The sequence below is a fragment of the Pseudomonas sp. 1L-B-1-E-C1 genome (assembly GCF_057291835.1).
The window spans coordinates 1-43628 of sequence record NZ_JBXAWN010000021.1 but is presented as its reverse complement, the minus strand read 5'-3'; the positions used below and the strand labels follow the sequence as shown (position 1 = coordinate 43628).

The 43628-nt window shown below is 60.6% G+C and carries 33 protein-coding genes; 17 read left to right on the top strand and 16 right to left on the bottom strand.

Annotated elements, in window-relative coordinates:
- On the bottom strand, positions 1-3125 hold a 3125-nt coding region (locus AC0Z4S_RS26050; protein WP_485625066.1), incomplete at its 3' end, for a DUF6531 domain-containing protein.
- 240 nt (positions 3126-3365) lie between these two features.
- Between AC0Z4S_RS26050 and AC0Z4S_RS26045 the strand changes: the two genes are divergently transcribed.
- Entirely contained in the window at positions 3366-4061 is a 696-nt protein-coding gene (locus AC0Z4S_RS26045; protein ID WP_471879459.1) for an HAD-IA family hydrolase, read from the top strand.
- A 60-nt stretch (positions 4062-4121) separates the two neighbouring features.
- Here AC0Z4S_RS26045 and AC0Z4S_RS26040 read toward each other — a convergent pair whose 3' ends face one another.
- Positions 4122-4868: a 3-oxoacyl-ACP reductase family protein gene (locus tag AC0Z4S_RS26040; RefSeq protein WP_485625065.1), complete on the bottom strand. Its 747-nt coding sequence runs from the start codon at positions 4866-4868 to the stop codon at positions 4122-4124.
- A 125-nt stretch (positions 4869-4993) separates the two neighbouring features.
- Here AC0Z4S_RS26040 and AC0Z4S_RS26035 point away from each other — a divergent pair, with 125 nt between their 5' ends.
- The gene (locus tag AC0Z4S_RS26035; RefSeq protein WP_485625064.1) at positions 4994-5917 is read left to right on the top strand and encodes a LysR family transcriptional regulator; all 924 of its coding nucleotides are present in this window, start codon (positions 4994-4996) and stop codon (positions 5915-5917) included.
- Positions 5918-6023: 106 nt separating this feature from the next.
- Here AC0Z4S_RS26035 and AC0Z4S_RS26030 read toward each other — a convergent pair whose 3' ends face one another.
- From AC0Z4S_RS26030 to AC0Z4S_RS26020, 3 genes are all read right to left on the bottom strand, one after another.
- Positions 6024-6752 (bottom strand): aspartate/glutamate racemase family protein, encoded by a 729-nt coding sequence (locus tag AC0Z4S_RS26030; RefSeq protein WP_485625063.1) that lies wholly within the window; start codon positions 6750-6752, stop codon positions 6024-6026.
- A 54-nt stretch (positions 6753-6806) separates the two neighbouring features.
- Positions 6807-8345 (bottom strand): NCS1 family nucleobase:cation symporter-1, encoded by a 1539-nt coding sequence (locus AC0Z4S_RS26025; protein WP_485625062.1) that lies wholly within the window; start codon positions 8343-8345, stop codon positions 6807-6809.
- A 572-nt stretch (positions 8346-8917) separates the two neighbouring features.
- On the bottom strand, positions 8918-9658 hold the full coding sequence (locus tag AC0Z4S_RS26020) for a phosphoadenylyl-sulfate reductase (protein WP_485625061.1): 741 nt from the start codon (positions 9656-9658) through the stop codon (positions 8918-8920).
- A gap of 164 nt (positions 9659-9822) precedes the next feature.
- On the opposite strand from AC0Z4S_RS26020, the gene thrH reads away from it, so the two are divergent.
- On the top strand, positions 9823-10440 hold the full coding sequence (thrH, locus tag AC0Z4S_RS26015; protein ID WP_485625060.1) for a bifunctional phosphoserine phosphatase/homoserine phosphotransferase ThrH: 618 nt from the start codon (positions 9823-9825) through the stop codon (positions 10438-10440).
- A gap of 93 nt (positions 10441-10533) precedes the next feature.
- Here the strand turns inward: thrH and pabB are convergent, their stop codons facing one another.
- The 4 genes from pabB to rloA form a co-directional block, all read right to left on the bottom strand.
- The gene (gene pabB, locus AC0Z4S_RS26010) at positions 10534-11877 is read right to left on the bottom strand and encodes an aminodeoxychorismate synthase component I (RefSeq protein ID WP_485625059.1); all 1344 of its coding nucleotides are present in this window, start codon (positions 11875-11877) and stop codon (positions 10534-10536) included.
- 305 nt (positions 11878-12182) lie between these two features.
- Positions 12183-13169: an alpha-L-glutamate ligase-like protein gene (locus AC0Z4S_RS26005; protein WP_056784132.1), complete on the bottom strand. Its 987-nt coding sequence runs from the start codon at positions 13167-13169 to the stop codon at positions 12183-12185.
- Positions 13169-14704 (bottom strand): osmotic stress tolerance membrane protein RloB, encoded by a 1536-nt coding sequence (gene rloB, locus AC0Z4S_RS26000; protein WP_116659146.1) that lies wholly within the window; start codon positions 14702-14704, stop codon positions 13169-13171. The genes AC0Z4S_RS26005 and rloB overlap by 1 nt, the downstream gene beginning before the upstream one ends.
- A gap of 5 nt (positions 14705-14709) precedes the next feature.
- The gene (gene rloA / locus AC0Z4S_RS25995) at positions 14710-15246 is read right to left on the bottom strand and encodes a retropepsin-like aspartic peptidase RloA (RefSeq protein ID WP_039762988.1); all 537 of its coding nucleotides are present in this window, start codon (positions 15244-15246) and stop codon (positions 14710-14712) included.
- A 413-nt stretch (positions 15247-15659) separates the two neighbouring features.
- Here rloA and AC0Z4S_RS25990 point away from each other — a divergent pair, with 413 nt between their 5' ends.
- The 6 genes from AC0Z4S_RS25990 to prpD all read left to right on the top strand — a co-directional run bounded on the left by AC0Z4S_RS25990 (position 15660) and on the right by prpD (position 24175).
- Positions 15660-16382 carry a GntR family transcriptional regulator gene (locus tag AC0Z4S_RS25990; RefSeq protein ID WP_200890496.1) on the top strand — a complete coding sequence of 241 codons (723 nt, stop codon included), beginning with the start codon at positions 15660-15662 and terminating at the stop codon, positions 16380-16382.
- On the top strand, positions 16379-17269 hold the full coding sequence (prpB, locus tag AC0Z4S_RS25985; protein ID WP_041479146.1) for a methylisocitrate lyase: 891 nt from the start codon (positions 16379-16381) through the stop codon (positions 17267-17269). Before AC0Z4S_RS25990 ends, prpB begins: the two co-directional genes overlap by 4 nt.
- A 146-nt stretch (positions 17270-17415) precedes the next feature.
- Positions 17416-18543, top strand: a complete 1128-nt coding sequence (gene prpC, locus AC0Z4S_RS25980; protein WP_485625058.1) for a bifunctional 2-methylcitrate synthase/citrate synthase — start codon at positions 17416-17418, stop codon at positions 18541-18543.
- 192 nt (positions 18544-18735) lie between these two features.
- Positions 18736-21330 (top strand): Fe/S-dependent 2-methylisocitrate dehydratase AcnD, encoded by a 2595-nt coding sequence (gene acnD, locus AC0Z4S_RS25975; protein ID WP_485625057.1) that lies wholly within the window; start codon positions 18736-18738, stop codon positions 21328-21330.
- Positions 21331-21385: 55 nt separating this feature from the next.
- Positions 21386-22576 (top strand): 2-methylaconitate cis-trans isomerase PrpF, encoded by a 1191-nt coding sequence (gene prpF / locus AC0Z4S_RS25970; protein WP_485625056.1) that lies wholly within the window; start codon positions 21386-21388, stop codon positions 22574-22576.
- Between the two features lie 114 nt (positions 22577-22690).
- The gene (prpD, locus tag AC0Z4S_RS25965; protein ID WP_485625055.1) at positions 22691-24175 is read left to right on the top strand and encodes a 2-methylcitrate dehydratase; all 1485 of its coding nucleotides are present in this window, start codon (positions 22691-22693) and stop codon (positions 24173-24175) included.
- 182 nt (positions 24176-24357) lie between these two features.
- Here prpD and ppsR read toward each other — a convergent pair whose 3' ends face one another.
- Entirely contained in the window at positions 24358-25176 is an 819-nt protein-coding gene (gene ppsR, locus AC0Z4S_RS25960) for a posphoenolpyruvate synthetase regulatory kinase/phosphorylase PpsR (RefSeq protein ID WP_016773826.1), read from the bottom strand.
- A 174-nt stretch (positions 25177-25350) separates the two neighbouring features.
- On the opposite strand from ppsR, the gene ppsA reads away from it, so the two are divergent.
- The 8 genes from ppsA (at position 25351) to AC0Z4S_RS25920 (ending at position 33575) form a co-directional block, all read left to right on the top strand.
- Positions 25351-27720 (top strand): phosphoenolpyruvate synthase, encoded by a 2370-nt coding sequence (gene ppsA, locus AC0Z4S_RS25955; protein ID WP_253500620.1) that lies wholly within the window; start codon positions 25351-25353, stop codon positions 27718-27720.
- 184 nt (positions 27721-27904) lie between these two features.
- Complete coding sequence (locus tag AC0Z4S_RS25950; protein ID WP_485625054.1) at positions 27905-28894, top strand: alpha/beta fold hydrolase; 990 nt, start codon at positions 27905-27907, stop codon at positions 28892-28894.
- 210 nt (positions 28895-29104) lie between these two features.
- Positions 29105-29596, top strand: coding sequence for a ribonuclease E activity regulator RraA (rraA, locus tag AC0Z4S_RS25945; protein ID WP_039762996.1), 492 nt, complete (start codon positions 29105-29107; stop codon positions 29594-29596).
- 21 nt (positions 29597-29617) lie between these two features.
- Entirely contained in the window at positions 29618-30613 is a 996-nt protein-coding gene (locus AC0Z4S_RS25940) for a zinc transporter ZntB (RefSeq protein WP_485625053.1), read from the top strand.
- Positions 30614-30676: 63 nt separating this feature from the next.
- Complete coding sequence (locus AC0Z4S_RS25935; protein ID WP_003223293.1) at positions 30677-30925, top strand: hypothetical protein; 249 nt, start codon at positions 30677-30679, stop codon at positions 30923-30925.
- Between the two features lie 2 nt (positions 30926-30927).
- Positions 30928-31752, top strand: coding sequence for a mechanosensitive ion channel family protein (locus AC0Z4S_RS25930; protein WP_016773831.1), 825 nt, complete (start codon positions 30928-30930; stop codon positions 31750-31752).
- 90 nt (positions 31753-31842) lie between these two features.
- Positions 31843-32433 (top strand): RNA polymerase sigma factor SigX, encoded by a 591-nt coding sequence (sigX, locus tag AC0Z4S_RS25925; protein ID WP_016773832.1) that lies wholly within the window; start codon positions 31843-31845, stop codon positions 32431-32433.
- Positions 32434-32540: 107 nt separating this feature from the next.
- On the top strand, positions 32541-33575 hold the full coding sequence (locus AC0Z4S_RS25920; protein ID WP_016773833.1) for an OmpA family protein: 1035 nt from the start codon (positions 32541-32543) through the stop codon (positions 33573-33575).
- 69 nt (positions 33576-33644) lie between these two features.
- On the opposite strand, the gene cobA is transcribed toward AC0Z4S_RS25920, so the two are convergent.
- The 6 genes from cobA to AC0Z4S_RS25890 all read right to left on the bottom strand — a co-directional run bounded on the left by cobA (position 33645) and on the right by AC0Z4S_RS25890 (position 43162).
- Complete coding sequence (gene cobA, locus AC0Z4S_RS25915) at positions 33645-34415, bottom strand: uroporphyrinogen-III C-methyltransferase (protein WP_485625052.1); 771 nt, start codon at positions 34413-34415, stop codon at positions 33645-33647.
- Between the two features lie 10 nt (positions 34416-34425).
- Entirely contained in the window at positions 34426-37140 is a 2715-nt protein-coding gene (locus AC0Z4S_RS25910) for a nitrate reductase (RefSeq protein ID WP_485625051.1), read from the bottom strand.
- Positions 37137-37457 carry a nitrite reductase small subunit NirD gene (gene nirD / locus AC0Z4S_RS25905; RefSeq protein WP_485625050.1) on the bottom strand — a complete coding sequence of 107 codons (321 nt, stop codon included), beginning with the start codon at positions 37455-37457 and terminating at the stop codon, positions 37137-37139. Before nirD ends, AC0Z4S_RS25910 begins: the two co-directional genes overlap by 4 nt.
- A complete protein-coding gene (gene nirB, locus AC0Z4S_RS25900; protein WP_485625049.1) occupies positions 37454-39907 on the bottom strand; it encodes a nitrite reductase large subunit NirB in 2454 nt (817 codons plus the stop codon). The genes nirD and nirB overlap by 4 nt, the downstream gene beginning before the upstream one ends.
- Before the next feature lie 374 nt (positions 39908-40281).
- Positions 40282-41943, bottom strand: a complete 1662-nt coding sequence (locus tag AC0Z4S_RS25895) for a bifunctional protein-serine/threonine kinase/phosphatase (protein WP_485625048.1) — start codon at positions 41941-41943, stop codon at positions 40282-40284.
- Positions 41944-41950: 7 nt separating this feature from the next.
- Complete coding sequence (locus AC0Z4S_RS25890; protein ID WP_485625047.1) at positions 41951-43162, bottom strand: nitrate/nitrite transporter; 1212 nt, start codon at positions 43160-43162, stop codon at positions 41951-41953.
- Between the last annotated feature and the right edge of the window lie 466 nt (positions 43163-43628).

Here is a 43628-nt window from a genome sequence, read left to right as displayed (position 1 = left end):
AGGCGATCGTAGTCGTAGCGGACTTTCATCCCATCGGGCAGGGTTTTGACGAGCAAACGCCCGGCCTTGTCGCGCTCATACCGGGTGAGCAGACTCAGGCCGAAATCACCAAACTCGGTCTTTTCCAGCAGATGACCGTTGAGGTCATACGCATAAGCCGTGGGCCGCCCATCAAACCCGGTTTCCTGGCGGATCAATCCGGTCGGCGTGTAATCCAGTCGGTACTTTTCTCCGGACTCGTTTTCAATCTCGGTGAGCAGCAACCGCGCATGGTCATAGCGGTACTGCACGCGGGTGCCGTCGGGGTTGATCCGCCGCGAGACCAGGTGCAAATCATCGTCATATTCATAGCGGGTGATGCGCCCGAGTTCATCGCGTTCAGCAGTGATCTGGCCGTAGGCGCCGTAGCTGTAGGCGCGCGTGCTGCCCGTAGGAGAAGTCGTCAGGATCAGTCGGCCGGCCGCGTCCCACTGCTGACGGCTGACGACACCAAATTCATCCTGGGTGGTAATCCGCCGTCCCAGCGCATCGTAGGAAAAGCGCCGCACGCCGCCATCGGGCAGGGTTTCTTCAATGAGCTGGCCGAGCTCGTTCCACACCCAGCGATGGCGGCTGCTGTCCGGGTAACGCAACGACAGCAACTGACCGCGCAGGTTGTAGTAGTAATGGGTGACCTGACCGTCAGGATCGACCGCTTCGGTGACCGCGCCTTCGGCGTTGCGCCGATAGATCCACACTGCGTCGCCACGGCTACGCTTGTGGAGAAAACCGTTGCGGTACTCGTAGGACGTTGGCGCCTCGTCCGGCGGAATCAGCGCGACCAGCCGCCCGAGTTCGTCGTAGCGGTACTCGGTGACCGCGCCCAAAGCATCCTGCTCGGCGATCAAGCGGCCCTGCTCGTCATAGGCCTTGAGCTGCTCGCCACCATCGGCCGCGACCTGCCGCACAAGCCGTGCGCGCTCGTCGTGGACGTAGACTTCTTCGGTGCCGTCGACGTAGTGCACGGTCACGCTGGCGTCGTCATCGTTCCAGACGTAACGCGTGTTCATCTGCGAGAACGAGGCCCAATGGCGCACGCAGCGCGCCGCTTTGCCCTCGCGTTGCCACTCCCAGAAGAAGCTGGCGCCACCGGTCAGCTGGCGCTGAAGGATGACGTGGTGGTCGTCGTAGTCGTAGCGCTCGCTGTCGCCAACCGCGTTGGTCGCGACCAACAGGCGTTGGCGGGCATCGAAGCTGTAGGTGGCGAGGTTTTGTTCGGTGGTCCACTCGCCCTGAACCAAGACCTGATAATCGACCGCCACCAGTTGCGTGCGGTCATAACGCAACAGCAGCGCGCGGCCGGCGCCGTTATCGAGACGCTGAATGCGGTCGGAGCGGTCGCGTTGCAGGGTCAGACGATTGCCGTAGACATCGCTGATCGCCGTCAGCCGGCCGGCGCGAAAGTGATAGAACCGCGCGCTGTCCCCGGCCAGAGCGAGAATCAGTTCTTCCGGTTCATCGCCGAGAAAGATCGCCGCCCGTGACAGGCTGTTGTGAATCGCCGGGCGGGCGACATTGGGCAGGGGAAAGCGGGTGCGGCGATTCTCGTGGTCGATCCAGATCACGCCATCGCCGTCGAAAGCCAGCCGATGGGCCAGGGTATGGCTCCAGCCGAAACCCAGGCCGATGTCGATCTCGACGGCGCTGCTGCGATACAAACGGGTGAACTCGAAGGGCAGCACACCGTCGAGCACCGCGTCGGTCAGGGTCAGCAGTTCTTCGCCGGTGACCATCGACACCGGACAGCCGTTTTTGCAGGTATTGGGGACGCAGTCGGCGGCGTCGCCGTTGGGGTTTTTCGCCTGGTCGGGGGCGTCGTCGTGGGGCTCGTGGCGCTCAAGGCGCGCCATGCCTTGGGATTTTTCCCGCGCGAGGGTTGCCGGATTCGGCACGTTGAGCACCACCGCGTCGGCCTGGCGAATGTTCAGCGGAATCGACGGCGTCGGCTTCAGCTGAACATTCCGGGCGTGAACCATCAGCGGCTTTAGCGTGCTCGCGTGCTGCTTGAGTTCCGGCGTCGAAGTCAGCTCAGCAAGACGCAAGGCTGAGGCGGCCAGCCATTCCCGCGCCCGTGGCGACTTGATCCTGGCCAGCACCTTGCTGCTCAAACGCAGCGATACGCCGGCACCGCCCGCCACGCGCATCAACAGGAAACTGATCAGCAACTCAGTGCGAACTTCGGCCACCACTTCGGCGAGATATTGCGGCGGCAGCATCTTCAGCCAACTGGTGAACGCAGCCAGATGAATGAACAGCAACGGCTCGTCGCTGAGCATCAGCAAGGCGTTGGCAATCGCTTCATTTGAAGCGGCAAGCAGCGCCTCAAGTTCGACTTCGCTCAGGTATTCCAGGAGCTTTGCGCTGTGCTCCTGCAGATCAGCGAGGAGGGCGAACAGCTGTTGGATGTCATCCCAGACCCCGTTCAGGGCTTTTTCCAGACCGCGCCAATCGGCCCGTTGCAACTGTCCGTAACGATCAAGAAAACCGCCGCTGGAAAACTCCATCCACTGCGGCTGAAAGCCTGTCCATTCGCCGCGCAGCCAACCTTCAAGACCGGCAATGACCCCTTCATATGAGGCATACAGGGCGCGGACATGGGCGGAGGAAACGTTGGGAAAGAAGGTGATGCGATAGCGCTGGCCGCGCATGCAATCGGTCACCTCGAGGATCCCGCTCGGGCCGATGGTGTAGCGCAGTGGCTCGCCGTAGGTCTGCACGCCGTCGACTTCGCTGAGCAGCGGTTCGAGGGTCACCGGGGTGTCGCCGATCGGCACAAAGCGCGCGGTTTCGAACAAATGCACCAGGGTCAGCGGCCCGCTGGCCGGACACATGACCACCGATGAGCTGACAGGTGCGCGCGAGGTGATCGGCGCGCTCAGTTGCACGTCATTGCCGACCTGGAACACCTGCTCAATGTCCAGCGCCGTCCCGGTCCAGAACTGCTCGGCCCAGGCCTCGTAGTTGTTCAGGCACAGGCGGAACTCGTCGATCAGCGCTTCAAAATCTGGCTGCTTGGGATTCAGGGCGGCCACCACCAGCAGTCCGATGCTGTTGTTCAGGGCCAGGAGCCGATCGGGTTGAAACATTCGCAGTCGCTCGCGCATAGGAAGAAACGGGAGCGCGGACTTTGCGGGGGATCAAAAAGGAAAGAAGTCGGGGAAGTAGGCAGTATCTGTAGGATGTTTCGCTAAATGCGCAGAGCGCGTCGACGGGATTGCCCGTTGCCCAATGTCCATCGCCCTCGCTATGCTGCTGAACCCATTAATCAGATCCGCGTTGCGGCACGTTGCCTGTCGCCCGGGATGTCTTTGTTAACGGATCCGATGATGAATGCACCGCTGAAGACGTTCGGCCCGATCAAGGCCGTGATTTTCGATATGGACGGTTTGCTGCTCGACACCGAGGGCATTTACACCGAGGTCACCTCGCTGATTGCCGGGCGCTACGGGAAAACCTTTGACTGGAGCGTCAAGCAGAACATCATTGGTCGCGGTGCCAATGACCTGGCCAATTACGTGGTGCAGGCGCTGGAGCTACCGATCACCCCACAAGAGTTTCTTGAGATTCGCGAGCCGCTGATGCGCGAGCGTTTCCCCAAGGCGCAGGCGATGCCGGGGGCCGAGGCGCTGGTGCGTCACCTCAAGGCGCATAACATTCCGATTGCGGTCGGCACCAGTTCGTCGCGCCAGTCGTTCGGCCAGAAAACCACCCTGCACCGTGACTGGTTCGCGCTGTTCGATTTCATCGTCACGGCGGATGATCCGGAAGTCGGCGCGGCCAAACCGGCGCCGGACATCTTCCTCACCGCCGCCCGGCGGCTGGGCGTTGCGCCCAAGGATTGTCTGGTGTTTGAGGATTCGCCGTTCGGCGTCACTGCGGCGAAAGCAGCAGGCATGACCGCGATCGCCATCCCTGACGCCGCGATGGCCGATGAGAAGTATGCCCACGCCGACGGCATTCTTCGCTCGCTGAAAGACTTCAGGCCAAGCGCTTTTGGTCTGCCGACGCTGGAACTGGCCTGATCGCTCAGATAAAAACGCCGCCCTTCCTATAAAGAAGGGCGGCGTTTTTTGGCCGGTCTGTCAGGCGCCGAAACCACCGTCGATGGTCAGGCTGGCACCGGTGATGTAACCGGCTTCCGGCCCGGCCAGGTAGGCGACGAAGCTGGCGATTTCATCGGGAGTGCCGTAACGACCCACAGCCATCAGCGGGATCAGGCTCTCGGCGAAGTCGCCATGGGCCGGGTTCATGTCGGTGTCGACCGGGCCAGGTTGCACGTTGTTGATGGTGATGCCGCGCGGGCCGAGGTCGCGGGCCAGGCCTTTGGTCAGGCCGACCAGCGCCGATTTGCTCATCGCGTAGACACCGCCACCGCCGAAGGGCATGCGGTCGGCGTTGGTGCTGCCGATGTTGATGATCCGTGAGCCTTCGCCCATGTGCTTCGCCGCTTCCTGCGAAGCGATAAACACGCTGCGCACGTTGATGGCCAGGGTCTGATCGAAGTCTTCCAGTTTGAAATCTTCCAGCGGCGCGATGGCCAGCACGCCGGCGTTGTTGACCAGGATGTCCAGCCGGCCAAACGCTTCGACGGTGGCGCTGACGGCGTGGCGAATCGCGCTGGCATCAGCGCTGTCGGCCTTGATCGCCAAGGCTTTGCCGCCGTTGCCGGTGATGCTGTTCTGCAGCTCTTCGGCTTTGGCGGCGGAGCTGACGTAAGTGAAAGCCACGGCGGCGCCTTCAGCGGCCAGACGTTTGACGATGGCTGCGCCGATGCCGCGCGAACCGCCTTGAATCAGAGCGACTTTGCCGCTGAGGTGTTGAGTGGTCATGTTCGATCTCCAAGTGTTCAAGGCGGAGTGCCTTGCTGTTGGTGCCGAGTATCGGCGTGGCATCGACAACCGGGTAGACCATGATTGCTATAGTCTGTGTAAACCAGAAGTTTATAGTGGCGATCATGGAAACGTTCAGCAGTATCGAATGCTTTGTGCGCAGCGCCGAAGTCGGCAGCTTTGCCGAAGCCGCGCGGCGCTTGAGCCTGACCCCGGCAGCGGTGGGCAAGAGCGTGGCGAAACTGGAAGCGCGCCTCGGCGTGCGGCTGTTCCAGCGTAGTACACGCAGCCTGACGTTGACCGAAGCGGGGCAGCTGTTTTTGAGTGAGGTCAGCGCCAGCCTGACCACCATCCAGAATGCCGTGGCCAATCTGGCCAGCGCTGGAGGGCAGCCGGCCGGTACGCTGAAAGTCAGCATGGGCACGGTGTTCGGGCGTCTGTATATCGTGCCGCTGCTCGGTGAATTCTTGCGGCGCTATCCGGCGATCAACCCGGACTGGCATTTCGATAACCGTCAGGTCGATCTGATCGGGCAGGGCTTCGACGCGGCGATTGGCGGCGGCTTTGAACTGCCACAAGGCGTGGTTGCGCGCAGGCTGACGCCGGCGCATCGGGTGCTGGTGGCGTCGCAGGATTATCTGCAGAACCATGCGCCGATCGTGCATCCCGATGATCTCCAGCTGCACGACGGCATTCTGATTCGCTCACCGCAGACCGGGCGTGTGCGTTCCTGGCAACTCAGCCATCGCGATCAGCAACACAGTCCGCTGACGTTGCGGGCGCGGATGACCATGAGCGATTCTGAGGCGGCGTGTGCGACGGCGATGCAAGGTTTGGGCATTGCGCTGGTGAGCATGCCGTTTGCGGTCGCGTATCTTCAGGCAGGGACGTTACAGCGGGTGCTGCCGGACTGGTTTGTCGATGACGGCAACATTTCGATCTATTACGCCGAGCACAAATTGTTGCCGGGCAAGACCCGGGCGTTTGTTGATTTTGTGATTGAGCAGTTTGTTGAGCAGGGGCTGGGGCGGCGGTTTAGTGCCATCTAAGTAAGGCTTGGGACCGAGTCGTTTGCATTCGCGAGCAGGCTCGCTCCCACAGGGGACGCATTCCAAATGTAGGAGTGAGCCTGCTCGCGATGAACGATAACGCGGTCTATCGAGCAAACCGCTGCGCCCAGCCAATAATGGTCTTCGGCCGTGGCGTCGCATACGTGCGCACCTTGGACGTCGACAACTTCAAGCGCACCAGCGATTCGGCAATCGTCACCGCCGCCGTGACCCCGTCCACCACCGGCACGCCGGTGCGCCGACGGATCTGTTCGTCCAGCCCGGCCATGCCGCCGCAGCCCAGGCAAATCACCTCGGCCTTGTCCTGGGTAACCGCCAATTCCGCCTGCTGCACGATCGCTTCCAGTGCCCGCTGCGGTTCGTGTTCCAGCTCCAGAACCGCCAGACCACTGGCGCGCACCGAGGCACAGCGATCCCACAGGCCGGACAATTTCAGCCGATCCTCGATCAGCGGCACGGTGCGATCCAGCGTGGTCACCACCGAGTAGGCATGGCCGAGAAACATCGCGGTGCTGGCCGCCGCGTCAGTGATATCTACCACTGGCACGTTGAGCAATTCCTGCAAGCCTTCGCGGCCGTGCTCGCCGTAGCCAGCCTGGATCACCGCATCGAACGGATGATCGTAGGCCATCACCCGATCCATCACGGCGATGGCGGCCAGGTAGCTTTCGAAATTGCCTTCAATCGATTCGGCGCCGAAGTACGGGGTCAGGCCGACGATTTCGGTACCGGGTGAAGCGACGGCCTGCGCCGAGCGGGCGATGGCGTCGGTGATGGATTCGGTGGTGTTGACGTTGACCACGAGAATACGCATGGAAAATCCTTATTGCGGGCAGTGGTGCGGCCCGAAAACCGGGCCGCGAAGGGATCAGTGGCAGACGTTATCCACAGCGATGCATTCGCCGCTGACGTCGGCGTAGTGCGTCTGGCGTTTGGCGATGATCAGGTAAAGCATGCCGGCGATGCCGGCACCGATCAGCCAGGAGAACGGCGAAACGTTGTGGAAACCTGGCACCAGCGCCAGGACGATGGCGATCAGCGCTGCAGGAATAAACGCCGCCACCGCGCGGAAATTGATGCCGCGGTTGTAGTAATAAGCGCCATTGGGGTCTTCACTGTAGAGCTGCGGCACGTTGATCCGGCCTTTGCGGATCAGCCAGTAGTCGACCATGATCACCCCGTACAACGGGCCGAGCAGGGCACCGAGGCCCGATAGGAAGTAAACGATCACCAGCGGGCTGTTGTAGAGGTTCCACGGCAGGATCAACACGGCGATGGTCGCGCTGATCAGCCCGGCGCGGCGGAAAGTCAGGTACTTCGGCGCGAGGTTGCTGAGAACAAACGCCGGGGCAACGAAATTGGCCATGATGTTCACCGCGACGGTGACGATCAGAAAAGCCAGGCAGCCGAGCACCAGAAAGAAGGTGTTGGGGATCGAGGCGATGATCTCGGTTGGGCTTTCAATGATCCGCCCGTTGATCTGGAACTGCGCGCCACAGAGCAGCACGGTAATCGCGGCGAATACCAGAATGTTCACCGGCAAGCCCCAGAAATTTCCTACCTTGATGGTCTTGCGGCACGGCGAAGAGCGGGCGAAGTCGCAGAAATTAAGGATGAGCGTGCCGTAGATCGCCAGCCACAACGCGCCGCCAGCAAAAATGTTGCGCCACATCTCGGCCCCGGTCAGCGGCTCGCGAATCGACCAGGCAATGGTCGCGTTGGCCTGGAAATACATCCACGCGGCGAGGGCGGCAACGGTCAGCAGAATCACCGGCCCGGCAAACGCCTCGTAACGGCGCACCATCTCCATGCCGTAGGCGAGGATCGCCAGTTGCACCAGCCAGATCACCACAAAGCACACCCAGCCCAGGCTCGACAGGCCGAGAATCGAGTTGTGATCGTATTCGGCGAAACCGGGATGCACGGCGGTGAGCAAGACGCGGAATACCACCGAGGCAAGATAAGTCTGAATACCGAACCAGGCGATGGCGATAACTGCCCTGATCAATGCAGGAATTTGCGCACCATGGATGCCGAAACTGATCCGGCTGATCACCGGAAACGGCACCCCGGTTTTCTGCCCCATGTAGCCGGACAGGTTCATGAAGAAGTACACCAGCGCCGCGCCGATCCCCAGCGACAGAAGAATCTGCCAGCCGCCCAGGCCCAACGCATACAGGCCGATGGCGAACGAGTAGTTGGCGATGTTGTGCACGTCATTCGTCCACAGGGCGAAGATGCTGTACTGACCCCAGCGCCGTCCCTCGGCTTTGGTCGGCGCCAGATCGCTGTTGTGCAGACGCGGGCTCAGTTGCAGCGGCTCGCTCAATCCGTCGTGGGGCAACGGTTGATCAAGCGTGGAGGAGGGCAGATTCAGCGCGATGTTATTCGAAAGACTTGTACGCATTCCGGCAGGCTCCTGACGTTCACCGCCGCGATGACTGTGCATGAGCGCTCAGGCTCGACAAATCTTCGGCGCGGCGGTGAAACCATCACTGGTTACGGGGCATCTGCAGCCTGTACGGGATAGGGCGCTTCAGGCTTGCGGATCGAAAGTGTGCATGTTTTGCAGTTTTGTATACAAAACATGTATGCGATAAAGCCAGATTTGTGCCAGTTGCGGATCTAGCGGCAGCGCGGATCATTTCGAATAGTTATCGATGGGTCATAAGACGCTGAAAAAACGGCGATATAAACTGATCGACTGGACAGGTATTTTTTTTCGGGGAGGGATTTTGCAGAAAGGCAGGCAGATGGGACTCTGCTGAGGAATGTAACTTTTCAGGGCGTAAAAACTGAAAGTGCACACATAAATGGCACCGATGGTGACAACCTTGTGTACACATTTAAGAACTGTGCAGATGACCCCTGTGGGAGCGAGCTTGCTCGCGAAGGCGTTGTGTCAGTGACAATTTTATCGACTGGAATACCGCATTCGCGAGCAAGCTCGCTCCCACAGGTTCTTATTTCAACAGGAAATCAAACCTTGCTCTTGCTGATGATATTCCCCGCATGCAGCCCGCATTCTTTCTGCGTGGCTTCTTCCCACCACCAGCGGCCTTCGCGCTCGTGCTGGTTCGGCAGTACCGGGCGGGTGCAGGGTTCGCAACCGATGCTGATGAAACCACGCTCGTGCAAGCTGTTGTACGGCAGTTCGAGCATGCGGATATAACCCCAGATCTCTTCGCTGCTCATCTGCGCCAGCGGGTTGAACTTGTATAGAGTGCGTTCCGGCGTCGAGAAGGCTGTGTCGATTTCCAGCACCGCTACGGCGCTGCGGGTGCCCGGGCTCTGGTCGCGGCGCTGGCCGGTGGCCCAGGCTTTTACGTCGGACAGCTTGCGGCGCAGCGGTTCGATCTTGCGGATGCCGCAGCACTCGCCATGGCCGTCCTTATAAAAACTGAACAGGCCTTTTTCCTTCACGAACGGTTCGAGCTTCGTGTAGTCCGGCGAGACGATTTCGATGTCGATCTGGAAGTGCTCGCGCACTTGCTCGATGAAGCGGTAGGTCTCCGGATGCAGGCGGCCGGTGTCGAGGCTGAACACTTTGACGTTCTTGTTCAGCTTCCACGCCATGTCCACCAGCACCACGTCCTCGGCGCCGCTGAAAGATATCCACAAGTCATCGCCGAACTCGGCAAACGCGAGTTTGAGGATGTCCTGGGCGGATTTGTTGGCATAGGTCGTGGCGAGTTCCACGACGTCGAACGTTGGGCTCATCAGGGCGGCTTCCTACAGGTCAGTGGCGCTCGGGCGCTCTATAGGGGGCCGATGGTAACAAAAAGCTGCCGCGCCCGGGGCGTCCTCTGCGTTGCGCGCCTCAGGTGCAAAGGCTAGAGTTCGGCCTCGCTCGACCCAATAATCACTACAAACGGGAGTGTCCTGTGGAAATTGCTTGCCTGGATCTTGAAGGGGTACTGGTACCGGAAATCTGGATCGCCTTCGCCGAAAAAACCGGAATCGACGCCCTCAAGGCCACCACCCGCGACATTCCCGATTACGACGTATTGATGAAGCAGCGTCTGCGCATCCTCGATGAACACGGCCTCAAGCTCTCGGACATTCAGGAAGTGATCGCCACGCTGAAACCGCTGGACGGCGCGGTGGAGTTCGTCAACTGGCTGCGCGAGCGCTTTCAGGTGGTGATTCTCTCGGACACTTTTTATGAATTCTCGCAGCCGCTGATGCGCCAGCTGGGCTTCCCGACTCTGCTTTGCCACCGCTTGGTCACTGACGAAACCGGGCGGGTGACTGGCTATCAACTGCGTCAAAAAGATCCCAAGCGCCAGTCGGTGCTGGCGTTCAAGGGCCTGTATTACCGGGTGATTGCGGCGGGCGATTCGTACAACGACACGACGATGCTCGGTGAGGCAGATGCAGGGATTCTGTTTCATGCGCCGGACAACGTGATTCGCGAGTTTCCGCAGTTCCCGGCGGTGCATACGTTTGAAGAGCTGAAGCAGGAATTTCTCAAGGCCTCAAACCGCGACTTGAGTCTGTAAACCGTCCCTGTAGGAGCTGCCGAAGGCTGCGATCTTTTGATTTTCAAAAGCAAAGATCGCAGCCTTCGGCAGCTCCTGCAGGGGGTGTGTCATTCAGAGGTTTTGCAGGGTATCGAGCAGGATCCGCACTTTGGTGATCGATTCCTGATACTCCGCCTGCCAGTCGGAATCGGCGACGATCCCGCCGCCGCCCCAACAGCACACCTGGCCATCCTTGACCAACAGACTGCGAATGGCGATGGAGCTGTCCATCTCGCCGCGCACGTCCAGGTACAGCAACGATCCGCAATACAACCCGCGCCGGGTCGGCTCCAGCTCGTCGATGATCTGCATCGCCCTAATCTTCGGTGCGCCGGTGATCGAGCCGCCGGGGAAGCTGCCGGCGATCAGGTCCAGCGCGTCACGCTCCGCCGCCAGTTCACCGGTCACGCTGCTGACCAGATGATGCACATTCGGATAGCTCTCCAGACTGAATAGCTCCGGCACGCGCACCGAGCCGATGCGACAGGTGCGCCCGAGGTCGTTGCGCAGCAGGTCGACGATCATCAGGTTTTCCGCGCGATCCTTGGGGCTGGCCAACAGTTCGGCGGCGTTGGCGGCGTCTTCGGCTGGGGTCAGGCCGCGGGGGCGGGTGCCTTTGATCGGACGGGTTTCGACTTGGCGCTGGCTGACTCTGACGAAGCGTTCCGGCGACAGGCTAAGCACCGCGCCACCGTCGGGCAGGCTCTGGAAACCGGAGAACGGTGTCGGGCAGGCTAGGCGCAATGCGCAATAAGCCAGCCATGGGTCGCCCTGACATTCAGCGCGGAAGCGTTGCGCGAAGTTGACCTGATAGCAATCGCCGGCCTGGATGTAATTCTGAATGCGCTCGAAGGCCTGACGGTAATCGTCTGCCGAGAGATCAGCGGCCATCGGCGCATTCAGTTTGAAGGGCGCCAGCGCGTCAACTTGAGGCTGAGTGAACAGCGCGACCAGTCGCTGCCGTTCACTGTCAGCAAGCGATGGATGAAAGACCAATTGGCTGGTTTGCGCCTGGTGATCGCTGATCAATGCCCAGTCATAAAGACCAAAACGCGCATCGGGCAGTTGCAAGTCATCCAGCGCTTGGCTCGGCAGGTTCTCCAGATGCCGGCCGAAGTCGTAGCTCAGGTAACCGATCAGTCCGCCGGCGAACGGCAATTCGTACCCGGCAGGCAATTGTGCTTCGCCCAAGCGGCTGAGGTTGTCGCGCAGGCGCTGCAGAAAGTGCGCACCGCTTTCGTCCGGCAATACCGCCAGTTGTTCCAGCGGCCAGGCGCTGAGCAAGTCATAACGGCCGCGTTCAGCGCTCGGCCGGCCGCTGTCGAGCAGCACGGCGCCGGGAGCGTGGCGGATGGCCGCGAAATAGTCGGCGGGATTGGCGCGGTAGGGCAGCGGGTGTACGGAACAGGTCAACATGGGCGGGGCAGATCGGCCGTTGAGGCGGGGTGAGGATTGTAGTCCTCTCGCAGGCCAGATCAAAGTCAAAAGCCTACCCCCTCACCCCAGCCCTCTCCCCCAAGGGGGCGAGGGGGAAAGGGAGCAGAACTGCATGCTTTTCAAGATCCGAATTCCGCTCGTTATTCCGCAAAAGGGAGCCGATCTTCACGCTTTTCAAAGCCTGCGTTCGACTCAAGACGTTGAGGTCGGCGTATCTCGCCTAGACACCTCGGTCAGTCCCCTCTCCCTCCGGGAGAGGGCTAGGGTGAGGGGCTTTTCAGCTTTTAGCCTTCGACCGCAGGTATATGCCCAAACATTTCCTGAGTAAACGCCACCCGCTCTTCAACCGACTCCGTCACGCCCCGCGCCTTCAGCTCTTCCAGCCGCGCTTCCACCGCATGGGTACGCAAAGTCAGCCCGCAATCGTTGGCGATCTGAATATTCAGCCCCGGCCGCGCATTCAGTTCAAGAATCAGCGGGCCTTTTTCCTGATCGAGCACCATGTCCACACCGATATAACCCAGCCCGCACAGCTCGTAGCAACCGGCGGCGAGTTTCATGAAACCGTCCCAGTAGGGCAGTTGCACGCCGTCCACCGCGTTGGTGGTGTCGGGGTGTTTGGTGATGATGTTGTTCAGCCAGGTGCCACGCAGCGTAAGGCCGGTGGCCAGATCCACACCAACGCCAATGGCGCCCTGGTGCAGGTTGGCCTTGCCGCCGGACTGGCGGGTCGGCAAACGAAGCATCGCCATCACCGGGTAACCCATCAGCACGATGATGCGGATGTCCGGCACGCCTTCGTAGCTGATGCTTTTGAAGATCTGGTCCGGGGTCACGCGGTATTCGATCAGCGCGCGGTCGCGGTGGCCGCCCAGCGAGTACAGGCCGGTGAGGATGCTCGAGATGTGATGCTCCAGCTCTTCATGGGCGAGGATCTTGCCCGACACCGTGCGATAGCGACCTTCGAAGCGGTCGGCGATGACGATGATGCCGTCGCCGCCCGCGCCTTGCGCTGGTTTGATCACGAAGTCGCTGCGCCCGCCGATGATCTCGTCGAGCTTGTCGATTTCCTTCTCGGTGGAGATCACTCCGTACAGCTCCGGCACATGGATGCCGGCGGCGATGGCGCGTTCCTTGGTGAGGATCTTGTCATCGACGATCGGGTACAGGCTGCGCTTGTTGTACTTGAGCACGTAGTCCGCGTTTCGGCGGTTGATGCCCATGATGCCGCGCGCCTCGAGGGCCTTCCAGGTCTTCCAGAAACCGAACATCAGGCGTCAGCCTTCTTCAGGAAGGCCTTGAAACGCACCAGTTCGGTCAGGCGGTAGCCGCGATAGCGACCCATCGCCAGCATGAAGCCGACCAGAATCAGCAGGATCGCCGGGAAGGTGAAGACGAAGTACACCAGCTCCGGCACGGTCATGATCAGGTGCGCCAGGGAGGCGGCGAACAGCGTGCCGATGGCGACTTTCAGCGCATGGTTGGCGCCGCGTTCTTCCCAGGTGATCGACAGACGCTCGATGGTCATGGTCAGAATCACCATCGGGAACAGCGCCACCGACAAGCCACGCTCAAGCCCCAGCTTGTGGCTGAACAGACTGATCGCCGCTATCAGCACCACGACAAACGTCAGTACCACTGACAGGCGCGGCAGCATTTGCAGTTTCAGATGCTCAAGATAAGAGCGCAATGACAGGCCCAGCGCGGTAATCACCGTGAACAGCAGAATGCCGAAGCCCAGTTGCGTTTCGCGGAAGGCCAGGGCGATCAGCACCGGGGTGAACGTGCCCAGGGTCTGCAGGCCGATCAGGTTGCGCAGGATCAGGATCACCAGCACGCCGATCGGGATCATCACCATGATCATGAAGGTCTGCTGGGTCTGCAGCGGCAGGCCGTACAGCGAGTAATCGAGGAAGTTGGCGTCAGTGTTTTCGTCGGTCAGCTTGGCCAGACGAATCGCGTTCATCTCGCTGTTGTTCAGGCTGAAGGTCACGTTGGCTTTCTTGCCGCCGTCGACGGTGATCAGGTTTTCGTCGCCGGTCCACCACAGCAGGCGGTCGGTTGGCAGGCCTTGCTCACCGGTCTCCGGATTGAAGTACAGCCAGTCGTTACCGTTGAAGCTGCGCAGCCACAGCTCGGGTGTCTGTGGCTGATCGGCAACGAGGCGGATGGTGTGGACTTTTTCTACCGGAACGTGGGCAATCGACAGCAGCAATTCAACAATTTTGGCTTTGTGCGAGGTCGACGGATCGCCGGCCAGCAGCAACTTCACATTGTCGTCGTTGACGTTGTTGACGCGCTTGATCGCCTCGCCAATAAAGGTTTCGACGTCGGCCGAATGTTGGCGGATCGGCGCGAGCAGGGCTTCGGCGGCGATCTTTTCCGGGCCTTCGATGACCATGCTGTCACGGAAGGTCGGGCCTTTGACCTTGGATTTTTCCGCGGTGTACCGCTTGGTCAGCACCAGACGGTAATACAAGGTCTGGTTGCCCTTGGCGCGACGGGCCGACCAGGTCACCTTGCGGTTGCCGTCGACGCGGTTGACCGCGACGCCGTAGTTATTGGAGATGAAGCTTTCGTTGAGACTGACGTAATCGCGGCTCAACGGCGGCACGAACATCTGGATCTTCACCGGATCTTTGGTACTGGCGACGAACTCGACCTTGGCGTCGATGTTCCACAGGTCGTCGGTGGCGTCTTCGGTCACCGGGATGCCGAGCACGAAAATCTGATAGGCCGTAACCGAAACGCCCAGCAGCACCAGCACGGCGATCAGGATTTTCAGGTGGAAGGTTAGAGAACGCATGGAAATTACTCGGCGGTATGAGCGGCGATGGTGCAGGCAGGTTTGCCGGCAGCGTATTTAAGACTGGGGTCGACCAGCGCGTCGAAGCGTTTCAGCGCCTCGGAGCCGATCAAAAGCGGGTATTGGAACGCACTTCGGTCGGTGAGGTTCACTTCGATGCTGCGCAATGCCGAACCCATGCAGATATCCAGCTCGATCACCGGACGGGCGGTGTACTGCTTGCCTTCTTCCGGGTCGTAGTCGCCGGCGCGGCGCTTGATCTTGCTGACCCGCGCGAGCGGCCGTTCGATCGGGTGCGAATGCGCGGCGTCGATCGCCAGGTAGAAACGTACCCAGGATTCACCGTTGCGTTTGAAGCGTTTGATGTCGCGAGCGCTCAGCGAGGCGGTTTTCGCCCCGGTGTCGAGTTTGGCCGCAACTTCCAGATTGATGCCGTCAAGCGAAGCGTATTCGTTGAGGCCGTACACGGTTTTTTCCCCCGCGGCGGCGAGGCCGGGCAGGCAAAACAGAGCAAAAAAGGTGGGGAAAGGCTTGAGTCTCATAAATCCTGGTGCGCAGCGTTCCGTTATCGGTTCAGGTGCCCGCACAACCGTGCGCAAGCCCCCGCGTGTGCCTGGCAGCTTTTTATGGCAAGCCGTAGAAAGACCCGCAAATGCGGGCGGCATTCTAGCACGGTGGTTTTATGGCGCCAGCGCTTGCGCCGGTCCATGGGCGTTGAGCAGTTATTCCTGTGGAGCCCCCTGTGGGAGCGAGCTTGCTCGCGAAAGCGGTGTGCCATTCGAAGCATATTTGACTGAAATTCCGCTTTCGCGAGCAAGCTCGCTCCCACAGTGGTTGAGTGCACAGTTGTCTGTGGTTATTAGACGATTGTCGACAATGCCTATTTATCCTTTGACTGATGCGGCCTTATTGGCTAGTTTTTGCCGCATTGGATTTCAAGGTGTCGACAATCATGCTGGATCAACTCGATCCCCCGGTCATCAATGGCGACGATTCCGAGACGCTGTCGGAAAACGTCTTCCGACGCATTCAGGCCGCCATCGTAAAGGGCGAGATCGCCCCGGGCAGCAAGATCTCCGAGCCGGAGCTGGCGCGCACCTATGGCATCAGCCGGGGGCCGTTGCGTGAGGCGATCCATCGTCTGGAAGGGCAGCGCCTGCTGGTGCGCGTGCCGCACGTCGGTGCGCGGGTGGTCTCGCTCAGCCATGCCGAATTGATCGAACTCTATGAAATCCGTGAATCCCTCGAAGGCATGGCCTGCCGCCTCGCCGCCGAGCGCATGAGCGTCGAGGAAATCGACGAGTTGCGCCGGGTGCTGGAAACCCACGAGCGCGATGCGGCGTTTCAGGCGGGCGTCGGTTATTACCAGCAGGAAGGCGATTTCGACTTTCATTACCGGATCATCCAGGGTAGCGGCAATCGCACGCTGACGCAGATGCTCTGCGGCGAGCTGTATCAACTGGTGCGCATGTACCGCATCCAGTTTTCCACCACGCCGAACCGCCCGCATCAGGCTTTCGCCGAACACCACCGCATTCTCGATGCCATCGCCGACCGTGACGGCGAGCTCGCGGAATTGTTGATGCGCCGCCACATCGGTGCCTCGAAACGCAACATCGCCCGTCACTACGAGGACGGCGCCCACAACCAGACAGCCACTGAACGAGGTGATGCATGACTTCCAACCTGAACACGCCGGGCCAGCGCTTCCGCGATGCGGTCGCCAGCGAGCATCCTTTGCAAGTGGTCGGCGCGATCAATGCCAACCACGCGCTGCTTGCCAAACGCGCCGGTTTCAAGGCGATCTACCTCTCCGGTGGCGGTGTGGCCGCGGGATCTCTTGGCGTGCCGGACCTGGGCATTACCGGGCTGGATGATGTGCTGACCGACGTGCGCCGCATCACCGATGTCTGCGACCTGCCGCTGCTGGTAGACGTGGATACCGGTTTCGGTTCGTCGGCGTTCAACGTCGCGCGCACGGTCAAGTCAATGATCAAGTTCGGCGCGGCGGCGATTCACATTGAGGATCAGGTCGGCGCCAAGCGCTGCGGCCATCGCCCTAATAAAGAAATCGTCAGCCAGCAGGAGATGGTCGATCGCATCAAAGCCGCCGTCGATGCCCGTACCGATGACAGCTTCGTGATCATGGCGCGTACCGACGCACTGGCGGTGGAAGGTCTGGAATCGGCACTTGATCGCGCGGCAGCGTGCATCGAGGCGGGCGCCGACATGATCTTCCCGGAAGCGATTACCGAACTGGACATGTACAAGCTGTTCGCCAATCGTGTGAAAGCACCGATCCTTGCCAACATCACCGAGTTCGGTGCGACCCCGCTGTACACCACCGAACAACTGGCCGGCGCTGACGTCTCGCTGGTGCTTTACCCGCTGTCGGCGTTCCGCGCGATGAACAAGGCCGCGGAAAACGTCTACACGGCGATCCGCCGCGACGGCACGCAACAGAATGTCATCGACACCATGCAGACTCGCATGGAGCTCTACGATCGTATCGATTACCACACGTTCGAGCAGAAGCTCGATGCATTGTTTGCCGCGAAAAAATGATTGAAAGATCAAAAGATCGCAGCCTCGTTTCACTCGACAGCTCCTACAGGAACGCGGTCGATGTAGGAGCTGCCGAAGGCTGCGATCTTTTGCGAACAACACCGTAATTGCAGATTCCCTAACAAATTCAAAAATTGGAGATAGCAATGGCCGAAGCAAAAGTACTCAGTGGCGCCGGACTCCGGGGTCAGGTAGCCGGGCAGACCGCACTGTCCACCGTGGGCCAGGCCGGTGCCGGGCTGACCTATCGCGGCTACGACGTGCGTGAACTGGCCGCCGACGCGCAATTTGAAGAAGTCGCCTACCTGCTGCTGTACGGCGAACTGCCGACCAAAGCGCAACTGGCGGACTATCAAAGCAAACTGAGCAAGCTGCGCGATCTGCCGCAAGCGCTGAAAGAAGTGCTCGAACGCATTCCAGCCGACGCGCATCCGATGGACGTCATGCGCACTGGTTGCTCGTTCCTCGGCAACATCGAGCCGGAGAAAGACTTCGCCGAACAGCGCGACAAGACCGATCGCTTGCTCGCGGCGTTCCCGGCGATCATGTGCTACTGGTATCGCTTCAGCCACGACGGCAAACGCATCGATTGCGTCAGCGATGAGCCGTCCATCGGCGGCCACTTCCTTCATTTGCTGCACGGCAAGAAACCGAGCGAACTGCACGTCAAAGTCATGAACGTGTCGCTGATCCTCTACGCCGAGCACGAATTCAACGCCTCAACCTTCACCGCGCGTGTTTGCGCTTCGACGCTGTCGGATTTGTTTTCGTGCGTGACGGCGGCCATCGGTTCGCTGCGTGGGCCGTTGCACGGCGGCGCCAACGAAGCGGCGATGGAAATGATCGAGCGCTTCTCGTCGCCAGAAGAGGCGATCAAAGGCACCCTCGGCATGCTCGAGCGCAAGGACAAGATCATGGGCTTCGGCCACGCGATCTATAAGGACAGCGACCCGCGCAACGAGGTGATCAAGGGCTGGGCGAAAAAACTCGCTGACGAGGTCGGCGACAAGGTGTTGTTCCCGGTATCGGAAGCCATCGACAAGACCATGTGGGAGCAGAAGAAACTGTTCCCGAATGCCGACTTCTACCATGCCTCGGCGTACCACTTCATGGGCATCCCGACCAAGCTGTTCACGCCGATTTTCGTCTGCTCGCGCCTGACCGGCTGGGCCGCGCACGTGTTCGAACAACGCGCCAACAACCGCATCATCCGTCCGAGCGCCGAGTATGTCGGCGTCGATCAGCGCAAGTTCGTGCCAATCGAACGTCGCTGAATGGTGAGCTGACCCGAGTACACCGCAGACCCCCTGTAGGAGCTGCCGAAGGCTGCGATCTTTTGACTTTGATTTTCCAGAAGCAAGATCAAAAGATCGCAGCCTTCGGCAGCTCCTACACGGGGCGGTGTGACCCTTGAGGTCGGTGTAACGCCCATCACTTGAAATCACCGTGAGCCGAGTCCTGACCCGATGAACACAGAATTCCGCAAGAACCTGCCTGGCACGCCGCTGGATTACTTCGACACCCGCGCGGCGGTCGAGGCGATTGCGCCTGGCAGCTACGACACCCTGCCGTACACCTCCCGCGTGCTCGCGGAAAACCTTGTGCGGCGCTGCGACCCGAGCACGCTGACCGCTTCGCTCAAGCAACTGATCGAGCGCAAACGCGATCTCGATTTCCCGTGGTTCCCGGCGCGGGTGGTCTGCCATGACATCCTCGGTCAGACCGCGCTGGTCGACCTTGCTGGCCTGCGCGATGCGATCGCCTTGCAGGGCGGTGACCCGGCGCAGGTCAACCCGGTGGTGCCGACGCAATTGATCGTCGACCATTCGCTGGCCGTCGAGGCCGGTGGGTTCGACGCCCAGGCATTCGAGAAAAACCGCGCCATTGAAGATCGCCGCAACGAAGACCGTTTCCACTTCATCAACTGGACCAAAAAGGCCTTCAAGAACGTCGACGTGATCCCGCCGGGCAACGGCATCATGCACCAGATCAACCTGGAGAAAATGTCGCCGGTGATCCAGGTGCGCGAAGGCGTCGCGTTTCCCGACACTTGCGTCGGCACCGACAGCCATACCCCTCACGTCGACGCGCTGGGTGTGATCGCCATCGGCGTCGGCGGCCTCGAAGCCGAGAGTGTGATGCTCGGCCGCGCGTCGTGGATGCGCCTGCCGGAAAGCGTCGGCGTCGAACTGACAGGCAAGCTGCAACCGGGCATCACCGCCACCGACATGGTCCTGGCCCTGACCGAATACCTGCGCAAACAGAAAGTCGTCGGCGCCTGGCTGGAGTTCTTCGGCGAAGGTGCAGCGGCGCTGACCCTCGGCGATCGCGCGACCATCTCCAATATGGCCCCGGAGTACGGCGCCACGGCGGCGATGTTCTATATCGATCAGCAAACCATCGATTACCTGAAACTGACTGGTCGTGAAGACCAGCAAGTGCAGTTGGTCGAGCAATACGCCAAGCTCACCGGTCTGTGGGCCGACAGTCTGAAAGGCGCGCAATACGAGCGTGGCCTGACCTTCGACCTGTCTTCGGTGGTGCGCAACATGGCTGGCCCGAGCAACCCGCACGCTCGCGTCGCGGTATCGGATCTGGCGGCGAAAGGCATCTCCGGCCAGTGGGATGACGTGCCGGGGCAAATGCCCGACGGCGCGGTGATCATCGCCGCCATCACCAGTTGCACCAACACCAGCAACCCGCGCAACGTCATCGCCGCTGGCCTCTTGGCGCGCAACGCCAACAAGCTCGGCCTGACCCGCAAGCCGTGGGTGAAATCCTCGCTGGCGCCGGGTTCGAAAACCGTCGCGCTGTACCTCGACGAAGCGGGGCTGACCACTGAGCTGGAACAGCTCGGTTTCGGCGTCGTCGCGTTTGCCTGCACCACCTGCAATGGCATGTCCGGCGCCCTCGATCCGCTGATCCAGCAAGAGATCATCGACCGCGATCTGTATGCGACCGCGGTGCTTTCCGGCAACCGCAACTTCGACGGCCGCATTCACCCGTATGCCAAGCAGGCGTTTCTCGCCTCGCCGCCGCTGGTAGTCGCTTATGCGATCGCCGGGACCATCCGTTTCGATATCGAAAAGGATGTGCTGGGCGTGGTGGATGGTCGGGAAATCCGCCTGAAAGACATCTGGCCGAGCGACGAAGAAATCGATGCGGTGGTGAAGTCATCGGTCAAGCCCGAGCAGTTCCGTCAGGTCTACATTCCGATGTTCGCCGTGCATGAAGACACCGGGCCGAAAGTCGCGCCGCTGTACGACTGGCGCGAGATGAGCACCTACATCCGCCGTCCGCCGTATTGGGAAGGTGCACTGGCCGGCGCGCGTCCGTTGAAGGGCATGCGCCCGCTGGCGGTGCTGCCGGACAACATCACCACCGATCACCTGTCGCCGTCCAACGCGATCATGCTCGACAGCGCCGCCGGCGAATACCTGGCGAAAATGGGCTTGCCGGAGGAGGACTTCAACTCCTACGCCACCCACCGTGGCGACCACCTGACCGCCCAGCGCGCGACGTTCGCCAACCCGAAACTGTTCAACGAAATGGTCGTGGAAAACGGCAAGGTCAAACAGGGTTCGCTGGCCCGCGTCGAGCCGGAAGGCCAGGTCATGCGCATGTGGGAAGCCATCGAAACCTACATGCAGCGCAAGCAGCCGCTGATCATCATTGCCGGTGCCGACTACGGTCAGGGTTCGTCCCGTGATTGGGCGGCCAAAGGCGTGCGCCTTGCCGGTGTCGAGGCGATTGCCGCTGAAGGGTTCGAGCGCATTCACCGCACCAACCTGGTGGGCATGGGCGTGTTGCCGCTGGAATTCAAACCCGGCACCAATCGTCACACGCTCGGCATTGATGGCAGCGAAACCTATGACGTGATCGGCGAGCGCAAACCGCGCGCGGATCTGACGCTGGTGATTCATCGCAAGAATGGCGAGCGTGTCGAAGTGCTGGTGACCTGCCGTCTCGATACCGCTGAAGAAGTGTCGATCTACGAGGCGGGCGGCGTGTTGCAGCGCTTCGCTCAGGACTTCCTCGAAGGGGCGGCGGTAACCGTTTAAACAGGTTCAGCGGCCAATGGGTGATCAGTCCCTTGGCCGCTTCAAAGGAGCAATCATGGCTCACGCACCACAGATCAAAATCCCAGCCACCTACATGCGCGGCGGCACCAGCAAAGGCGTGTTCTTCAGCCTGACCGATCTGCCCGAAGCCGCGCAGGTTCCTGGCCCGGCACGTGATGCGCTGCTGCTGCGGGTGATCGGCAGTCCCGACCCGTACGACAAGCAAATCGACGGCATGGGCGGCGCAACGTCGAGCACCAGCAAAACAGTGATCCTGTCGAAAAGCACCCGCGCCGATCACGACGTCGATTACCTGTTCGGCCAAGTGTCGATCGACAAGCCGTTCGTCGACTGGAGCGGCAACTGCGGCAACCTCTCGGCGGCGGTCGGTTCGTTCGCCATCAGCAACGGTCTGGTTGACGCCAGCCGCATTCCGCACAACGGCGTGGCGGTGGTGCGCGTGTGGCAGGCCAACATCGGCAAGACCATCATCGCCCACGTGCCGATCACCAACGGCGAAGTGCAGGAAACCGGTGATTTCGAACTCGACGGCGTGACCTTTCCGGCGGCCGAAGTGCAGGTTGAATTCATGGATCCGGCGGCGGAAGAAGAGGGTGGCGGCGGCTCGATGTTCCCCACCGGTAATCTGGTCGATGAGCTGGAGGTGCCGGGTGTCGGCACGTTCAAGGCGACCATGATCAATGCCGGGATCCCGACGATATTCGTCAACGCCGAAGACATCGGCTACACCGGCACCGAACTGCAAGGCGCGATCAATGGCGATCCGAAAGCGTTGCTGATGTTCGAGACCATTCGCGCCTACGGTGCGTTGCGCATGGGCCTGATCTCCAATCTGGAAGAAGCGGCCAAGCGCCAGCACACGCCGAAAGTCGCGTTTGTGGCCAAGCCTGCGGATTACGTCGCGTCGAGCGGTAAAGCGATTGCCGCGGGTGATGTCGATCTGCTGGTGCGCGCGTTGTCGATGGGCAAACTGCATCACGCGATGATGGGCACGGCGGCGGTGGCGATCGGCACGGCGGCGGCGATTTCCGGGACGTTGGTGAATCTTGCTGCGGGTGGGGTTGAACGCAACGCCGTGCGTTTCGGCCATCCGTCGGGAACGTTGCGCGTGGGTGCTGAGGCGACGCTGGAAAACGGCGAGTGGGTGGTGAAGAAAGCCATCATGAGCCGCAGCGCGCGCGTTCTCATGGAAGGCCACGTCCGCGTGCCTGGAGATTCTTTCTGACTTAACACAAAACCAGGTAGGAGCTGCCGAAGGCTGCGATCTTTTGATCTTGATCGCGAAAAACAAAATCAAAAGATCGCAGCCTTCGGCAGCTCCTACAGGAGTGAATCGAACATGAGCGCCAACGTCGACCTGAACAACCGTCCCGACTACGACCGTGTCCTGCAGGACATCGCCGATTACGTCCTCACCTTCAAGCCTGACTCCGCTGAAGCCCTGAACACCGCGCGCAATTGCCTGATCGACACCCTCGGCTGCGGTCTGCTGGCCCTGCGTTTCCCTGAATGCACGAAACACCTCGGCCCGATAGTCGAGGGCACGATTGTGCCGTTCGGTGCGCGAGTGCCCGGCACCAGTTACCGGCTCGATCCGGTCAAAGCCGCCTGGGACATCGGCTGCATCGTCCGTTGGCTCGACTACAACGACACCTGGCTCGCCGCCGAATGGGGCCATCCATCGGATAACCTCGGTGCCATCCTCGCCGTGGCCGATCACCTGTCGCAAAAACGCATCGCCAACGGTGAAGCACCGCTGACCCTGCGCGATGTGCTGGAAGCGATGATCATGGCCCACGAGATTCAAGGTGTGATCGCGCTGGAGAACTCCTTCAACCGCGTAGGACTCGATCACGTCATTCTGGTGAAAGTCGCCTCGACTGCGGTCAGCGCCAGACTGATGGGTGCCAACCGTGAGCAGATGCTATCGGCGCTGTCCCATGCCTTCGCCGACGGTCAGGCGCTGCGTACTTATCGCCACGCACCGAACGCCGGCTCGCGAAAATCCTGGGCGGCGGGGGATGCGGCGAGTCGCGGGGTGCGTCTGGCCGACATCGCCATGCGCGGCGAGATGGGCATTCCCGGTGTATTGAGCGCGAAGCAATGGGGCTTCTATGACGTGTCGTTCAGCCACACCAACAATGATCTGGCGCTCAAGCCCGAGGACAAACGCGCTTTCAGCGTTTCCCGCCCGTTCGGCAGTTACGTGATGGAAAACGTGCTGTTCAAGATCAGTTTCCCCGCCGAATTCCACGCGCAAACCGCGTGCGAAGCGGCGGTGACCTTGCATCCGCAGGTGCGCAATCGCCTGCATGAGATCGACCGCATCGTCATTACCACCCACGAATCGGCGATCCGCATCATTTCCAAGGTCGGCCCGCTGGCCAACGCTGCCGACCGCGATCATTGTCTGCAATACATGACTGCCGTGCCGCTGGCATTTGGCAATCTGGTGGCCGAGCACTACGAAGACGACTTCCACAAGGCGCACCCGATCATTGATGTGTTGCGCGAGAAAATGGTCATCGTCGAAGCACCGCGCTTCACCCGCGAATACCTCGAAGCCGACAAGCGTTCGATTGCCAATGCCGTGCAGGTGTTTTTCAAGGATGGCAGCAGCACCGAGAACGTCTTGGTGGAGTACCCGATCGGCCATCGCCGCCGCCGCGCCGAAGGCATTCCGTTGCTGGAAGACAAGTTCAAGGCCAACCTCGCCACGCGTTTCGCTGGCCAGCGTTGCGCTGAGATTTTTGCGCTGTGCGAGGATCAGGCGCGACTGGAGGCTACGCCGGTGAATCGATTCATCGACCTGTTTGTGCTCTGAGCGAGCAGGCGCCGAAGATCAACTGTAGGAGTGAGCCTGCTCGCGATAGCAGTGTGTCAGACAAAATCAATGCTGAATGTGCTGCCGCTTTCGCGAGCAAGCTCGCTCCCACAGTCGTTACGATGCAGATCCACTGTGGGAGCGAGCCTGCTCGCGAAGGCGTCAGGTCAGGCACCGCATAACTACTTGAACCGCCGCTCAACCCCTTTCTCCACGAGAATCTTCGCCGAAATCTCTTCCACGGAAAAATGCGTGGAATTGATGTGCGGAATGTTCTCGCGGCGGAACAGATTCTCCACCTCACGCACTTCGAATTCGCACTGGGCGTAGCTCGAATAGCGGCTATTGGGCTTGCGCTCGTTGCGGATCGCGGTGAGGCGATCAGGATCGATGGTCAGGCCGAACAGCTTGTGCTGGTGGGCGCGCAGGGCGGTCGGCAGGGTCAGGCGCTCCATGTCGTCTTCGGTCAGCGGATAGTTGGCCGCGCGGATGCCGAACTGCATGGCCATGTACAGACACGTCGGCGTTTTGCCGCATCGCGACACGCCCACTAGTATCAGATCGGCTTTGTCGTAATAGTGGGTGCGCGCGCCGTCATCGTTGTCGAGGGCGAAGTTCACCGCCTCGATGCGCTCCATGTAATTGGAGTTATGCCCGATCGAATGGGATTTGCCGACGGTGTAGGAAGAGTGCTCGGTGAGCTCCTGTTCGAGCGGCGCGAGGAAGGTCGAGAAAATGTCGATCATGAAACCATTCGACGTTGCGAGAATCTCACGGATGTCCTGATTGACGATGGTGTCGAAGATGATCGGCCGGAAGCCGTCGGTTTCAGCGGCTTTGTTGATTTGTTGTACCATGGCCCGCGCTTTTTCCACGCTGTCGATGTAGGGCCGCGTGAATTTGCTGAAGGTAATGTTTTCGAACTGCGCCAGCAGGCTTTGACCCAGGGTTTCGGCGGTAATGCCGGTGCCATCGGAGATGAAGAAAGCAGATCGTTTCATTTGCACCTTGGGCCTTAGACTAATGAACATTCTTGGATATGATAGGCGCGATTTGCCGGCCGCCGTTGGCCCGCATTCTCACTTATTTTCCAGGTCCAGGCCATACAACCGGCCGAGGCTCCCCCGGGCCGCCGGTTTCTGAGCTTTTCCAACACAGTTAGTGGAGAGATCACCTTGGTAGAGTACGTAGTTTCCCTCGATAAGCTCGGCAAACACGATGTTGAGCATGTGGGGGGCAAGAACGCATCCCTGGGCGAGATGATCAGTAACCTGGCAGGCGCCGGTGTTTCGGTCCCCGGCGGCTTCGCCACGACGGCTCAGGCCTATCGTGACTTCCTCGAACTGAGCGGCCTGAACGATCAGATCCACAAGGCCCTCGACGCGCTCGACGTCGACGACGTCAATGCCCTGGCCAAGACCGGCGCGCAGATCCGCCAATGGATCATGGACGCCGAATTCCCTGAAAAGCTCAACACCGAGATCCGCACCGCGTTCGCCGCGCTGTCGGCCGGCAACCCTGACGTGGCCGTGGCCGTGCGTTCCTCCGCCACCGCCGAAGACCTGCCGGACGCTTCCTTCGCCGGTCAGCAGGAAACCTTCCTGAACATCCGTGGTGTGGAAAACGTAATCCGCGCCGCCAAAGAGGTATTCGCCTCGTTGTTCAACGACCGGGCGATTTCCTACCGCGTGCACCAAGGCTTCGATCACAAACTGGTCGCCCTGTCGGCTGGCGTGCAGCGCATGGTGCGTTCGGAAACCGGCACTGCCGGCGTGATGTTCACCCTCGATACCGAATCGGGTTTCCGTGACGTGGTGTTCATCACCGGCGCTTACGGCCTGGGCGAAACCGTCGTACAAGGCGCGGTCAACCCGGATGAGTTCTACGTACACAAAGGCACGCTGGAGGCTGGTCGTCCGGCGATCCTGCGGCGCAACCTGGGCAGCAAAGCGATCAAGATGATCTACGGCGACGAGGCCAAGGCCGGTCGTTCGGTCAAGACTGTCGATGTCGACAAGGCCGAGCGCGCGCGTTTCTGCCTGACCGACGCTGAAGTCAGCGAGCTGGCCAAGCAGGCGATGATCATCGAGAAACACTACGGCTGCCCGATGGACATCGAGTGGGCCAAGGACGGTGATGACGGCAAGCTGTACATCGTCCAGGCGCGTCCGGAAACCGTGAAAAGCCGCACCCAGGCCAACGTCATGGAACGTTACCTGCTGAAAGAAACCGGCACTGTGCTGGTGGAAGGTCGCGCGATCGGTCAGCGCATCGGCGCCGGCAAAGTGCGGATCATCAAAGACGTTTCCGAGATGGACAAAGTCCAGCCGGGCGACGTGCTGGTCTCCGACATGACCGACCCGGACTGGGAACCGGTGATGAAGCGCGCCAGCGCCATCGTCACCAACCGTGGCGGGCGTACCTGCCACGCGGCGATCATCGCCCGTGAGCTGGGCATTCCGGCCGTGGTCGGTTGCGGCAACGCCACCCAGTTGCTGAAGGATGGCCAGGGCGTGACCGTGTCCTGCGCCGAAGGCGATACCGGTTACATCTTCGAAGGCGAACTCGGTTTCGACATCAAGAAGAACTCCGTCGACGCCATGCCGGAGCTGCCGTTCAAGATCATGATGAACGTCGGCAACCCGGATCGCGCCTTCGACTTCGCCCAATTGCCGAACGCCGGCGTTGGTCTGGCACGTCTGGAATTCATCATCAACCGCATGATCGGCGTGCACCCGAAAGCGCTGTTGAACTACGACGGTCTGCCGCAGGACATCAAGGACAGCGTCGACAAGCGTATTGCCGGTTACAGCGACCCCGTCGACTTCTACGTCGACAAACTGGTGGAAGGCATCAGCACCCTGGCTGCAGCGTTCACGCCGAAAAAAGTCATCGTGCGTCTGTCGGACTTCAAGTCCAACGAATACGCCAACCTGATCGGCGGCAAGCTCTACGAGCCGGAAGAAGAAAACCCGATGCTCGGCTTCCGTGGCGCTTCGCGTTACATCAGCGAATCGTTCCGCGACTGCTTCGAACTCGAATGCCGCGCGCTGAAGCGTGTGCGCAACGAGATGGGCCTGACCAATGTGGAAATCATGGTGCCGTTCGTCCGGACTCTCGGCGAAGCCAGCCAGGTGGTCGATCTGCTCGCCGAAAACGGCTTGAAGCGCGGCGAAAACGGTCTGCGCGTGATCATGATGTGCGAACTGCCATCCAACGCGATTCTGGCCGAGGAATTCCTCGAATTCTTCGACGGTTTCTCGATCGGCTCCAACGACCTGACGCAGCTCACTTTGGGTCTGGATCGCGACTCGGGGATCATCGCCCACTTGTTCGACGAGCGTAATCCGGCGGTCAAGAAGCTGTTGGCCAACGCCATTCAGGCGTGCAACAAGGCCGGCAAGTACATCGGCATCTGCGGTCAGGGCCCATCGGACCACCCGGATCTGGCCAAGTGGCTGATGGAGCAAGGCATCGAAAGCGTGTCGCTGAACCCGGACACCGTGCTGGAAACCTGGTTCTTCCTCGCCGAAGGTCAGGCTTAAGCAGTATGTAATCGGCCCGCGCCCCCTGTGGGAGCGAGCTTGCTCGCGAAGACGGAGCAACATTCACTATGGATGTTGACTGATACAGCGCCTTCGCGAGCAAGCTCGCTCCCACATGGGCCGGACTTTGAGATTCAAACAGGGCGGGGTCTCCGGATGCCGCCCTTTTTTGTGCAAGAGCATTATGCAAAGCAGCAGCAACCTGTTTCCTGTCGCACTGATCAGCGCCGAGCGGCGCGGCGATCTGAGCGAAGACGTGTATCGATTGAAACCCGGCAACAGCCCGGACTGGTCCGTGGAGATCGCCGTGACCCGCCTGGGCATGGCCGATGACTCGGCCCCGCGCGGCGTGCCGGTGATCCTGTTGCACGGCAGCTTTTCCAATCGACGTTTCTGGTTCTCCCCCAAAGGCCTCGGGCTTGGCGCGTATCTGACGCGACTGGGCTTCGACGTGTGGATTCCGGAAATGCGCGGTCACGGCCTGTCCCAGCGCAATGAGGACTACCGACGCAACCGCGTTGCCGATTACGCGCGCTATGATCTGCCAGCGATTGCCGCGTTCGTTCGCGAGCAGAGCGGACAGATCCCGCACTGGATCGGCCACTCTCTGGGTGGCATCACTTTGGCGGCTGCACTCGGTGGCGAATACCTCGGCGAACCGGCAGTGGCCTCGGTGGCGTTTTTCGGTACGCAGGTCAGCCGTACCTATTGGCCACTGAAGATTCCACCGGTGGAGTGGGGCGGGCGCATTATTCTCAAGCGTTTCGCGCAATTGTCCGGCTCACGTCTCAAACGTGGCCCGGAAGATGAGCCGATCGGTCTGGCCATCGAAAGCATGCGCTGGTACGGCTTGTTCGGCCGCTTTGGCGACAAGGACAAGGATTGGTGGGCCGGGCTCGCCGAGGTTCAGGTGCCGGTGCTGGCCGTGACGGCCGCGGGCGATCATCAGGATCCGCCGTGGGCCTGCCGCAAGCTGTTCGAGCAGATCGGCTCGGAGTGCAAGCAGTTCATCAATCTGGGCCGTGAGCAAGGCTTCTCCGATAATTTCGGCCATGTCGAAATGCTGGTGAGCAAAGCGGCGCAGACGGAAGTGTGGCCGTTGGTGGCGCGCTGGTTGAACGATCAGCAGACGCCGTTGCTGGCTCAGACAGCGGGTATGGCCGCTGCGGTGTGAGGGGCGTTCCGTTAAGCCTGGCTTGCGGCTAAGATATGACGCATTGTGCGGTTCCGGTCATATTTCGTGGTGGTTTAGCGATAACGTTTCAGCTCAGGTTCAGCTTCGCTCAGCGACGATGGCATGGGCTAAGGTAAACAGCGACCGCTGGAACTCGTCTTATCAGCATGCGGCATCCTTGATCGTCTTCCTTGTTACAGGAGTTTTTCGATGGAACATTACCTTACGCCCGATCTGTGCGACGCCTACCCGGAGCTGGTGCAGGTGCTGGAACCGATGTTCAGCAATTTCGGCGGCCGTGATTCCTTCGGCGGCGAAATCGTGACCATCAAGTGCTTCGAAGACAACTCGCTGGTCAAGGAGCAGGCCGAACTCAACGGCAAAGGCAAAGTGCTCGTCGTTGATGGCGGCGGTTCGCTGCGCCGCGCTCTGCTGGGCGACATGATTGCCGCCAAGGCCGCGCAGAACGGTTGGGAAGGGCTGGTGATCTACGGTTGCATCCGTGATGTCGACGTCATCGCCCAGACCGATCTCGGCGTGCAGGCGCTGGCCAGCCACCCGATGAAAACCGACAAGCGCGGCATTGGCGATCTCAACGTCCCGGTGACATTCGCTGGCGTGACGTTTCACCCGGGCCAGTACATTTATGCGGACAACAACGGCGTGATCGTATCGCCGACTCCGCTGAAAATGCCTGAATAAGCTTTTCGACAAGGGATGCGGATGTTCGAGGAAGAAAACGCGCAATGGGGGCTGGTGCATGCCCTGGTGCTGGATGGCAAGGGCGGTGCGCGTTCGATAGGCCGGACTGAGCTCGACGATTTGCAACTGCAGGCCCATGAGAGCCTTTGGCTGCACTGGGATCGCAGCCATCCGCAGACGCAAACCTGGTTGCGCAGGTCCAGCGGGCTCAACGAATTCACCTGCGATCTGCTGCTGGAAGAAAATACCCGGCCGCGCCTGTTGCCGTTGCCCGATTCCGAGTTGCTGCTGTTCCTGCGCGGGGTCAATCTCAACCCCGGCGCCGAGCCGGAAGATATGGTCTCGGTACGGATTTTCGCCTCTGCGCAGCGGGTAATTTCCCTGCGTTTGCGCCCGTTGCGCGCCACCGATGAGCTGCTGGCGTTGCTCGGCGAGGGCAAAGGCCCGAAAACGTCCTCCGAATTGATGTTGTATCTGGCGCAGTTCCTCACGAATAAAGTGCAGGATCTGGTCACCTGCCTGTCGGAAGTGGTCGATGAAGAGGAAGAAAAACTCGACGCCGACGAACGGTATACCCCCGAGCATGGCGCCATTTTGCACATCCGCCGCAGAGCGGCCGGGCTGAAGCGTTTTCTCGCACCGCAGCGGGATATTTTCGGACAGCTGACGCGGATAAAACTGCCGTGGTTTGTCGAAGACGACGCCGACTACTGGAACGAGTTGAACAACAGCCTGACCCGTTATCTGGAAGAGCTTGAATTGACCCGAGAGCGCGTGGGGCTTGTGCTGGAGGCCGAAGACCGGCGCTTGAGCGTGCGCATGAATCGCACCATGTACCGCTTCGGCATCATCACCTGCATCTTTTTGCCGATGAGTTTCATCACCGGTCTGCTCGGTATCAATGTCGGCGGTATTCCGTTTGCCGAGAGCCCGTATGGTTTCCTGATTGCCTGCCTGACGGTGCTCGCCCTGGCGTTCGGCCAGTGGTGGTTGTTCCGCCGTTTGCGCTGGGTGTGAACATGGCGCATGTGACCCGAGCAAATCTGCCCGCGTCTTTCACAGACATCCCGAGAGGTGCGTATGCACGATCCGTTTGAACAGTCTTTGCGCGACATGCTCAACGCTTCGCCGTCCAGCCGCGACGACGATGCGTGCCTGGGCCGCGTACTCAAAACCGCCAACCGCCAGGTTGGCGCCGGTGATCTGTTCAGCCTGCTGGGCCGCTGGCTGCCCGCGCTGATGATCGCCCTGAACAATGGCTCGGCGCATGTCTCGCCGGTTTCCCGTCTTCGTAAAACCACTGCTCGCACTGCTGATAAGGCTGATTGAATATGGAACTTGATCTCTGGACTCAGAGCCTCGTCACTGCAATGACTGCGTTGTGGACCAAAGTCGCTAATTTCATTCCGAACCTGTTCGGCGCACTGGTTGTGCTGCTGCTGGGTTTCGTCGTGGCCAAACTGCTCGACACCTTGCTCTCGAAATTGCTCGCCAAACTGGGCCTCGATCGCCTGATGGGCGGCACCGGATTGACCAAATTGATGTCGCGCGCCGGGCTGCAGGTGCCAATTTCGACACTGATCGGTAAAATCGTCTACTGGTTCGTTCTGCTGATTTTTCTGGTTTCCGCGGCAGAATCCCTTGGCCTTGAGCGAGTTTCAGCTACGCTGGACATGCTGGCGTTGTATCTGCCGAAGGTTTTCGGCGCCGCACTGGTGTTGCTGGTCGGTGTCCTGCTCGCGCAATTGGCCAACGGACTGGTGCGCGGGGCGGCAGAAGGCGTAGGCCTGGACTACGCTTCCGGGCTGGGACGCATTGCTCAGGGACTGGTGATCATCATCAGCATCTCGGTTGCGATCAGTCAGCTCGAGGTCAAGACTGACCTGCTGAACCATGTCATTGTCATCGTATTGATTACCGTTGGTCTGGCAGTTGCGCTGGCCATGGGTTTGGGAAGCCGGGAAATTGCCGGTCAGATTCTTGCGGGAATCTATGTGCGTGAGCTGTACGAGGTTGGGCAACAAGTGCGTGTTGGCGAGGTCGAAGGCCAGATCGAAGAGATCGGCACGGTTAAAACCACATTGCTGACCGATGAGGGTGAGCTAGTCTCTCTCTCCAATCGGATCCTGCTGGAACAGCATGTGAGTAGCCGCTAAACCGGCAAACCCTGCTAATGTATGCCGCCGCAAAATGCCAGCCGAGGCTGGTTGTGGCGGACATTGACCTGACTGTCGGCACGACTTGTTTTGAATAAAGCCCAACCGCTATCCACGCGCTACGACCCCCGCGAGCTCTCTGATGAGGAGTTGGTCGCGCGCTCGCATACCGAGCTGTTTCACGTAACGCGCGCCTACGAAGAGTTGATGCGGCGTTACCAGCGAACATTATTTAACGTCTGCGCGAGATATCTTGGGAACGATCGCGACGCAGACGATGTCTGTCAGGAAGTGATGCTGAAGGTGCTGTACGGCCTGAAGAACTTCGAGGGGAAATCGAAGTTCAAAACCTGGCTTTACAGCATCACTTACAACGAATGCATCACGCAGTATCGGAAGGAACGGCGTAAGCGTCGCTTGATGGACGCTCTCAGTCTGGACCCTCTTGAAGAAGCGTCTGAAGAAAAGGCGCCGAAGCCGGAGGAGAAGGGTGGGCTTGATCGCTGGCTGGTGTATGTGAATCCGATTGACCGCGAAATTCTGGTGCTACGATTTGTCGCAGAGCTGGAGTTTCAGGAGATCGCAGACATCATGCACATGGGTTTGAGTGCGACAAAAATGCGTTACAAACGCGCTCTAGATAAATTGCGTGAGAAATTTGCAGGCATTGCTGAAACTTAGTTCAGCGCAAATATCTCTTACGTGTAGGCAAGTTCTGATAGACTTGCCGCCGAGTTGTCCCCCGGTTTGCGGGACTGCTTCACAATCACCAGATGGGGATTTAACGGATGAAACTGAAAAACACCTTGGGCTTGGCCATTGGTTCTCTGATTGCCGCCACTTCGTTCGGCGCTCTGGCACAAGGCCAAGGCGCAGTTGAAATCGAAGGCTTCGCTAAGAAAGAACAATTCGACAGCGCTCGTAACTTCAAGAACAACGGCAACCTGTTCGGCGGTTCGATCGGTTACTTCCTGACCGACGACGTTGAACTGCGTCTGGGCTACGACGAAGTGCACAACGTACGTGCCGACGATGGCAAGAACGTCAAAGGCGCTAACACCGCTCTGGACGCTCTGTACCACTTCAACAACCCAGGCGACATGATTCGTCCATACGTTTCGGCCGGTTTCTCTGACCAGAGCATCGACCAGAACGGTTCGAACGGTCGTAACCGTTCCACCTTCGCCAACGTTGGCGGCGGTGCCAAGCTGTACTTCACCGAGAACTTCTACGCCCGTGCCGGCGTTGAAGCTCAGTACAACATCGACCAGGGCGACACCGAGTGGGCTCCTAGCGTCGGTATCGGTGTGAACTTCGGTGGCGGCTCCAAACCAGCTGCTGCTCCAGTTCCAGCACCTGCTGAAGTCTGCTCCGACAGCGACAACGATGGCGTTTGCGACAACGTTGACAAGTGCCCGGACACCCCAGCCAACGTAACCGTTGACGCTGATGGCTGCCCAGCAGTTGCTGAAGTTGTTCGTGTTGAGCTGGACGTGAAATTCGACTTCGACAAGTCGGTAGTCAAGCCTAACAGCTACGGCGACATCAAAAACCTGGCTGACTTCATGAAGCAGTACCCATCCACCACCACTACTGTTGAAGGTCACACTGACTCCGTCGGTCCTGACGCTTACAACCAGAAACTGTCCGAGCGTCGTGCAAACGCCGTTAAGCAGGTTCTGACCAACCAGTACGGTGTTGAATCGTCCCGCGTTCAGTCTGTTGGCTACGGCGAATCCCGCCCAGTTGCTGACAACAAAACTGACGCTGGCCGCGCTGTAAACCGTCGCGTAGAAGCGCAGGTTGAAGCTCAAGCTAAGTAATTAGCTGCCGCTGATGGAAAAGCCCGGCTCAGGCCGGGCTTTTCTTTGTCTGCGATTTGGCTACGGAGCTTAAAGCGCTTGCACGTCGTACGCCGTGTAGGAGCTGCCGAAGGCTGCGATCTTTTGCTCTTGGGCAACAGCCGCCACCGCGCCAATCACCAGAATCGCCGGGCTCTTCAATTCAAACGCCGACGCATCCTCAGCCATCGCACTCAAATCACTGCGACATTCACGCTGATGCGCCAACGAGGCATTTTCGATCATTGCCACCGGCGTATCCGCCGCCATCCCTCCCGCCAACAGCTGGTCGCGAATCTCGCCCAGTTTGGCCACCCCCATATAGATCACCAGCGTCGTCCCGCCTTGCGCCAATGCCTTCCAGTTCAACTGGCTGTCATCCTGGGTGTGCGCGGTCACCAACGTCACCCCGCGCGCCACGCCCCGCAACGTCAGCGGAATATCACACTGTGTCGCCCCGGCCAGCCCAGCAGTGATGCCGTTGACCAGTTCCACTTCAACGCCACGCTCGCGCAACCACTGCGCTTCTTCACCACCGCGACCGAAAATGCACGGATCGCCACCCTTGAGGCGCACCACGCATTTGCCCTGGCGTGCGTAACGCAGCATCAGCCGATGAATGAATGCCTGCGGCGTCGAGCGGCAGCCGCCGCGTTTACCGACGGCAATGACCCGCGCATCGGGGCAGTGCTCCAGCACCGCGTCGTTGACCAGATCATCGATCATCACCACATCGGCTTCGCGCAACGCCCGCACTGCCTTGAGCGTCAGCAACTCCGGATCGCCAGGGCCTGCGCCCACCAGCCAGACTTTCGCATTCATGGTGTTGTCCTCATTGAATAACCGCGACCGGCCGCGCTTCGGCAGCCAGCAGACGCTTGATTTCCGGCACGCAGGAACCGCATTGGGTACCGCATCGGAGAGTTTTTTTCAGGCCTTGCAGATCCAGGCCCTGGCGAATGCCGGCGCAGACTGCGTTGAGGCTGACGTTTTCGCAATTGCACAGAGTCTTGTCGGTCGCGATGGCGCCGACAGCGCCCGGCGGTGCACTCATCGGCGCGAGCAGCCAGCGCCGCAGTTGCTGGTCGGCGCGGCCCTCCAGCCACAGGCTTTGCAACCAGTGTTGCGCAAGGGTTTCGCCGGCCAGGCGAATGGCGGTGATACGGCCATTTTCGATGCGCACCCGCTTGCCAATGGCGCGGCGCGGGTCGTCGTAGGCCAGAACCGGGCCATCCAGCAGGGATAGGCACTGGTCGATCTCGCCCAGCAACAGTGGATCGGGCGCCTCGGCGTGTGCCGCGCGTACCAGCAACGCCGGCCGCTCCCGACCGACAAGGCTGAGGCTGACGTAGGAAAACGCCTCGCACAGCGGTCGTAGCGTCTCGAACTGCCGTTGAACATCACCCTCGATCAGAGCGAACAGTTGCCATGGCAGGTTGACTGCCTCCAGGCGCACGCCGCTGTGCTTGAGCTCGGGTTGCTTGGACAGCGGATCGAATGCCGGCTGGGTCAGGTTGTTAACGCCACCCTTGAGATAACGGTCACCCCAATGCATCGGCAGAAATGCCTGGCCGGGTCGCACGCTGTCATCGCTGCCGACCGCAACAATCACAGCGCCACGACGGCTTTTCAGATTGACCAGATCGCCGGGCTGCAGGCGATGCCGGCGCATCTCGTCCGGGTGCAGGCTCAGCACGGCTTCGCTGACATGGCCGAACAGTTGCGCGGCGGTGCCGGTACGGCTCATGCCATGCCACTGGTCCCGCAGGCGACCGGTGATCAAGGTCAGCGGGAAGCGCGCGTCGCGTTGTTCCCTGGCGGCGCGATACGGATCGGCAATGAACTGCGCGCGGCCATTGGCTGTAGGAAAAATGCCGTCGCCGTACAAGCGTGGCGTGCCTTGGCGGGCGCCGACAGGGAAGGGCCATTGCTGCGGGCCGATCTCGTCGATCAACGCATGACTGATGCCGGAAAGGTCCAGGTCGCGGCCCTGGGTCAGCCATTTGAATTCATCAAACAACTGCGAAGGCTGATCGAAAGCGAACAGACTTGGCTGGCGAGGACGCAGACGTTTCTCCAGACGCTGTGCGAAATCCACCGTGATCGCCCAGTCCGGCCGCGCTTCGCCCGGTGCGACAACCGCTTTGCGTACGTGGGAAATGCGCCGTTCGGAATTGGTCACCGAACCTTCCTTTTCACCCCAACTTGCCGCTGGCAACAGCAGGTCGGCAAACGCAGCGGTTTCGGTGGTGCGAAAGGCTTCCTGCAACACCACAAAAGGACAGGCCTCAAGCGCTGCGCGAACCGCGTTCTGATCCGGCATCGATTGCGCCGGGTTGGTACAGGCAATCCACACTGCCTTGATCTTGCCGTTGCCCAGGTTTTCGAACAGTTCGATGGCGCTCAGGCCCGGCGCTTCGGGCAAGTTGTCCACACCCCAATACGCCGCCACCTCGGCGCGATGCTCTGGATTGGCGGCGTCGCGGTGGCCGGGCAGCAGATTGGACAGACTGCCGGTTTCCCGCCCACCCATGGCGTTTGGCTGACCAGTGAGTGAGAAAGGTCCTGCTCCCGGACGGCCGATTTGACCGGTGGCCAGGTGAAGGTTGATCAGCGCGCTGTTTTTCGCGCTGCCGGCGCTGGACTGGTTCAGGCCCATGCACCACAGCGACAAGAAGCTCGGCGCAGTGCCGACCCATTCCGCGCATTGCTGCAACTGCTCGATGCTGATGCCGCACAGCTGCGAAACCATCTGCGGGGTGTAGTCGCGGACCAGCGTTTTAAGTTCGCCGAGGCCTTCGGTGTGCGCCTTGATGAAATCGCGATCGACCCAGTCTTCCCACAGCAGCAGGTGCAAAATCCCATGGAACAAGGCGACATCGGTACCCGGAAGAATCGCCAGATGCAGGTCAGCCAAATCGCAGGTGTCAGTACGACGCGGGTCAATGACGATGACTTTCATCTGCGGGCGACGGGATTTGGCTTCCTCCAACCGGCGAAAAAGTACCGGATGGGCGTAGGCCATGTTACTGCCGACGATCATCACGCAGTCGCTGAGCTCCAGGTCTTCGTAACTGCATGGCGGTGCGTCAGCGCCGAGGCTGCGTTTGTAGCCGACCACCGCCGAGGACATGCACAGCCGCGAATTGCTGTCGATGTTGTTGGTGCCGACCAGCGCCCGCGCCAGCTTGTTGAAGGCGTAGTAGTCCTCGGTGAGCAACTGCCCGGAAATGTAGAACGCTACGCTGTCCGGGCCGTGTTCGGCGATGGTTTCGGCAAAGACGTTGGCGGCGTGCTCCAGTGCGCTGTCCCAGCCAGTACGGCTGCGCGCCAGGCCTTTGCCCAGACGCAGTTCCGGGTACAAGGCGCGGGCGGCGAGGTCGCCAGTCAGGTGCAGGGTCGAGCCTTTGCTGCACAGTTTGCCGAAGTTGGCCGGGTGCGCCGGATCGCCGCTGACGCCGAGGATGCGCTCGCCGTCATGCTCGATCAGTACGCCGCAGCCGACCCCGCAGTAACAGCAGGTCGAGGCGGTCGTCTGGCGGTTCACCAGACGGCGTCCCGCAGGGCCAGTTGCACCCGGCCATTCTCGACTCGCGCCGGATGGTGATGGGCGCAGCCGATGTCCGGCGCCTGGGCTTCGCCGGTTTCGAGGTCGATCTGCCAGTTGTGCAGCGGACAGGCCACGCGTTTGCCGTAAATCAGACCTTGCGACAGCGGCCCACCCTTGTGCGGGCAACGGTCATCGAGGGCGAAAACCTCATCGTCGCTTGTACGAAAAATCGCGATGTCTCCTTTCGGCCCGGCAATGATCCGCGAACCGAGGGCGTTGATCTCTTCCAGCGCGCAGATATCGAGCCAGTTCATGCCGGCACCTCCAGGTTTTTCACAGGGATCACGTCGAATTCTTTCTTCAGTTGCGGCTGCGCCAGACGTTCTTTCCACGGATCCTGTTCGAACGACAGGGAGAATTGCAGCCGCTCGTTCAGAGCCTTGCGCCGCTCGGCGTCTTCGAGCACGTTCTTCTTGATGTGCTCCATGCCGACCCGTTGCAGGTAGTGCACGGTGCGCTCGAGGTAAAAGGCTTCTTCGCGGTACAGCTGCAGGAATGCGCCGTTGTATTCGCGGACTTCTTCGGCGGTTTTCAGTTTGACGAAGAACTCGGCGACTTCGGTCTTGATCCCGCCGTTGCCACCGATGTACATCTCCCAGCCGGAGTCGACGCCGATAATTCCTACGTCCTTGATGCCCGCTTCCGAGCAGTTGCGTGGGCAACCGGATACCGCCAGCTTGACCTTGTGCGGCGACCACATGTTGAACAGGTCGTGCTCGAGCTCGATGCCCAGTTGCGTCGAGTTCTGTGTGCCGAAGCGGCAGAATTCGCTGCCGACGCAGGTTTTCACCGTGCGGATGGATTTGCCGTAGGCGTGGCCGGACGGCATGTCGAGGTCTTTCCACACGCCGGGCAGATCCTGTTTCTTGATCCCCAGCAAGTCGATGCGTTGACCGCCGGTGACCTTCACCATCGGCACGTTGTACTTGTCGGCCACATCGGCGATCCGGCGCAGTTCCGACGGGTTGGTCACGCCGCCCCACATGCGTGGCACCACCGAATAGGTGCCGTCCTTCTGGATGTTGGCGTGGGCACGTTCGTTGATCAGGCGCGATTGCGGATCGTCCTTGGCCTCGCCCGGCCAGGTTGAAATCAGGTAATAGTTGAGAGCAGGGCGGCACGTCGCGCAGCCGTTCGGCGTGCGCCAGTTGAGGTAGCCCATGGTCTCGGCGATGGTCAGCAGGTGTTCCTGGCGAATCGCCTGGCGAATCTGCCCGTGGTTGAGGTCGCTGCAACCGCAGATGGCTTTTTCGCTTTTCGGTTTGACGTCCGCCGCGCCCCCCACGGTATTGATGAGGATCTGCTCGACCAGGCCGGCGCAGGAACCGCAGGAGCTGGCAGCCTTGGTGTGTTTCTTCACCTCGTCGACGCTGAACAGGCCGTGTTCCTGGATCGCCTTGACGATGGTGCCCTTGCACACACCATTGCAGCCGCAGACTTCGGCGCTGTCGGCCATGACCATGGCTTTGTCCTGGCCCTGATGTCCTACGTCGCCCAGAGCGTTTTCGCCGAACATCAAATGATCGCGGATCTCGCCGATGGCGTGATTCTCACGAATCTGCCGGAAATACCAACCGCCATCTGCCGTATCGCCGTACAGACAGGCGCCGACCAGCACGTCATCCTTGATCACCAGTTTTTTGTACACGCCACCGATCGGGTCGGAGAGGGTGATGGTCTCGGTGCCTTCGCCGCCCATGAAGTCGCCGGCGGAAAACAGGTCGATACCGGTGACTTTCAATTTGGTTGAAGTCACCGAACCTTGATAGCGAGCGAAGCCGAGTTGAGCGAGGTGGTTGGCGCAGACCTTGGCCTGTTCGAACAGCGGCGCAACCAGGCCGTAGGCGATGCCGCGATGACTGGCGCATTCGCCGATCGCGTAGATGCGCGGGTCGTAGGTTTGCAGGGTGTCGTTGACCAGAATGCCGCGGTTGCACGGGATGCCGGCCTTTTCCGCCAGTTCGGTGTTGGGGCGGATGCCGGCGGCCATCACCACCAGATCGGCAGGAATGATGTCGCCGTTCTTGAACTGCACCGAGCCGACCCGGCCATTGCCGGCGTCGTGCAGGGCCTGGGTCTGTTCGCACAGGCGGAAATGCAGGCCCCGGGATTCCAGCGCCGATTGCAGCAGTTGGCCGCTGGTCTTGTCCAGTTGCCGCTCCAGCAGCCATTCACCGAGGTGCACCACGGTGACGTGCATGCCGCGCAGCATCAGGCCATTGGCCGCTTCGAGGCCGAGCAGACCGCCGCCGATGACCACGGCGTGCTTGTGAGTCCTGGCGGTGTCGATCATGGCCTGGGTGTCGGCGATGTCGCGATAACCGATCACGCCCTGCAAAGTGTTGCCGGGGATTGGCAGGATAAATGGGGTCGAGCCGGTGGCGATCAGCAGACGGTCGTACTCGGCTTCGGTGCCGTCCTCGGCGATCACCCGGCGTTTGACCCGGTCGATCTCCACGACTTTGCGGTTGAGCAGCAACTTGATGTTGTTTTCCAGGTACCAGTCGAGGTCGTTGAGCACGATTTCTTCGAAGGTCTGCTCGCCGGCCAGCACCGGCGACAGCAGAATGCGGTTGTAGTTGGTGTGCGGTTCGGCGCCGAAGACGGTGATGTCGTAGAGCTCGTCGCTCAGCTTGAGCAGTTCTTCCAGGGTACGGACCCCGGCCATGCCATTGCCGATCATCACCAGTTTGAGTTTTTTCATCAGGTTCTCCGGGAGCTGCGGCTGGCCTCTGGTGGGCCGTCGGGCCTTGCTCGACAAATTTTGCGCAAACAAAAAAAGGCGTCCCGCTAGTTGCCTAGCGAGGACGCCTTTGTCCTGGTCCCGTTCTCTCGGGAAGCGCAGCCTTCGTCGTTGAAGGTTGGGCTTTATGTATGGTGAGAAGGGTAATGCAGTGGTTGTGCCAACTTGATGTGGTGCCGTGATTACTGGGTTTTTTTCGGATTGAGAAAGTCTCGGTGCACTTTCGGGAGGCGTGTTGCGCTTTTTTGGAGCGCAGGATCAAAAGATCGCAGCCTTCGGCAGCTCCTACAGGTGTACGCAATCAATTGTAGGAGCTGCCGAAGGCTGCGATCTTTTCAGGGCTGATGAAACAACAAAACCAGCAGCACAACATTCCCGAGCAATGCCAGAAGCGCCATCGTCCTCCAGACCTTCAAGGGCTCTCGCTCCAACAAAGGCCGAGGCCGCACACTCAAACTACGCCGCTCTCCCTGTTCCAACACCAGCAGCCACTCTTCAGCGGTTTCAAAGCGTTGCTGCGGATCGGCTGCGACGCCGCGTTCCAGACTCTGCGCCAGCCATTCCGGCAGATCAGGCCGATAGCGACTGGCGCTGACCGGCAGACCAAAGCGCGGGCGCTGAAACGCTTCGATTTCGCCATAGGGATAATGCCCGGTCAGCAGGAAATACAGGGTCACGCCGACCGCATACAAATCCTGCTGTGCACTGGGTGGATCACCGCGAAACGCTTCTGGCGCGATGTAGCTCGGGGTTCCGGGCAATGTTGACGGCGCGTCTTCGGACAGCCCCGGGCAATAAGCCAGACCGAAATCCAGCAGGCGCAGCTCGCCGTCGTCGCCCCAATGCAGGTTTTCCGGTTTGATGTCCCGGTGCAGGATCTGCCGCCGATGCAGCAGGCCAACCGCACGCAGCAGGCGTTCGGCGATGTCCTGCCATTGCGCCAAGGGTAAAAGCCCGAGCTGTGCCAGAGTCTTGCCGGAATATTCCCGCATCACGTAGTACAAATGCTGACGCTGGCTGCATGGGTGGACTTCAGGAAAATGCCGCCCGGCCACACGTTTGAGGAACCATTCCTCGGACAGCAGCGCTTGCCCGGCGTAGGAACCGTCAGCCGAACGCGTGGGCAGGGTCTTCAGTAGCCACGTCTGACCTTGTCCATCAAGCACCCGATACAGCAGCGATTGCTGGCTCTGAGCGACAACGTCCAGCACTTGCCAGCCTTCGAACGACTGACCGGGTTTCAACGGCGGCGGCAGGGGCCATTGCTGCAGATGAATCAGCACATCGCCGATACTGGCCTCACCCAAAGCATCCACCCGCACCAGCACAGCACTGGCGTTGTCCTGACTCCCCGCCAGATGCGCGGCGTTGACCAGGGTTTGCGCTGCGCTGTGCAGATCCGGCTGATCACGCAGAACCGCCGCGATCTCGGTATCGCCCAAGGTCGACCAGACACCGTCGCTGAGCAGGACGAAGCTTTCGCCCTCCCGCAGTTCGCCGTCGAGGAAGTCCAGCACCAGATGCTGATCGAGCCCGAGCGCACGTTTGAGCACATGCTGCATGCCCGGTTGCTCCCAGACGTGATCTTCGCTGATGCGCTGCAACCGGTCGGCATGCCAGCGATAGACCCGGCAATCGCCGACATGGGCGAGGGTGAAGCGCCGACCGCGCATCACCAGCGCGCTGACCGTGGTCAGCAGCGGTTGCCCGCCGCCGTTGGCCTGCAGCCAGCGGTTTTGTGCGAGCAGCAGGCGATCCAGCGCCTGGGCCACGCTCCAGGTTTCCGGCGTGGCGTAGTAGTCCAACGCCAGTGCCTGCAAGGTCGAACGCGCGGCGAGGCCGCCATCGGCGCATTGACTGACGCCGTCGGCGATGGCGAACAGAAAACCCTTGCTTACCGCCAATGCCGGCGCGGGTGTCACCGAACGCAGGGCGTCCTGATTCTCCGCGCGCGGGCCAGTGGCGCTGGCTTCGGCGAAACTCAGTTGCAGGGCCATCGACGCCTCAGACCCGTGCCGCCGTTACTGCCGCCGACCCCCAGGTGGTTCTCCAGCGACGCTTGACGCCGTGCAGGCCAAACCACGCCATTACACCGAGGCTGGCGAACAACCACAGCGCCAGTTGATAGCTGCCGGTGCTTTGCTTGATCGCGCCCATGCCGGCCGCCAGGGCAAAGCCGCCGATACCGCCGGCCATGCCGATCAGCCCGGTCATCACGCCGATCTCCAGACGAAAGCGCTGCGGCACCAGTTGGAAAACCGCACCGTTGCCTGCGCCCAAACCGAGCATGGTGCAGACGAAAAGCGCCAGCGCCGCGTAGGAACTTGGCAGGTTGAAGCCGACGGCGGCGATGCAGATGGCGGCAACGGTATACATCGCCAGCAAGGTGCGGATGCCACCGAAGCGATCGGCCAGCGCACCACCCAGCGGCCGCATCAGGCTGCCGCCGAACACGCAGGCAGCGGTGTAATAGCCGGCGGTCACCGGGCTCAGACCGTATTGATCGTTGAAGTAACCGGGCAGGGCGCTGGCCAGGCCGATGAAGCCGCCGAAGGTGACGCTGTAGAAAAACATGAACCACCAGCTGTCGCGATCACCGAGGGCCTTGAAGTAATCGGCCATGGCTTTCGGTTTTGGCCGCTGGGGAGCGTTTTTTGCCAACCAGGCGAACAGCACCAGAGTCAGGACCAGCGGGATCAGGGCAAATCCGAAAACGTTGCTCCAGCCGAACGCTGCGGCAATCACTGGCGCCAGCAGCGCGGCGAACACAGTGCCGGAGTTGCCGGCGCCGGCGATGCCCATGGCTTTGCCCTGATGTTCTGGCGGGTACCATTGCGAGGCCAGGGGCAGGGCGACGGCGAACGACGCGCCGGCCATGCCGAGGAACAGGCCGAGGATCAGCGCCTGTTCATAACTGTGGATACCCAGTTTCCACGCGCCGAACAGTGCGCAGATGACGATGCCCTGACCGATCAGCCCGGCGGTCTTCGGCGACAGGCGATCGGCGAGCATGCCCATGGCAAAGCGCAACACCGCACCAGCGAGAATCGGCGTGGCGACGACGAGGCCGCGTTGCTGGGTGGTCAGGTGCAGGTCGGCGGCGATCTGCACCGCCAGCGGGCCGAGCAGGTACCAGACCATGAAGCTCAGGTCGAAATACAGGAAGGCCGCGAACAGGGTCGGGGTATGGCCGGATTTCCAGAAGCTTGAATTCATCGCGCACCTCGGCTGAAAAGAGTCTCGAAAGGAGTCATGCACAGCAGGTGGAGCGCCTCACGGCCGCACCACCGGCCCCGTTCTCTGGGGCCAAAACGCAAAAACGCCGCTACCTGATTCGCCGGAGGCGAACGGGGTGAGCGACGTCTTTGTCGTAGGTGGGGCAACCGCCGTTGGTTACCTGTGCGGATTACATAGCGAGATTTGTGCCAACAGCTGAAAAGCAAAAGCCCCTCACCCTAGCCCTCTCCCAGAGGGAGAGGGGACTGACCGAGGTGTCTGACGTCAAACATCGACCTGAACGACCGAGTCGATTATGGATTCACTGCAGAAATCACTGCTTGGCGTACTTCGAGAGCATCCCCCGATCGGTCCCCTCTCCCTCCGGGAGTGTATGTACCGGAGACATGGTGGACACATGTTCGGAGACATGGTGGACGGTTTTAGATCTTCTTACCTGCCGTCA

Excerpts from the sequence above, each read along its gene's own strand:
- prpD (WP_485625055.1), top strand. The coding sequence starts at position 22,691 with ATGAGCGCCAACGTCGACCTGAACAACCGTCCCGACTACGACCGTGTC.
- prpB (WP_041479146.1), top strand. The coding sequence starts at position 16,379 with ATGACTTCCAACCTGAACACGCCGGGCCAGCGCTTCCGCGATGCGGTC.
- AC0Z4S_RS25930 (WP_016773831.1), top strand. The coding sequence starts at position 30,928 with ATGGAACTTGATCTCTGGACTCAGAGCCTCGTCACTGCAATGACTGCG.
- AC0Z4S_RS26040 (WP_485625065.1), bottom strand. The coding sequence starts at position 4,868 with ATGACCACTCAACACCTCAGCGGCAAAGTCGCTCTGATTCAAGGCGGT.
- AC0Z4S_RS25895 (WP_485625048.1), bottom strand. The coding sequence starts at position 41,943 with ATGGCCCTGCAACTGAGTTTCGCCGAAGCCAGCGCCACTGGCCCGCGC.
- prpC (WP_485625058.1), top strand. The coding sequence starts at position 17,416 with ATGGCCGAAGCAAAAGTACTCAGTGGCGCCGGACTCCGGGGTCAGGTA.
- rraA (WP_039762996.1), top strand. The coding sequence starts at position 29,105 with ATGGAACATTACCTTACGCCCGATCTGTGCGACGCCTACCCGGAGCTG.
- nirB (WP_485625049.1), bottom strand. The coding sequence starts at position 39,907 with ATGAAAAAACTCAAACTGGTGATGATCGGCAATGGCATGGCCGGGGTC.
- prpF (WP_485625056.1), top strand. The coding sequence starts at position 21,386 with ATGGCTCACGCACCACAGATCAAAATCCCAGCCACCTACATGCGCGGC.
- AC0Z4S_RS25920 (WP_016773833.1), top strand. The coding sequence starts at position 32,541 with ATGAAACTGAAAAACACCTTGGGCTTGGCCATTGGTTCTCTGATTGCC.
- nirD (WP_485625050.1), bottom strand. The coding sequence starts at position 37,457 with ATGAACTGGCTCGATATCTGCGCGCTGGAAGAGATCAACGCCCTCGGT.
- AC0Z4S_RS26045 (WP_471879459.1), top strand. The coding sequence starts at position 3,366 with ATGAATGCACCGCTGAAGACGTTCGGCCCGATCAAGGCCGTGATTTTC.
- ppsR (WP_016773826.1), bottom strand. The coding sequence starts at position 25,176 with ATGAAACGATCTGCTTTCTTCATCTCCGATGGCACCGGCATTACCGCC.
- AC0Z4S_RS25950 (WP_485625054.1), top strand. The coding sequence starts at position 27,905 with ATGCAAAGCAGCAGCAACCTGTTTCCTGTCGCACTGATCAGCGCCGAG.
- rloA (WP_039762988.1), bottom strand. The coding sequence starts at position 15,246 with ATGAGACTCAAGCCTTTCCCCACCTTTTTTGCTCTGTTTTGCCTGCCC.
- AC0Z4S_RS25940 (WP_485625053.1), top strand. The coding sequence starts at position 29,618 with ATGTTCGAGGAAGAAAACGCGCAATGGGGGCTGGTGCATGCCCTGGTG.
- AC0Z4S_RS26035 (WP_485625064.1), top strand. The coding sequence starts at position 4,994 with ATGGAAACGTTCAGCAGTATCGAATGCTTTGTGCGCAGCGCCGAAGTC.
- AC0Z4S_RS26030 (WP_485625063.1), bottom strand. The coding sequence starts at position 6,752 with ATGCGTATTCTCGTGGTCAACGTCAACACCACCGAATCCATCACCGAC.
- pabB (WP_485625059.1), bottom strand. The coding sequence starts at position 11,877 with ATGTTGACCTGTTCCGTACACCCGCTGCCCTACCGCGCCAATCCCGCC.
- cobA (WP_485625052.1), bottom strand. The coding sequence starts at position 34,415 with ATGAATGCGAAAGTCTGGCTGGTGGGCGCAGGCCCTGGCGATCCGGAG.
- rloB (WP_116659146.1), bottom strand. The coding sequence starts at position 14,704 with ATGCGTTCTCTAACCTTCCACCTGAAAATCCTGATCGCCGTGCTGGTG.
- AC0Z4S_RS26020 (WP_485625061.1), bottom strand. The coding sequence starts at position 9,658 with ATGAGCCCAACGTTCGACGTCGTGGAACTCGCCACGACCTATGCCAAC.
- acnD (WP_485625057.1), top strand. The coding sequence starts at position 18,736 with ATGAACACAGAATTCCGCAAGAACCTGCCTGGCACGCCGCTGGATTAC.
- AC0Z4S_RS26025 (WP_485625062.1), bottom strand. The coding sequence starts at position 8,345 with ATGCGTACAAGTCTTTCGAATAACATCGCGCTGAATCTGCCCTCCTCC.
- AC0Z4S_RS25890 (WP_485625047.1), bottom strand. The coding sequence starts at position 43,162 with ATGAATTCAAGCTTCTGGAAATCCGGCCATACCCCGACCCTGTTCGCG.
- AC0Z4S_RS26005 (WP_056784132.1), bottom strand. The coding sequence starts at position 13,169 with ATGTTCGGTTTCTGGAAGACCTGGAAGGCCCTCGAGGCGCGCGGCATC.
- AC0Z4S_RS25935 (WP_003223293.1), top strand. The coding sequence starts at position 30,677 with ATGCACGATCCGTTTGAACAGTCTTTGCGCGACATGCTCAACGCTTCG.